At 69.7% G+C, this 56,850-nt stretch carries 52 protein-coding genes and 3 tRNA genes (2 of these 55 cut by a window edge); 32 read left to right on the forward strand and 23 right to left on the reverse strand.

Going from position 1 to position 56,850, the window contains the following annotated elements; translation table 11 throughout:
- Positions 1–786: the 3' end of an alpha-N-acetylglucosaminidase TIM-barrel domain-containing protein gene (locus BLT25_RS11490; RefSeq protein WP_176883803.1), read on the forward strand. 2,607 nt of this gene lie to the left of the window's left edge; the window shows 786 of its 3,393 coding nt (coding positions 2,608–3,393); the start codon falls outside the window, past its left edge; the stop codon is at positions 784–786.
- A gap of 63 nt (positions 787–849) precedes the next feature.
- On the opposite strand, the gene BLT25_RS11495 is transcribed toward BLT25_RS11490, so the two are convergent.
- Positions 850–2,289 (reverse strand): MFS transporter, encoded by a 1,440-nt coding sequence (locus tag BLT25_RS11495; protein WP_091045696.1) that lies wholly within the window; start codon positions 2,287–2,289, stop codon positions 850–852.
- A gap of 174 nt (positions 2,290–2,463) precedes the next feature.
- On the opposite strand from BLT25_RS11495, the gene BLT25_RS11500 reads away from it, so the two are divergent.
- Together BLT25_RS11500 and BLT25_RS11505 are read left to right on the forward strand one after the other, a co-directional pair.
- Positions 2,464–3,015 (forward strand): TetR/AcrR family transcriptional regulator, encoded by a 552-nt coding sequence (locus BLT25_RS11500; RefSeq protein WP_091045698.1) that lies wholly within the window; start codon positions 2,464–2,466, stop codon positions 3,013–3,015.
- Positions 3,016–3,039: 24 nt separating this feature from the next.
- A complete protein-coding gene (locus tag BLT25_RS11505; protein WP_091045701.1) occupies positions 3,040–3,546 on the forward strand; it encodes a YflT domain-containing protein in 507 nt (168 codons plus the stop codon).
- 114 nt (positions 3,547–3,660) lie between these two features.
- On the opposite strand, the gene BLT25_RS11510 is transcribed toward BLT25_RS11505, so the two are convergent.
- Entirely contained in the window at positions 3,661–5,013 is a 1,353-nt protein-coding gene (locus BLT25_RS11510) for a glycoside hydrolase domain-containing protein (RefSeq protein ID WP_091045703.1), read from the reverse strand.
- A 58-nt stretch (positions 5,014–5,071) separates the two neighbouring features.
- Positions 5,072–6,463: a sulfatase-like hydrolase/transferase gene (locus BLT25_RS11515; RefSeq protein WP_091045706.1), complete on the reverse strand. Its 1,392-nt coding sequence runs from the start codon at positions 6,461–6,463 to the stop codon at positions 5,072–5,074.
- A gap of 183 nt (positions 6,464–6,646) precedes the next feature.
- On the opposite strand from BLT25_RS11515, the gene BLT25_RS11520 reads away from it, so the two are divergent.
- Both BLT25_RS11520 and purL read left to right on the forward strand, forming a co-directional pair.
- Positions 6,647–7,291, forward strand: coding sequence for a hypothetical protein (locus BLT25_RS11520; RefSeq protein ID WP_091045708.1), 645 nt, complete (start codon positions 6,647–6,649; stop codon positions 7,289–7,291).
- A gap of 41 nt (positions 7,292–7,332) precedes the next feature.
- Positions 7,333–9,621 carry a phosphoribosylformylglycinamidine synthase subunit PurL gene (gene purL / locus BLT25_RS11525; RefSeq protein ID WP_176883805.1) on the forward strand — a complete coding sequence of 763 codons (2,289 nt, stop codon included), beginning with the start codon at positions 7,333–7,335 and terminating at the stop codon, positions 9,619–9,621.
- Here the strand turns inward: purL and BLT25_RS11530 are convergent.
- Positions 9,540–10,289, reverse strand: coding sequence for a DUF2306 domain-containing protein (locus tag BLT25_RS11530; protein WP_091045711.1), 750 nt, complete (start codon positions 10,287–10,289; stop codon positions 9,540–9,542). The two genes, purL and BLT25_RS11530, sit on opposite strands and share 82 nt — an antisense overlap.
- Positions 10,290–10,390: 101 nt before the next feature.
- Here BLT25_RS11530 and BLT25_RS11535 point away from each other — a divergent pair, with 101 nt between their 5' ends.
- Together BLT25_RS11535 and BLT25_RS11540 are read left to right on the forward strand one after the other, a co-directional pair.
- Positions 10,391–11,122: a TetR/AcrR family transcriptional regulator gene (locus BLT25_RS11535; RefSeq protein WP_256328553.1), complete on the forward strand. Its 732-nt coding sequence runs from the start codon at positions 10,391–10,393 to the stop codon at positions 11,120–11,122.
- A gap of 20 nt (positions 11,123–11,142) precedes the next feature.
- Positions 11,143–12,189 (forward strand): CAP domain-containing protein, encoded by a 1,047-nt coding sequence (locus tag BLT25_RS11540; RefSeq protein WP_091045715.1) that lies wholly within the window; start codon positions 11,143–11,145, stop codon positions 12,187–12,189.
- Between the two features lie 4 nt (positions 12,190–12,193).
- Here BLT25_RS11540 and BLT25_RS11545 read toward each other — a convergent pair whose 3' ends face one another.
- The 3 genes from BLT25_RS11545 to BLT25_RS11555 are packed head-to-tail and all read right to left on the reverse strand — an operon-like array spanning position 12,194 to position 15,573.
- On the reverse strand, positions 12,194–13,693 hold the full coding sequence (locus tag BLT25_RS11545; RefSeq protein ID WP_091045718.1) for a DHA2 family efflux MFS transporter permease subunit: 1,500 nt from the start codon (positions 13,691–13,693) through the stop codon (positions 12,194–12,196).
- 54 nt (positions 13,694–13,747) lie between these two features.
- On the reverse strand, positions 13,748–14,554 hold the full coding sequence (locus BLT25_RS11550) for an ABC transporter permease (protein WP_091045720.1): 807 nt from the start codon (positions 14,552–14,554) through the stop codon (positions 13,748–13,750).
- Entirely contained in the window at positions 14,551–15,573 is a 1,023-nt protein-coding gene (locus tag BLT25_RS11555; RefSeq protein ID WP_091045723.1) for an ATP-binding cassette domain-containing protein, read from the reverse strand. The genes BLT25_RS11550 and BLT25_RS11555 overlap by 4 nt, the downstream gene beginning before the upstream one ends.
- Positions 15,574–15,785: 212 nt before the next feature.
- On the opposite strand from BLT25_RS11555, the gene BLT25_RS11560 reads away from it, so the two are divergent.
- A complete protein-coding gene (locus tag BLT25_RS11560) occupies positions 15,786–16,733 on the forward strand; it encodes a helix-turn-helix transcriptional regulator (RefSeq protein ID WP_091046279.1) in 948 nt (315 codons plus the stop codon).
- Here the strand turns inward: BLT25_RS11560 and BLT25_RS11565 are convergent.
- From BLT25_RS11565 to BLT25_RS11575, 3 genes are read right to left on the reverse strand one after another with little or no spacing between them, the layout of a single operon-like run.
- A complete protein-coding gene (locus BLT25_RS11565) occupies positions 16,722–17,273 on the reverse strand; it encodes a GNAT family N-acetyltransferase (protein ID WP_091045725.1) in 552 nt (183 codons plus the stop codon). The two genes, BLT25_RS11560 and BLT25_RS11565, sit on opposite strands and share 12 nt — an antisense overlap.
- Before the next feature lie 8 nt (positions 17,274–17,281).
- Positions 17,282–18,058, reverse strand: a complete 777-nt coding sequence (locus tag BLT25_RS11570) for a serine hydrolase (RefSeq protein WP_091045728.1) — start codon at positions 18,056–18,058, stop codon at positions 17,282–17,284.
- 10 nt (positions 18,059–18,068) lie between these two features.
- Positions 18,069–18,797, reverse strand: a complete 729-nt coding sequence (locus BLT25_RS11575; RefSeq protein ID WP_091045731.1) for a hypothetical protein — start codon at positions 18,795–18,797, stop codon at positions 18,069–18,071.
- 73 nt (positions 18,798–18,870) lie between these two features.
- Between BLT25_RS11575 and BLT25_RS11580 the strand changes: the two genes are divergently transcribed.
- From BLT25_RS11580 to BLT25_RS11590, 3 genes are read left to right on the forward strand one after another with little or no spacing between them, the layout of a single operon-like run.
- A complete protein-coding gene (locus BLT25_RS11580) occupies positions 18,871–19,485 on the forward strand; it encodes a peptidoglycan-binding domain-containing protein (protein ID WP_091045732.1) in 615 nt (204 codons plus the stop codon).
- 23 nt (positions 19,486–19,508) lie between these two features.
- Complete coding sequence (locus BLT25_RS11585; RefSeq protein ID WP_176883807.1) at positions 19,509–19,871, forward strand: sterol carrier family protein; 363 nt, start codon at positions 19,509–19,511, stop codon at positions 19,869–19,871.
- A gap of 9 nt (positions 19,872–19,880) precedes the next feature.
- Entirely contained in the window at positions 19,881–21,245 is a 1,365-nt protein-coding gene (locus tag BLT25_RS11590) for a dipeptidase (protein WP_091045735.1), read from the forward strand.
- 104 nt (positions 21,246–21,349) lie between these two features.
- Here the strand turns inward: BLT25_RS11590 and BLT25_RS11595 are convergent, their stop codons facing one another.
- The 3 genes from BLT25_RS11595 to BLT25_RS11605 all read right to left on the reverse strand — a co-directional run bounded on the left by BLT25_RS11595 (position 21,350) and on the right by BLT25_RS11605 (position 27,074).
- The gene (locus BLT25_RS11595) at positions 21,350–23,119 is read right to left on the reverse strand and encodes a GAF domain-containing sensor histidine kinase (RefSeq protein WP_176883810.1); all 1,770 of its coding nucleotides are present in this window, start codon (positions 23,117–23,119) and stop codon (positions 21,350–21,352) included.
- Positions 23,120–23,292: 173 nt separating this feature from the next.
- The gene (locus BLT25_RS11600; protein ID WP_091045740.1) at positions 23,293–25,137 is read right to left on the reverse strand and encodes a sensor histidine kinase; all 1,845 of its coding nucleotides are present in this window, start codon (positions 25,135–25,137) and stop codon (positions 23,293–23,295) included.
- A gap of 47 nt (positions 25,138–25,184) precedes the next feature.
- A complete protein-coding gene (locus tag BLT25_RS11605) occupies positions 25,185–27,074 on the reverse strand; it encodes a sensor histidine kinase (protein WP_176883812.1) in 1,890 nt (629 codons plus the stop codon).
- Between the two features lie 179 nt (positions 27,075–27,253).
- On the opposite strand from BLT25_RS11605, the gene purF reads away from it, so the two are divergent.
- Together purF and purM are read left to right on the forward strand one after the other, a co-directional pair.
- Entirely contained in the window at positions 27,254–28,771 is a 1,518-nt protein-coding gene (gene purF / locus BLT25_RS11610; RefSeq protein ID WP_091045744.1) for an amidophosphoribosyltransferase, read from the forward strand.
- A 14-nt stretch (positions 28,772–28,785) separates the two neighbouring features.
- Positions 28,786–29,853: a phosphoribosylformylglycinamidine cyclo-ligase gene (gene purM, locus BLT25_RS11615; protein ID WP_091046284.1), complete on the forward strand. Its 1,068-nt coding sequence runs from the start codon at positions 28,786–28,788 to the stop codon at positions 29,851–29,853.
- A gap of 61 nt (positions 29,854–29,914) precedes the next feature.
- Here the strand turns inward: purM and BLT25_RS11620 are convergent, their stop codons facing one another.
- A complete protein-coding gene (locus BLT25_RS11620; RefSeq protein ID WP_218131311.1) occupies positions 29,915–32,062 on the reverse strand; it encodes a PhoX family protein in 2,148 nt (715 codons plus the stop codon).
- Positions 32,063–32,349: 287 nt separating this feature from the next.
- Between BLT25_RS11620 and BLT25_RS11625 the strand changes: the two genes are divergently transcribed.
- Positions 32,350–32,553: a DUF3073 family protein gene (locus BLT25_RS11625; protein WP_091045747.1), complete on the forward strand. Its 204-nt coding sequence runs from the start codon at positions 32,350–32,352 to the stop codon at positions 32,551–32,553.
- A 42-nt stretch (positions 32,554–32,595) separates the two neighbouring features.
- On the opposite strand, the gene BLT25_RS11630 is transcribed toward BLT25_RS11625, so the two are convergent.
- The 3 genes from BLT25_RS11630 to BLT25_RS11640 form a co-directional block, all read right to left on the reverse strand.
- Positions 32,596–33,936: a hypothetical protein gene (locus BLT25_RS11630; protein WP_091045750.1), complete on the reverse strand. Its 1,341-nt coding sequence runs from the start codon at positions 33,934–33,936 to the stop codon at positions 32,596–32,598.
- 33 nt (positions 33,937–33,969) lie between these two features.
- Entirely contained in the window at positions 33,970–37,410 is a 3,441-nt protein-coding gene (locus BLT25_RS11635) for an SCO7613 C-terminal domain-containing membrane protein (RefSeq protein WP_091045752.1), read from the reverse strand.
- 125 nt (positions 37,411–37,535) lie between these two features.
- Positions 37,536–37,609, reverse strand: a tRNA-Phe gene (locus BLT25_RS11640).
- 115 nt (positions 37,610–37,724) lie between these two features.
- On the opposite strand from BLT25_RS11640, the gene BLT25_RS11645 reads away from it, so the two are divergent.
- From BLT25_RS11645 to BLT25_RS11670, 6 genes are all read left to right on the forward strand, one after another.
- Positions 37,725–37,797: transfer RNA gene (locus BLT25_RS11645), tRNA-Glu, on the forward strand.
- A 108-nt stretch (positions 37,798–37,905) separates the two neighbouring features.
- A complete protein-coding gene (gene macS, locus BLT25_RS11650; RefSeq protein ID WP_256328554.1) occupies positions 37,906–39,039 on the forward strand; it encodes a MacS family sensor histidine kinase in 1,134 nt (377 codons plus the stop codon).
- A complete protein-coding gene (locus BLT25_RS11655; RefSeq protein ID WP_091045754.1) occupies positions 39,036–39,677 on the forward strand; it encodes a response regulator in 642 nt (213 codons plus the stop codon). Before macS ends, BLT25_RS11655 begins: the two co-directional genes overlap by 4 nt.
- Positions 39,678–39,727: 50 nt before the next feature.
- Positions 39,728–41,536, forward strand: a complete 1,809-nt coding sequence (locus BLT25_RS11660) for a hypothetical protein (RefSeq protein WP_091045757.1) — start codon at positions 39,728–39,730, stop codon at positions 41,534–41,536.
- Between the two features lie 76 nt (positions 41,537–41,612).
- Positions 41,613–41,686, forward strand: a tRNA-Asp gene (locus tag BLT25_RS11665).
- Positions 41,687–42,265: 579 nt separating this feature from the next.
- The gene (locus BLT25_RS11670; protein WP_143033723.1) at positions 42,266–43,000 is read left to right on the forward strand and encodes a hypothetical protein; all 735 of its coding nucleotides are present in this window, start codon (positions 42,266–42,268) and stop codon (positions 42,998–43,000) included.
- A gap of 80 nt (positions 43,001–43,080) precedes the next feature.
- On the opposite strand, the gene BLT25_RS11675 is transcribed toward BLT25_RS11670, so the two are convergent.
- Positions 43,081–44,130, reverse strand: coding sequence for a hypothetical protein (locus BLT25_RS11675; protein ID WP_091045762.1), 1,050 nt, complete (start codon positions 44,128–44,130; stop codon positions 43,081–43,083).
- A gap of 282 nt (positions 44,131–44,412) precedes the next feature.
- Between BLT25_RS11675 and BLT25_RS11680 the strand changes: the two genes are divergently transcribed.
- The gene (locus BLT25_RS11680) at positions 44,413–44,760 is read left to right on the forward strand and encodes a WhiB family transcriptional regulator (RefSeq protein WP_091046290.1); all 348 of its coding nucleotides are present in this window, start codon (positions 44,413–44,415) and stop codon (positions 44,758–44,760) included.
- Between the two features lie 21 nt (positions 44,761–44,781).
- Positions 44,782–45,147, forward strand: a complete 366-nt coding sequence (locus tag BLT25_RS11685) for a metallopeptidase family protein (protein ID WP_371113333.1) — start codon at positions 44,782–44,784, stop codon at positions 45,145–45,147.
- Here BLT25_RS11685 and crcB read toward each other — a convergent pair.
- Genes crcB through BLT25_RS11700 form a run of 3 tightly spaced genes read right to left on the reverse strand, consistent with a single transcriptional unit; the run spans position 45,144 to position 46,942 of the window.
- The gene (gene crcB, locus BLT25_RS11690; RefSeq protein WP_091045766.1) at positions 45,144–45,512 is read right to left on the reverse strand and encodes a fluoride efflux transporter CrcB; all 369 of its coding nucleotides are present in this window, start codon (positions 45,510–45,512) and stop codon (positions 45,144–45,146) included. The genes BLT25_RS11685 and crcB overlap by 4 nt on opposite strands.
- On the reverse strand, positions 45,509–45,997 hold the full coding sequence (locus BLT25_RS11695) for a fluoride efflux transporter FluC (protein ID WP_091045768.1): 489 nt from the start codon (positions 45,995–45,997) through the stop codon (positions 45,509–45,511). The genes crcB and BLT25_RS11695 overlap by 4 nt, the downstream gene beginning before the upstream one ends.
- 18 nt (positions 45,998–46,015) lie before the next feature.
- Positions 46,016–46,942 carry an ATP-binding protein gene (locus BLT25_RS11700; protein ID WP_091045770.1) on the reverse strand — a complete coding sequence of 309 codons (927 nt, stop codon included), beginning with the start codon at positions 46,940–46,942 and terminating at the stop codon, positions 46,016–46,018.
- A gap of 311 nt (positions 46,943–47,253) precedes the next feature.
- Between BLT25_RS11700 and BLT25_RS11705 the strand changes: the two genes are divergently transcribed.
- The 6 genes from BLT25_RS11705 to BLT25_RS11730 all read left to right on the forward strand — a co-directional run bounded on the left by BLT25_RS11705 (position 47,254) and on the right by BLT25_RS11730 (position 52,728).
- Entirely contained in the window at positions 47,254–48,696 is a 1,443-nt protein-coding gene (locus BLT25_RS11705; RefSeq protein WP_091045771.1) for an NAD(P)/FAD-dependent oxidoreductase, read from the forward strand.
- 145 nt (positions 48,697–48,841) lie between these two features.
- Positions 48,842–49,681: an alpha/beta fold hydrolase gene (locus BLT25_RS11710; protein WP_091045773.1), complete on the forward strand. Its 840-nt coding sequence runs from the start codon at positions 48,842–48,844 to the stop codon at positions 49,679–49,681.
- 79 nt (positions 49,682–49,760) lie between these two features.
- Complete coding sequence (locus BLT25_RS11715; RefSeq protein WP_091045775.1) at positions 49,761–50,711, forward strand: metal-dependent hydrolase; 951 nt, start codon at positions 49,761–49,763, stop codon at positions 50,709–50,711.
- 79 nt (positions 50,712–50,790) lie between these two features.
- Entirely contained in the window at positions 50,791–51,867 is a 1,077-nt protein-coding gene (locus tag BLT25_RS11720) for a PDR/VanB family oxidoreductase (protein ID WP_091045777.1), read from the forward strand.
- A gap of 52 nt (positions 51,868–51,919) precedes the next feature.
- Positions 51,920–52,453 carry a GNAT family N-acetyltransferase gene (locus tag BLT25_RS11725; protein ID WP_091045779.1) on the forward strand — a complete coding sequence of 178 codons (534 nt, stop codon included), beginning with the start codon at positions 51,920–51,922 and terminating at the stop codon, positions 52,451–52,453.
- Positions 52,450–52,728, forward strand: a complete 279-nt coding sequence (locus tag BLT25_RS11730; RefSeq protein WP_091045782.1) for a hypothetical protein — start codon at positions 52,450–52,452, stop codon at positions 52,726–52,728. Before BLT25_RS11725 ends, BLT25_RS11730 begins: the two co-directional genes overlap by 4 nt.
- 4 nt (positions 52,729–52,732) lie before the next feature.
- Here BLT25_RS11730 and BLT25_RS30415 read toward each other — a convergent pair whose 3' ends face one another.
- The gene (locus BLT25_RS30415; RefSeq protein WP_256328555.1) at positions 52,733–52,864 is read right to left on the reverse strand and encodes a hypothetical protein; all 132 of its coding nucleotides are present in this window, start codon (positions 52,862–52,864) and stop codon (positions 52,733–52,735) included.
- 250 nt (positions 52,865–53,114) lie between these two features.
- On the opposite strand from BLT25_RS30415, the gene BLT25_RS29855 reads away from it, so the two are divergent.
- Complete coding sequence (locus BLT25_RS29855) at positions 53,115–53,345, forward strand: hypothetical protein (protein WP_176883816.1); 231 nt, start codon at positions 53,115–53,117, stop codon at positions 53,343–53,345.
- Between the two features lie 34 nt (positions 53,346–53,379).
- Here the strand turns inward: BLT25_RS29855 and BLT25_RS11740 are convergent, their stop codons facing one another.
- The gene (locus BLT25_RS11740; RefSeq protein ID WP_091045783.1) at positions 53,380–54,147 is read right to left on the reverse strand and encodes an IclR family transcriptional regulator; all 768 of its coding nucleotides are present in this window, start codon (positions 54,145–54,147) and stop codon (positions 53,380–53,382) included.
- Positions 54,148–54,216: 69 nt separating this feature from the next.
- On the opposite strand from BLT25_RS11740, the gene BLT25_RS11745 reads away from it, so the two are divergent.
- The 3 genes in view from BLT25_RS11745 to dmpG are tightly spaced (at most 5 nt apart) and all read left to right on the forward strand, a layout consistent with a single transcriptional unit that may run on beyond the window.
- Positions 54,217–55,020: a 2-keto-4-pentenoate hydratase gene (locus BLT25_RS11745; protein WP_091045786.1), complete on the forward strand. Its 804-nt coding sequence runs from the start codon at positions 54,217–54,219 to the stop codon at positions 55,018–55,020.
- Positions 55,021–55,025: 5 nt separating this feature from the next.
- Entirely contained in the window at positions 55,026–55,985 is a 960-nt protein-coding gene (locus BLT25_RS11750; RefSeq protein WP_091046293.1) for an acetaldehyde dehydrogenase (acetylating), read from the forward strand.
- Positions 55,982–56,850: the 5' portion of a 4-hydroxy-2-oxovalerate aldolase gene (dmpG, locus tag BLT25_RS11755; protein WP_091045788.1), read on the forward strand. The gene runs 157 nt beyond the window's last position; 869 of the gene's 1,026 nt are visible here — the first part of the coding sequence; it begins with the start codon at positions 55,982–55,984; the stop codon falls past the right edge of the window. Before BLT25_RS11750 ends, dmpG begins: the two co-directional genes overlap by 4 nt.

A 56,850-nucleotide genomic window follows, 5' to 3' on the forward strand; every position in this document is an offset into this window, starting at 1 on the left:
GGAGCCGGTGCGCCGATCCTGCTCGACGGTGTCGCCTACTCCAAGGGTCTGGGCACCAACGCCGCCGGCGAGGTTCGGTTCGAGCTGGGCCAGGCGTGTCAACGGTTCGTCACCGTCGTCGGCATCGACGATGCGATGAACCATGCCGCCGACGGCGACGTGGTGGTGGAGGTGTGGGGCGATGGCCGGCGGATCCACGCCACGCCGGTGCTGCGCAGCGGGTTGGCGACCACCGGAACCGAGGCGATCCGCCTCGATGTGGACATCAGCGGCGTACGTCAGCTCCGGATCGTGATCGATCGCTCCGACGGCAACCGTTCGTTCGACGCGGCCTCGTTCGGGGTGCCGACCCTGTCCTGCACCGGTGAGCTTCCCACGCCGCTCAGCGAGGGCAAGCCGGCCACCGCGTCCAGCAGCGAGGGCACGGCGACCCCGGACCGCGCGGTCGACGCCAAGCTGCACACCAACTGGCTGTGCAACCCTGCGCAGTGCACCGGCAAGCCCGCGTGGCTGCAGGTCGACCTGGGTGCTGAACACCCGGTCTCCGGGGTCAGGGTGACGCCCTACTACGCGGATCGACGGTCCTATCGCTACACCGTGGAGGGCAGCGTCGACGGCATCACCTACACCCCGATCGCCGCCAGGACCGCGGACTCCCCGCAGACCGACGTGGGGGACTGGTATCCGGTGAACGGGAGCTTCCGATACGTCCGGGTGACCGGCACCGGCAACACCAGCAACGCCTACGCCCTGCACCTGCAGGAGCTGGCCGTCTACGGCGACTGACCCTGGCGTACGAATCGGCCCCGGCTCGCGATCGCGAGCCGGGGCCGAGCTTCGATGCACGACTCAGTCGACCTCGACCGCCGTCCGCCCGGGAGCGTACGCACGCATCCCGGAGGGGCGGCGGAGCACCACGCTCAGCGAGGCGATGATCCCGAGCGCGCCCAGGGCGGCCGCGGCGTAGAACGCCTCGCGCATCCCCGGGACGACTTCGCCGGGAGTGCCGTTGGCGACGTAGACCGAGGCGATCACGGCCAGCCCGATCGAGCCGCCGAGCTGCTGCATCGTCTGCACCAGACCCGAGGCCGAGCCGGCGTGGGCGGCGTCGACACCCTCCAGGCCGAGAGCCGTGGTGGAGGTGAAGACGAGCGAGGCGAAGGCGCCGTTGAGGAGGAACGGAGCCAGGACGGCGCCGGCGTACGTGCTCGTCTCCGTCAGCGTGCTCAGCCACACGAACGACAGGGTGAGACCGGTGGCGCCCAGGACGAGCACCCGCGACATCCCGATCCGGGCCGCGATCCGTGGCGCCACCCGGGACACCGCGAAGATCATCAGCGTCAGTGGCAGGAAGGCCAGCCCGGAGGCGAGCGGACCCATGCCGAGCACGCCCTGCAGGTAGATCACGGTCAGGTAGAAGGTCGCGAACTGGGCTCCGACCAGCCCGACCGCGGCGATGAACGCAGCGACGCGGCGGTGGCTGTCGAAGAGGTGGAGCTGCAGCAGCGGGTGGGCGACCCGGCGTTCGGTGAGCACGAGGGCGACCAGCAGGAGCAGGCCGATGGCGATCCCGCCGAGGGTGCGCGCGGAGGTCCAGCCGTGCTCCGGGGCGCCGATCAGTGACCAGACGATCGCGGCCGCACCACCGGTGGCGGTCACGGCGCCGACGATGTCGAAGCGTCCCGGTCGCGGCGCGGTCTCGGCGACGAGACGGCCCACGAGCGCGAGCACGACGAGCCCGATCGGTACGTTGATGAACAGCGTCCAGCGCCACGACGCGATGTCGGTCAGGATGCCGCCGAGGATCAGCCCGATCGAGGCACCGCTGGAGGAGACGGCGGAGAAGAGCGCGATCGCCCGGGCACGGCCGCCCTCGTCCTTCGCGGACGTGGTCAGCAGGGCGAGCACCTGAGGCGCGGCGATCGCGGCACCGAAGCCCTGCAGTGCGCGGGCGATGACGAGCAGGTCGTCGGTCGGCGCGAGCCCGCCGGCCAGGGAGAACAGGGTGAAGACGGAGAGGCCGGCGACGAACGTACGCCGCCTGCCGAAGACGTCGCCGAGGCGACCGCCGAGCAGCAGCAGGCCGCCGAAGGCGAGGGTGTAGCCGTTGAGCACCCAGGTGAGTGCCGCCGGGGTGAACTCGAGGTCGTCAGCGATCCGGGGAAGGGCGACGTTCACGACCGCCGCGTCGAGGACGATCATCAGCTGGGCGATCAGGACCAGGGCGATCCCGGCGCCGGCGGCCTTGGTGGCCGCGGGTGGCTTGGGTGGTGCCACGGTGGATGTCATTCAAGAGCTCCTGTTGGAGACGGAGAAGGAGTACAGTAAAGCGGAGGAAGTCTCCGCTTGACTGGAACACTACCGGAGGGTGTCTCCGTTTAGCAACGCATTTAGATGCGATGGCGGTGCTTGCTGTTAACTGAGGTCCCCGCAGAGCCGCGGGAGCCACTGAGGAGGTCTTGGATGAGAGCCGACGCGAAGCGCAACCGCGAGCGGCTCATCGAGGTCGCCCATGCGGTCTTCAAGGAGCGCGGTCTCGACGCACCTCTCGACGAAGTCGCCCGACGTGCGGGTGTCGGCCCCGGCACCCTCTACCGCCACTTCCCGACCCGCGAGGCGCTCCACGAGGCGATCATGGCCACCTGGATCGAGGAGGTCTCCGCCCACGTCGAGAAGGCGATGGCGACCGAGGGCGGGTGCCGGGAGAAGCTGCTGGCCTGGTTCGAGGAGTACGTCTCGCTGCTGACCCGCCACCAGGGCGCCGCCGCCAAGATCACCGCCTCCCTGGGTTGCCAGGACTCCCCGCTGCGCACCAAGTGCCAGACCTACGCCGACGCCAACGAGAGCGTCCTGACGGAGATGGCCGAGCACGGTGTGCTCCGCGAGGGTGTCGACAACCTCGACGTGTGCCGCCTCCTCGGCGGTGTCGCGACCATGGCCGACCACTCCTCGCTCGAGGCCAAGGACGTACGTCCCATGCTCGACGTCATCGCGAATGGCGTCCTCAAGAACTGACCCCGCCTGGGGCACACTGGGCGTATGTCCTTCACCTCGCCGGTCAGCGGCCCGCAGAGCCCGCTGAAGCTGGAGTTTCCCCAGTCACTCGCGACCTATGACGACTACGCGGCCGCGCAGAAGACGGTCGACTTCCTCTCCGACAAGGAGTTCCCGGTCGAGAACTGCATGATCGTCGGCACCGAGCTGAAGCAGATCGAGCGGATCACCGGCCGCCTCACCTGGAGCAAGGTCGCCCTCGCCGGCGTCCTCTCCGGCGCCTGGCTCGGCGTCTTCGTCGGCCTGATCATGTCGCTCTTCGGCAACGAGAACTTCCTCTTCATCCTGCTGTCGACGGTGCTCCTCGGCATCGTCTTCGGCCTCATCTGGTCGCTGATCGGCTACGCCGCCACCCGCGGCACCCGCGACTTCTCGAGCGTCAAGGTCATCGTGCCGACCAAGTACGAGGTCCTCGTCGAGCACAAGGTCGCCGCCCGCGCCCGCGAGCTCCTCGCCGATCTCCCCGGCGCCCTCCCCAACCCCTTCTCCTGACCGCCGACTCAGCGCAACAGTCCCGCGCAGAACCGCCGAGTCGGCGCGTCTGTCTCAGCTCCCTTGGGACAGACGCGCCGACTCGACGGTCGTGGTTGAGACAGTTGCGCCGGGTCAGCGGCCGTGGGCCAGGTCGTACCAGGTCACCTCGGTGGCCATGCCGTTCGCGGTGCGGCCGAGGCGCTTCTGGTAGGCGACGAGGGCGACCTGGGTGTTCCAGTCGAGGACGCCGGTGATCTTCGGGCGCTCGGGTGCGGAGGTGGCACTGAGGGCGCGCTGGAGGTCGCGGACGGTCTCGCCGGCGGAGCCGCGCTTGAGGAGTGGTCGGCTGTTGGCCGCCCACAGCGTCTTCCAGGCACCCATGGTCCAGGTCTTGCGCACAGTCAGCCCGTGCGAGCGCTGCCAGGCGTTGATCGAGCGGACCAGCCCTGCGTCGTACGTCCCGTCGATGGGGCCGCCGAAGCTCCCGCGCTCACGGAGCATGCACTCGAGCGCCTTCGTGTAGATCGGCGACGGGGTGTAGGAGCTGGTGCGCGGCCTCAGGGCGGGATACGCGGTGAAGCTGACCGGGACGCCGCCGCAGTGGGTCACCGGGCGGGCGTAGGAGCCGCGGCCGAGGTCGACGTAGTTGGAGTCGATCTCGATGGTGGTGCCGCCGTGGGTCTCCTTGTGCGGGCCGCGGTACTGCTTGACGCGGCGGTGGGGGCTCCAGGGCTTGGCGGGGATGTACTTGGTCGAGGTGCCGGCGCGACCGTCCCAGTCGGCGATCCACAGGTCGGCGGGGTAGACGAAGCCGCGCGGCTGGGCGTGCCAGACGTCGTACATCGCCTTGATCCCCGACGACGCGCTCGAGTACATCCCCGGGCGGTAGCCGAGCTTCTTGATCCGGTGGCTCCAGGCCGAGACGAACCACATCGCCGACTCGCGGCAACGCTGGTTGCCGATGTCGAACCCCTCGAGGTCGTAGAACATCGTGCTTCCGGCGGCGATGCCGTAGCGCTTGGCGGCGTCCACGGTCGCGTTGGCCTGGTTGACCCCCTGGCGCTTGGCGGTGGCGTACTGGTTGGTCGAGTTGGCGCTGATCCGCGGGTCGTCGCGGTAGCGCGGGAAGTGCGGGTTGCACGAAGCCTGCGGGCCGAGCGTGATCGGCAGCAGCCGCCAGCCACGGGCCTGCTGCTTGCGCACCCAGGTCGCGCTGAGGTTGGTCTGGGTGCGGCAGCCGCGCGAGTTACCGGCGATGTAGATGCCGACCGCGCCGAAGTTGGAGTGCTGCCACCAACGGTCCATCGCCGTCTGGGACGGCGCCTGGCACTGGTCGAAGCCGTAGCCGGTGAAGTTGCCCGGCGTAACCGGGTTCGCGGCGGCCGCGGGGCTGGGCATCGCCAGCCCCGCGACGCCGACGACGCCGGAGATCAAGCCCGCGCCGAGTGCCCGTCTGACGTACTTGAACCTGGTGAAGTCCCCCATATTTCGTCACGGTAGTCACAACCGTCACTCAGTTACCAGTGGACTCGCCAGGCACACGTCAGGAGTACGCCAGCAGGGTCTCGTCGATCTTCTCCCAGGCCGCACGGAGCTCCGCCAGGTCCTCGGGCCGCTTCCGGGCCAGGTCGGCCTGCTCGCGTACGTCCTCGCTCAGGTCATAGAGGTGGTCGGTGCCGTCGAGCTGCAGGTACTTCAGCGAGCCGCGGCGCAGCGCGCGCTGCCCGCGCATGCGCCAGAAGAGGTCCTGGGTCTCGCGTGGCCGGCCGCCGAAGAGGAGCGGCACCAGGCTGGTGCCGTCCAGCGGGTAGTCCCGCGCCGGCGTCGCGCCGGCGAGCTCCAGGAAGGTCGCGGTCCAGTCGGTCGTGACGGCGGGCTCGTCGCTGACCTGGCGGCCGGGCAGGGTGCCCGGCCAGCTCAGGATGGTGGGCACCCGGATGCCGCCCTCGTTGAGGCCCGACTTCGCTCCGGTGAACGGCCACACGTTGGAGAACCGCTCGCCGCCGTTGTCGCTGGCGAAGAAGACGACGGTGTCGCGGAGCTGTCCGGTGCGCTCGAGGGCCTTGATGACCTGGCCGATCGACTGGTCGAGGTCCTCGACCATGGTCTTGTACGTCGCCAGCGAGCCCCCGTCGTTGTGGAAGAGCACGCCCTTCTCCCCGTCCTCGATCCGGGCGGTGAGCTCGTCGCTCACCGCCTTGTCCTCGGGTCCCTCCCAGGGCCAGTGCGGGGTGGTGAAGTTGAGGTTGAGGAGCCAGGGGGTGTCGTGGTCGCGCTCGATGAAGCTGACGGCCTTCTCGGTGACGATCTCGGTGTAGTAGCGAAGGTCCTCGACCTCCACCTCGTCCTCGTAGAGGTCGTGGTCGCCGTTGTGGTTGATCTTGGAGAAGTAGTCGAGGCCGCCGGAGAAGTTGCCGAAGAACTCGTCCCAGCCGACCCGGGTCGGGCTGTACCAGGGCAGATAGCCGCAGTGCCACTTGCCGAAGAGAGCGGTGGCGTAGCCCTGCTCCTTGAGCAGCGAGGCGAGCGTCGGGTGGTCGAGCGGGATGCCGTGGAGCTCGTTCGGCGACGCGATGGGCTCGGGCAGGCCGCCCGCGAGGCGACCGGGGTAGCGCCCGGTGTAGAGGCCGAAGCGGGTGGGGGAGCAGACCGAGGAGGCGGAGTACGCATCGGTGAACCGCACGCCCGAGGCCGCGAGCCGGTCCAGGTGGGGCGTCTTGATGTCGGGGGAGCCGTAGGCGGACAGGTCGGCCCAGCCGAGGTCGTCGCCCAGGATCACCAGGAGGTTGGGCCTGCGCTGGGGCCGGTTGACCTTGCGGGCCCTGAACGGCGTCTCGGCGGCTGCGTTGGCGGGGGTGGCGAGGCCGGTGGCGGCGACCGCGCCGGCTCCGGTGGCGAGCAGGCTGCGTCGGCTGAACGTGCTGGGGGAGGACACCGTATGGCCTTTCTTTAGTGAATAACTACGAATAGAAGACTAGGGGACGGTCCAGCCGGTGGGCGGAGGTCTCGGGTCTCGGACGCGACGGGACGTTGGTCCCAAGGCATGTGGGGCCCTAACCAAAGCCGCGTGGCGGCGTTACCTTGGTAAAGGAACGGATCGCCAAGGGGGTGGGGACCGGTGCAGCAGCGACGCGATCGGGTGACGCCGGTCCTCTTCGCGATCACGGTCATGCTCGCGCTGACGGTCGCCGGGATCATCCATGTCGCCCACGGCGGCCAGGTGATCGGGCCGTTCGCGGTCGCCGACCAGGTCAGCTCGACCACCAGGCAGGCCAACACGCCCTACGTCTGCTGGGACGGCAACGGCGCCGGCTCCCTGACCCGGTGCCTCGACCCCCGTGGCGAGGACGGCATGAAGTGGGTCCTCCCCGGCTACTCCGAGGCCGCCCGGAGCGGCGAGTGCGCCCACGGAGAGGCCGGTCCCAGCGATCTCTTCGTGGAGTGCTCGATGTCCTGGCGCGGCACTCACCTCTATCTCCACTACGCCTACTGGAGCGAGTGGCACGCCGGCCAGAAGAAGTACGCCGCCATCGGCTCGACCCCGAGTGTCGAGCAGCGTCCCGACGGCGCGATGTCGCTCTCCTGGCGCCCGCGCCGGTTGCCCACCCCGCACGGCGAGGCCTCCTGGGTCACCGCCGAGATGGTGGAAGGTCACGGCTGGAGCGTCGCCGCCTACGCAGGGGACGGTGAGGTCGCCCGGCAGGCGCTCGAGGAGTTCGGTGAGATCCGCGACCTGCGGGAGTGGCGCGGGCTGCCCCGCTGAGGACTCGGGGGATTGGGCACTTCTGACGTAGATTTCTGCCCGTGACCGAGACTTCGTCCGCTGCCGTTGCGTCCGATCTTCCGCTCCTGGACACCGTGCACCACGCTGCCGGTGACCCCGACCGAGAGCAGCCCTGGGCCGAGCTCGGCCTGAAGGAGGACGAGTACGCCGAGATCCGCCGCATCCTCGGCCGCCGGCCGACCGGCGCGGAGCTGGCGATGTACTCGGTGATGTGGTCGGAGCACTGCTCCTACAAGTCCTCCAAGGTGCACCTCAAGCAGTTCGGCGAGATCCCGCAGGAGACCCCGGCCGGCAAGATGCTCGCCGGCATCGGTGAGAACGCGGGCGTGCTCGACGTCGGCCAGGGCTACGCGGTCACCTTCAAGGTCGAGTCGCACAACCACCCGAGCTACGTCGAGCCGCACCAGGGCGCCGCGACCGGCGTCGGCGGCATCGTCCGCGACATCCTCGCGATGGGTGCGCGCCCGGTCGCCGTCATGGACCCGCTCCGCTTCGGCCCGCTGAGCGAGCCCGACACCCACCGCGTCCTTCCCGGGATCGTCTCCGGCGTCGGCCACTACGGCAACTGCCTCGGCCTGCCCAACATCGGTGGCGAGGCCGTCTTCGACGCCTCCTACCTCGGCAACCCGCTGGTCAACGCGCTCTGCGTCGGCGTACTCCGCCACGAGGACCTCCACCTCGCCAAGGCGTCGGGCGCCGGCAACCTGGTGATCATGTACGGCGCGCGCACCGGTGGCGACGGCATCGGCGGCGCCTCGATCCTCGCGAGCGTCGAGTTCGACGAGGACGGTCCGGCCAAGCGTCCCAGCGTGCAGGTCGGCGACCCGTTCATGGAGAAGCTGCTGATCGAGTGCACCCTCGAGCTCTTCGCCGCCGGCATCGTCCGCGGCATCCAGGACTTCGGTGCGGCCGGCATCTCCTGCGCCACCTCCGAGCTCGCGGCTGCCGGTGACGGCGGCATGCACGTGCACCTCGAGCGGGTGCCGCTGCGCGACTCCACGCTCGCTCCGGAGGAGATCCTGATGAGCGAGTCGCAGGAGCGGATGATGGCCGTCATCGCCCCCGAGGACGAGGCGACCTTCATGGACATCTGCGCCAAGTGGGACGTCGAGGCGGCCGTGATCGGCACCGTGACCGGCGAGGGCCGGCTGCGCGTCGACTGGCACGGCGAGACCATCGTCGACGTCGACCCGACCACCGTGGCCCACGACGGCCCGGTCTACGAGCGCCCCTACGCCCGCCCGTCGTGGCAGGACGCGCTCCAGGCCGACGTCGCCGAGAAGCTCCCGCGTGCATCCTCGGCCGACGAGCTCCGCGCGACCGTCCTCCAGCTGGTCGCCTCGGAGAACCTGTGCGACAAGTCCTGGATCACCGAGCAGTACGACCGCTACGTCCGCGGCAACACCGTCCTCTCCCAGCCCGCCGACGGCGGCATGATCCGCGTCGACGAGTCGACCAACCTCGGTGTCGCGCTCGCCACCGACGCCAACGGTCGCTTCGCCAAGCTGGACCCCTACGCCGGTGCCCAGCTCGCCCTCTCCGAGTCCTACCGCAACGTCGCCTCCGTCGGCGCCCAGCCGCTGGCCATCTCCGACTGCCTCAACTTCGGCTCCCCGGAGGACCCCGACGTGATGTGGCAGTTCGCCGAGGCCACCCGCGGTCTGAAGGACGCCTGCCTCGAGCTCGGCATCCCGGTCACCGGCGGAAACGTCTCCCTCTACAACCAGACCGGTGAGGTCGCCATCCACCCCACGCCGGTGGTCGCGACGCTCGGTGTGATCGAGGACGTCACCACGCGTACGCCGTCGGACTTCCAGGCGGCCGACGAGGTCGTCGTGCTGCTCGGTGAGACCCACGAGGAGCTCTCCGGCTCGGAGTGGGCCCACGTCGTCCACGGTCACCTCGGCGGCCTGCCGCCGAAGGTGAACCTGGCGGCCGAGAAGGCGCTCGCCGAGCTGCTGCTGGAGGCACGGTTCGTCACCTCTGCCCACGACCTCTCCGACGGTGGCCTGATGCAGGCGCTGGCCGAGCCGGCGATGTCGTCGGGGATCGGCGTCTCGGTCACGCTCGCCGGAGACCCGTTCGTCGCGCTCTTCTCGGAGTCGGTCGCCCGCGCGCTCGTCACCGTCAAGGCCGACGACGTCGAGCGGCTCACCTCGCTGGCCGAGCGCCACGGGGTGGCGGCGACGAAGCTCGGTGTCACGGGCGGTGCGGCGTACTCGATCGCCTATGACGGCGGCAGCGTCGAGATCCCGCTCGAGGAGCTCACCGGCGTCTGGCGCTCGACCCTGCGCGACGCGCTCGCCTGATCGGCGCCGCGCCGGCGCGGCTTGCGGTGGATGATCCACTCGGCGATCAGCAGGTTCACGACCCAGCTGACCCAGGCTGAGGCCGCGGCGGCGCTGGCGAGGGTGGGGTCCTCGGTGCCGAGGTCGGCGTTAGTCATGGCCTCAGGCACGAAGACCATGATCATCACCATCCCCCAGAAGCGGTTCGCGATGATCGAGAACGCCATCGCATAGCTGCGGTACATCCACTCGCGGTGGTCCTTGAACCGCCGCTGCCGGGCGGCACGGTAGCCCTGCACGGTGAACAGCAGGAACAGCACGGCCAGGAACGTGTTGCCGACCTGCTGGGACGGTCCGGCGGCGGGGAACTGGCTGGTGACCAGCGCCGCCAGGCCCGTCGGGATCGCGGTGACGACATAGGTCCGCCCGGTCCACCGGTGCACCTTCGGATGGTTGGCGCGCAGCCACGGCCACAGCTGGAGGATGCCGCAGCAGAGCATCACCGAGCCGAAGAAGATGTGCGTCACCAGCGCGGGGTAGAAGACCGGCCCGCGGTCGGTGGGGACGAGCGACTGCGACGGGTCGAGGCCGACGTACCTCGGCAGGGCCGTCACCAGGAAGATCACCGTCGCCGCGGCCAGCGGGAAGACCCACCACTGCCTCGTCAGAGGTCTTGTCGATGTGCTCATGAGTCATCCGATCTAATAGCGTACGAGATTAACTGTTTATATCGTACGCAGATAGGGCGCCGTCAACCCGTTTCTGAAGGGAGCAGGGCATGATGGAGGAGATGAGTTCCGACCTGATCCCTCGTATGTGGGGCAAGCCTCCGGCCGGCCGGCGCGGCCCCAAGCCGGCGCTGAGCGTCGCCCAGATCGTCGAGGCCGCCTACGTCATCGCTGATGAGCAGGGCCTTGCCGCCGTGTCGATGGCTCGGGTCGCCGAAGCGGCGGGCTGCTCGCCGATGGCGCTGTACCGGCACGTGAAGAACAAGGACGAGCTGCTCATCCTGCTCGCCGACCGACTCTGCGCGGACCTGCCGGCGCCGTCGCGAGACCTCGGCTGGCGCGAGGGGCTGGCGGCCTGGATGCGTGCGCAGGTCGACCTGGCGGTGAGCAAGCCCTGGTTCCTGGACCTGCCGCTCGCCGCCACGCTCCCCGGGCCCAACCGTCTCGCCTGGATCGACCTGGGGTTCTACTACCTTCGCGAGGTGGCCCTGCCTGCGGACGAGAAGCTGGCGATCCTGGGGATCATCTCCCAGTACGGCGTGGGCGAGGCCCGGGTCGAGGTCGAGGCGGCTCGGCTGGCGGAGAACCCCTATGCGACGTTCGAGCAGATGCTCGTGACGTACGCCGATCCGGAGCGTTTTCCGCACCTGATGGCGTCGATGGACACCTGGCGGCCCGCCGAGTCCGGCGAGGGATCCGACTCCGATGACCCGTCGGCCTTCGGGCAGAGCCTGCTGATGGCTGGGATCGCGGCCCACATCGAGCGCCACGTCGGGCGCAGCACCTCAAAGTAAAGGTCGATACCCTGGCGGGGATGTTCCCCCACCTGCATCGCCCCGTGTCCTGTGTCCTCGCCCTGCTGCTGGCGGCTGCCGCGCTGCTCGTCAGCGCCGGTCCGGCGTCCGCGGGGGAGGGTGGGACGATCAAGTGGTTGGCGAACTCTGCCCGTGCCGAAGCCGGTCTGGATCCGCTCACGCGCGACTCCGCCCTCGACGGACTGGCCCGGAAATGGGCGTACAAGATCGCTGCCGACGGAGCCCTCTCGCACAACCCCGACCTCGCCGAGCAGGTGCCGGAGGGGTGGCAGGGGATCGGGGAGAACGTCGCGATGGGCTATCCGACCGGTGCCGAGATGCACAAGGGCTGGATGAACTCCGAGGGCCACCGCGCCAACATCCTGGGCGACTACACCCACATCGGGATCGCCTTCGTGGTGGTCGACGGCACCAGCTGGGGCGTCCAGGTCTTCGGGAAGTACCCGCCGGGCGTGCGGCCGACCGCGAAGCCGAAGGCCACCGCCGCACCGGCACCGACCGCTCCGGCGGAGACCAAGGCACCGACTCCTCGGCAGACCGCGAAGCCCAAGAAGTCTGAGACGGCGTCGCCGACCCCGTCGCGTACGCCCTCTGCCTCCGCCTCCGCATCTCCGTCGAAGTCGACCTCCCCCTCGGCGTCACCCTCCGAGTCCGAGTCGGCGTTGGCCGGCGACTCGGAGACTGCCGGTCCGGTGACCTTCAGCGACGCCTCGGACGGCCCGGCTCCCACCTCCAGCGGGCTGTTCGGGATCGGCTATGTCGAGATGGCTGTCGCGGTGCTCGGGCTCTCGGGGCTGGGGCTGCTCATCGCCTTCCTGCTGGCTCGTCGCCGGCGCCGCGAACGGCTCCGGCGCGACCTGGAGGCTCCTCCCGCACGGCCCGTCCGCCCGCACCCTGGCGGCCCGGTCTACCGGGGCCAGGTGCATCCGGCGGGCCCCGGCTACCCCAACCAGGGCCGCCCGATCCCGCGCCCGAACCCGCGCCCGAACCCGGGTCGCCCCGGCAACCCCGGTCCTCCGTACCCCGGCGACCACCGCCAATGGTGACGACCTAGTCCGCGACCGCGGCGACAGGCCGACGGCTGTCGGCAGGCACCTGCCGGGCCGAGGGCGTACGCCGGAAGACGACGAACGCGACCACCGCGGAGAGCGCCATCATCGTGACCGGGAGCCAGAACGCGACCTGCAGGGCCTCGGCGGCCAGCGGTGCGACGGCCGCTCGCTCGGTGGGCGAGAGTGCACCGAGCGCGCCGATGCCGTCGCCACCCAGTCCGGGCAGGCGCGCGGAGAGCGCGGCGGCCAGGAGCACCGAGACGCCGGCGGTGCACAGGGCGGTGGCGACCTGGTTCAGCACGTTGATCATCGTCGAGCCGGCCGGGATGGCGCTGTCCTCGAGGTAGCGGGTGGCGATGGTCATGGTCGGCAGCATCACGAACCCGGCGCCGGCGGTCGCGATGGCGTGGGTCGTGGCCAGGGCCGGCATCGACGCGTCCGCGCTCAGCTGGAGCGCCAGGGCGCCGAAGCCCAGCGTGGAGACCACGATCCCCGAGCCGATCACCGGCAGCGGCGGGAAGCGGTCGATGAGCCGACCGGAGATCTGGATCATGATCCCGGCCGCGATGCCGGCCGGAGCCATCAGCAGCCCTGCGGTGGTCGCGGACTCACCGCGTACGACCTGCCAGTAGAGCGGCACCAGGATCATCGAGCCGAAGTAGCCGCCGGCGAAGCAGAACAGCACCGCGGCGCTGCCGCCGGTCAGGCGCCGGCCGAGGAGCCGGATGTCCAGCAGAGGAGCCGCGGCGCGGAGCGCGTGCCGGACGAAGAGCGCCACGAGAATGATCCCGGCCCCGATCGGGAGCAGCACCTGAGCGTCGAGCAGCGTGCCCTCGGCGAACGAGGTGCCCAGCACGAGGAGTGCCATCGCGGGCGGAAGCAGGAGCAGGCCGCGTACGTCCAGGCGGGCGCTCGGGCCGCGCTCGAGGCGGGGAAGGTTGCGCATCCCGAGGACGAGGCCGAGCAGGCCCAGCGGCAGGTTGATCAGGAACATCCACCGCCACGACATCGTGTCGAGCAGCCAGCCTCCGAGCACCGGTCCGAAGACGGGACCGACCAGCACAGGCAGGCCCATCAGCGCCATCAGGCGGCCCCGTTCCTCGGGTGGGGCAGAGCGCAGCGTCAGGGTCATCGCGGCCGGCATCACGAAGCCGCCGCCGAGCCCCTGCAGCACCCTGAAAGCGATCAGCGACTCGACGTTCCACGAGGCCGCGACCAGCCCGGACCCGATCGTGAAGACGCCGATCGCGGTCAGGAAGACCTGGCGGGCGCCGAACCGGCTGATCGCCCAGGCCGCGGCCGGGATGACCGTTGCCAGGGCGAGCGTGTAGCCGGTGGCGACCCACTGGATCACCGGCAGCGAAGCGCCCGTCTCCTGGGAGAGACGGGCGATCGCTACCGCGACGATCGTGATGTCGATCGGGATCATCACCGTGCCGGCGATGACGGTGAGCACGATCGTTGTCGGGCTCGGGGCCGTGCGGGGTCGGGGTGTCATGCGTCCAGTGTGGAAGCTAAAGTGAACTTGAGGTCAAGGGGTTTCGGCCCGACCTCAGCTCGACCTCTCCATGGTCCGTACGCCGACGAGCACCCCGCCCACGGCGACGGCAGCGGCCGCGACGAAACCGCCGATGACGGCATCGGCCGGGAACTGGCCGGCGAAGAGCGCCCGCTCCGCCTCCACGACGTACGTCATCGGGTTGATGTCGCTGAGGAACCGCAGCCAGCCAGGGGCGCCGTCGAGGGGGAGGAGGACGCCGGAGAGGAGCAGCAGCGGGAAGATCAGCATCTGCTGGACCGTCCAGAAGACCCAGTCCTGCTCCTTGGCGGCGGTGGCCAGCGCGAAGCTGAGCGCACCCAGGCCGATCGCGAAGAGCGAGACGATGACGGCTCCGACCAGGACCCCGCCGAGGTGGAGGTCGAAGCTGAACGGGGTCACCACGGCAAGGATGACGGCCGTCTGGAACAGGACCGGCACGACCTCCTTCAGGGCCCGTCCGACCAGCAGGGACGGCCTCGACAGGGGCGAGACCAGCAGCCGTTCGTGGGACCCGGAGCGGATCTCGGCGGTCAGGTCGGCACCGGTCATCGAGGCGCCCATCAGCGCGGTCATGACGACGATGCCCGGCACGAACCACTGCAGTGCGCTGCCGCTCTCGACGGCTGGAAGGAGTGGCGCGAAGAGGCCCAGGAAGACCAGCGGCTGCATCATCGCGAAGAGCATCGAGGCGGGCTGGCGCAGCTTGGGTGTGAGCTCGCGGACCAGCACGGTCCAGGTGTCGGTGAGGAATCCGGTCGGGCTGCTCGGCACGCGCGTGGTGCGGCGGACCTGTGTGGTCGGGACGGCGATGGTGGTCATGCTGCAGCTCCTTCGGTCTGGGTGGTGGTGGACCCGGCGGACCCGGCCGACTCACGCAGGCTGCGGCCGGTCAGGTCGAGGAAGACGTCATCGAGGGTGGGGGCGTGGACCTCCATCCGGATCGCGGGGGTGCCGTGGGCGGCCAGGTCGATGGCCAACGCCGGCGCGCTGTCAGCACCGCGCGGTGCGCGGATCGAGACCTGCGTCCCGGCACGCTCGACGGTGGTCGGTCCGGACAGCGCGGAATCGGCGCGGGCTGCGGCGGCCGTGGCCTCCGCCTCGGTGCCGAAGCCGAGGAGCACCAGGTCGCCGAGGCGCTCCTTGAGGCGGGTGGCGGTGTCGTCGGCGATCACCACGCCGTGGTCGATGACGATCACGCGACCGGCGAGCGCGTCCGCCTCCTCGAGGTAGTGGGTGGTGAGGACGATCGTGGTGCCGTCCTCGTGGAGGCGGCGGATCTGCTCCTGGAGGTTGGCGCGGTTCTGCGGGTCGAGGCCGGTCGACGGCTCGTCGAGGAACAGCACCTCGGGATGGTTGAGCAGCCCGATCGCGATGTCGAGCCGCCGCCGCTGACCCCCGCTGAGCGTCTGCACGGAGCGGTCGGCGTACTCCTGCAGGTCGAAGGCCACGAGCAGCTCCTCGATGCGCGCCTTCGCGGCGGCTCGCGGGATGCCGTGGGCGCGGGCCTGGGACATCAGCTCGTCACGGCCACGCTGGATGAAGGCCGCGGCGTTGCCCTGACCGACGTAGCCGATCGAGCGCCGGACGGCCGCGCGGGAGCGGACGACGTCATGGCCGGCGACCTCGGCGGTGCCGGAGGTGGGCGGGATGAGGGTGGTCAGCATCCGCAAGGTCGTCGACTTGCCGGCTCCGTTGGGGCCGAGGAAGGCGACGAGCTCACCTTGGTGGATCTCCAGATCGAGCCCGCGTACGGCTTCGACGGTCTTCTTGCTTCGAGTGAAGTGCCTGGTCAGCGCCTGAGTGCGGATGACCGGCCGCTGGTCGGTGTGGTTCGTCATGCCTCCAGCCTCTGACCTCATGCGGTCAGCTTCTGTCCGCTTTCGAAACTTTCTTCCGAGATCTGGTTTAGAAGTCCCGCGAGTGGGTAGGAGAGAGGTAGCGCGGCGTCGGTCGGCTCGAGGAGGGGGCGAGCCGACCGACGCGCGGCTCGATCCAGGTTCTCGGGGAATCAGGCCACGAACTGACCGCAATGGCGCCTATCGTCGTCGGCATGAGTACGAGCGCCCGGATGCTGCAGCTCCTGTCTCTGCTGCAGACCCACCGTTTCTGGCCCGGCACGGAGCTGTCCGTACGCCTCGAGGTCAGCGACCGTACGCTGCGGCGGGACATCGAGCGGCTGCGCGATCTCGGCTATGACGTGGATGCCACCCGCGGGGTGGCCGGCGGCTACCAGCTCCGGGCCGGCAATGCGCTGCCGCCGTTGCTGCTCGACGACGAGGAGGCGGTCGCGATCGCCGTCGGGCTGCGCACCGCCGCTGCCGGCCTGGTCGCCGGGATGGGGGACACCTCGGCTCAGGCGCTGGGCAAGGTCGTCGCGCTGATGCCGCCGCGGCTGCGGCGCCGGATGGACGCGGTCTCCTCGCAGACCGACTCTCTCCCCTGGGGCGGCCGGGTGCCGCTGGACGCCGGCGTGCTCGGGATCCTGGCGCAGGCCTGCCGTGACGACGAGGCGCTGACCTTCACCTATCAGGCGCCCGGGGCCGAGCCGACCCGGCGCCGCGTCGAGCCCCACCGGCTGGTGACGCTGGGCAACCGCTGGTATCTCCTCGCCTACGACCGCGTCCGCCAGGACTGGCGATCCTTCCGTGTCGACCGGGTCAGCGACCCGACGACCACCGGGCAGGTCTTCCGCCCGCGGGAGATCCCGGGCGGGGACGCGGCGTCGTACGTGCAGGCGGGGATCCGCTCCCGCCCGGCAGCCCATGACGTCTGCGTCCACTTCGGTGTCGAGCCCGGCGTGGTCGCGCAGCGGGTGGGTCGCTGGGGCGAGGTCGAGCCCGCCGAGGGTGGCTGCCGGCTGAGGATGCAGGTCGACGACCTGAGCTGGCCGATGATGATCCTCGCCGGCGTCGACGCCGACTTCACGGTCGAGCAACCCACCGAGCTGGCCGAGCTGGTCAAGCAGGCGGGGGAGCGTTTCGTCCGCTCATCTGCCTGAGCGGGCCGCCCACTCCTCGCGCAGGATCCCGTAGACCACCAGGTCCCGGCGCTCGCCCGGATAGGCCTGCGCGCCGCGCATGGTGCCCTCGTGGGTGAAGCCGAGACGCTCGGCGACCGCACGGCTGCGCTTGTTGTGGACCGAGGTGTCGATGATCGCCCGGGCGATGTCGTACTCGTCGAAGAGGGTGTCCAGCAGCGCCGAGACGGCCCGGGTGATCAGACCGCGGCCCTCGTACGCCTCGCCCAGCCAGTAGCCGATCGTGGCCGACTTCTCGTAGAGGTTGATCCGCGCGGTCGTGGCGCCGGCGACCTTGCCGTCCTGGCGGATGACGCACGGGATCGCCTCGCCCTTGACCCACTGGGTCAGCAGGTAGGTTCCGAACGCCGACACGCTGATCATGCTCTGATCCGCGTGCGCCCACGGCTCCCACTCCCGGAGGTGGTCGAGGTTGGCGTTGATGAGCTGGTGGACGGCGAAGTCGGTCGAGCGGTCACGCAGGACCATCTCCGCGCCGTTCCCGAGGTCGATGCTGAACAACTGATCTCCTACCGTGCCGGACCGGGACCTGGAGCGTTGCTGTCCTGCAACGCATCCAGGATCAGCGTGCCGTACGCCCGCATCTGGGCCAGCACCGGGATGACCTCCCCCGGGAACCGGCAGATGACCGCGTACGCCGCCCGGCGGCCACCGACGTCGAGCAGCCCGACCTCGGCGCGGACACCCTCGTCGGTGCCGGTCTTGCTCCACACCCGCAGGTCATGATCAGGGTCGGTGTGGGCCAGCGGGTCCAGGCCGATGGCGGCGGAGACCATCGACAGGTCGGTGGACGGCGCCAGCCAGGACATCACAGTGGGGTGTGGCGTACGGAAGTAGGCGACCCAGTCGGCGGCACAGCCGATGGAGAGCATCGGTGCGTCCTCCGGCCCGCGTACGTCCCGGACCGAGTCGTTCAGCATCGACCCGCCCGCGGCCAGCCGCCGCGCGACGGCTTGGACCGGAGCGAGGCCGACGTGGCCGAGGAGCACGTTGGTGGCCAGGTTGTCCGAGACTGCGCCCACCAGCCGGGCGCAGTCGTTCAGGGTCAGCGCGGGGGCGTCGAGGTGCTGCCACAGGCCGCTGTCGGCCACCGGCTCGACGCAGTCCTTGCGCAGCATCAGCTGCCCCAGTGACGCGTCCTCGTCGAGCAGCTCGGCGAGGTGGTGCAGCAGGAAGATCTTGGCGACGCTGGCGGTCGGCAGCAGCAGGTCAGGGGCGCACTCGACGAGGGTCTCACCGGAGCCGGTGTCGACCGCGAGGATCGACCACTCCGTCCGTGAACTCATGCGATGGAGCCTAGACAGCGGAAGAGGACTGGTCCTCGCGCAGCTCGCCGACGACCTGGATCTTCTGCCAGATCTTGCGGGAGAGGTCGACGGTGAGGCCCTCGACGGTGCTGACCGTGTCCAGCACGACGTTGTCCTGGGAGTCCTCGGCGCACAGCGCGGCCGTCTTGCCGACGAGGCTGAGCAGCTCGGAGCAGTACTCCAGGTAGTGGATCAGCTCGTCGGCGTCGAGGGTGAGCCGGACGCTGGCCGAGGTGGGCGTGAACCCGGTGCGCAGCCGCTCGGGGTCCTTGGTGAGCTGGTGCATGTCGATGATGTGGGCCAGCGACCGCAGCCGGTGTAGCAGCTTCAGCGCCCGCGACCGCAGCAGCCGCTCCGGGATCGTGTAGAGGAAGAAGATCGCGACCGCGCCGAAGATGAGGTCGTTGACGGTGCTCTCCATCAGCGGCAGCCACTGGACGCCGGTGAGCGTCTCGTCGCTGAACGCCGTCGCGAGGCCCCAGATGATGGCGGCCAGTGTCAGCACGAGGACGGCCAGGATCAGCACGCGAGAGACCGCGCGCGTCCACAGCAACCGTCGCCGGAGCCGATCCCCGACGCCGGAGGACTCCCTGATCTGGCCGGCCAGCTCCTCGGCGACCTTCACCAGGCCCCGGTCGGGGAAGCGTGCCGCGATCCGTCCGTGCAGCGTCTCGACGGTCGTCAGCACCATTTCCGACTCGAGTCTCTCCAGCCCCACGATCGGACCCTATCGGCTGGTACGGGAAAGGTACGGGAGTTCGAGGACCTGCACCGCCTTTACCGTGCTCGCCATGAACATCATCCGCAGGCTCGCCGTCATCACGGCTGCCGCCGCAGTCGCCGCCTCCTCGGTCGTCGGGGTCTCCATCGCCACCGCCCCCGAGGCCCAGGCGGCGAGCTGCTCGACCAAGACCGTGAAGCTCGGCAGCAAGGGAACCTGCGTCAAGGAGCTCCAGCGGCGCCTGGGTGGGCTGAGCGTCGACGGCAACTTCGGCAAGGGCACCCGCAACCGGGTACGCGCCTTCCAGACCGACACCGGACTCGCCGCCGACGGGATCGCGGGCAAGAAGACCTGGGCCAAGCTGAACCGCTACGGCACCGCGGTCGGCTGGGTGGCCGGCGGCACCCTCTACGCCTGCCGGAAGGACTCCTCCCGGCTGATGTACTCGCTGTGGAACAACACCGGCAAGACCGCCGCCTGGGAGTACAAGTTCGCCGGCGGCACCTACTACACGCTCAACGGCACGGTGAAGAACACCGTCAAGCGGTTCACCTTCGCCAGCACCCGGGCCAGCTTCGACAGCCGCAAGCTCGGCATCTGGGTCGGGACGGTCAACCAGGACAGCTACAAGTCCACCACGAAGGTACGCGACTACAAGCGCTCCTCGCTGCGCACCTGCGCCTGACGTACGGCGGTAGGCTCGCCGCTGTGCCCGCACGACTCAAGCCCGCCCCGGCCGCAGAGGTCTCCGCAGCGCTGGAGCGCTTGGCTACAGGGTCGGGCACAGCGGCGAAAGCCGACCTACGACTCCTCACCAAGCATTTCCTCGCCCTGCTCGAGCAGCGCGCGCCGGGCAAGAGCGTCGAGGTGCGTGTCCCTCCCTACGCCGCGGCGCAGGTCATCGAAGGCGTACGCCACACCCGCGGCACCCCGCCGGCGGTGATCGAGACCGACGCGACCACCTGGATCGCCCTCGCCACGGGGGAGATGACCTGGTCCGAAGCCGTCGATCATGCCCGGGTCAGGGCCTCGGGAGAACGCACCGACCTGTCGGCGTACCTGCCCTTGTAATCTCACCCTATGAGCCACTCCACCGAAGACATCAAGGCCCGTGTAGACGACCTCTTCCCCGGGATCCGCAAGGACCTCGAGGACCTGGTGCGGATCGAGTCCGTGAGCGCCGACCCTGAGCGCCTGAGCGAGGTCGAGAAGAGCGCCGAGAAGACCCTCGACCTCTTCGCGGCCGAGGGCTTCGATGTGGAGATCGTGCGTGCCTTCGACGGCGCTCCGCCGGCCATCGTCGGTGAGAAGAAGGGCCCCGAGGGGGCCCCGACGGTGCTGCTCTACGCCCACCACGACGTCCAGCCCGAGAACGACCACGCCGACTGGGACACCCCGCCGTTCGAGCCCACCGAGGTCGGGGACCGGCTCTACGGGCGCGGTGCGGCCGACGACAAGGCCGGCATCGCGGCTCACATCGGCGCGGTCCGGACCCTCACCAGCCTCGACGAGAACGGTGAGCTCCCGGTCACCGTGCGCCTCTTCATCGAGGGTGAGGAGGAGGTCGCCTCGGCGACGCTGCCCCAGCTGCTGGAGAAGTTCCAGGACAAGCTGAAGGCCGACGTCATCGTGATCGCCGACTCCGGCAACTGGGACATCGGCGTACCGGCGCTGACCACGTCGCTGCGCGGTCTCATCCGCGTCGACGTCGAGCTCCGCACCCTCAGCCACGCGGTCCACTCCGGCATGTGGGGCGGTCTGGCCCCCGACGCGATCATGGCCCTCGTACGTCTCCTCAACACCCTCTGGGACGAGAACGGCGCTCCCGCGGTCGAGGGGCTCGTCTCCGGTCCGGCGGCCGACGTCGACTACCCCGAGGAGCGGCTGCGCGCCGAGTCCGGGGCCATCGCCGGCCTGCAGTGGGTCGGCAAGGGCAGCGCCGTCGAGCGGATGTGGACGCAGCCGGCGATCACGATCACCGGTCTGGACGCCCCCAAGGTCGACGGCGCCTCCAACACGCTCTCCCCGAGCGCCCGCGCCAAGGTCACCATCCGGATCGCCCCCGGCGACTCCGGCGAGAACGCCGTCGCCGCCCTCACCCAGCACCTGGAGAAGCACGTCCCGTGGGGCGCCGAGCTGACCACCAAGGTCGTCGACACCGGTGAGCCGATCGCCCTGGACGCGACCGGCCCGGCCTACGACGCCGCCCGCGCCGCCTTCACCGAGGCCTGGGACGGCACCGCCCCGATCGACATGGGCGTGGGCGGCTCGATCCCGTTCATCGCGGAGTTCCTCGAGGCGTTCCCGAAGGCCAGCGTGCTGGTCACGGGCGTCGAGGACCCCGACACCCGCGCCCACGGCGCCAACGAGGGACTCCACCTCGCCGAGTTCCGCAAGGTCGTCGTCGCCGAGGCGCTGCTGCTCCAGAAGCTCGGCAGCCGCTGACCGTTCACCGAGCTACCTCGGTCGAGCGGCACTGCCTTCGTGGAGTTCCGCGAGGGCAGTGCCCGTTCACCGAGGTAACTCGGCGAGCATCCGCGTCCGACGCCCTAGACCCCAGGCAGCGTCAGCGCCACCCGGGTGCCCTCACCAGGGCGTGAGTCGAGCTCGACCAACCCGTGGTGGCGCCTGGTGATCTGCTCGACCAAGGTCAGCCCGAGTCCGGCTCCGCGCGAACCACCGAGCGCGGAGTTGGAGCCTCGGTAGAACGGGTCGAAGACCTCAGGCTGCTCCTCGTAGGCGATGCCGACACCGGCGTCGGCGACGATGATCGTGACCTCGCTGCCGGCGCTGTAGAGCATCACCTGCACCCGCGAGCCCCGGTAGCTGTAGGTCAGCGCGTTCTTGACCAGGTGCAGGAAGGCCGCGCGCAGCTCGCGAGGATCACCGACGACGTACGCAGGCCCGGTCGGTGTCGTCAGGACGCACTCGATGTCCTTGTGGGCTGCGTCGGGATCGAGCTCGTCGAGCACGTCGTCGAGCATCTCGGAGACCTCGATCGTGGTCTCGCCGGGGGCGTTGGCTGGGTCGCGGATCCGGGACAGGAGCAGCAGGTCGCTGACGATGCCCTCGATCTGGGCGCTGCGTACGGTCAGCGTCTCCACCTGGACGATCCACGGCAGGGTGTTGGCGTGCTCGCCGGCCAACGCGTTCAGCGAGGTGCCGAGCGCGTTCACCGGGATCCGGAGCTCGCGGGCGACGGCCTCGATCAGCCGGTTCCGTTCGCGGTCGGCGTGGGCGAGCTGCTGGGCGAGGTCGCGCTCCTGCGTGTAGGCGTTGGCGGTGAGCACGATGCGTCCGAAGTCGCGGCCGAGCTCCATCGCCAGCCGGCCCTCCGCGTCGGTCCACGTGGGCCGCCCGGGGGAGCGGAGCAGGACGATGTGGCCGAGCCACTCGTGGTCGGCGCCGACCGGTACGACCAGGGCGCTCGCCGCTCCCAGGGTCTCGAAGAACTGGTTCACGACGGCGGCCTGCTCGTTCCACTCCGAGGAGTCCGAGATCCGCTCGCGGCACAGGATCGAGTAGGTGCCGTCCGCCCAGTATCGCGACGTGTTCCGCGAGGTGAGCGACGCCAGGCCCGGGTCGGGGTCCCAGTTGAGGCCCGGGGTCGCGTGCACGACCATCTCGTTGTGGGAGCCCTTGGTCGCCATCCAGATCCCGTCGGCTCCCAGGCCGCGGATCAGCGCGTCGTGGCTGGTGTCGAGCACGTCGGCGAGGCTGAGCTTGGAGCTGGCGTCGCGCAGGAACTCCTTGGCGGTCTCGAGGTTCGCGGCCCGCTCGTAGAGCCGCTCGCGCTCGAGGTAGCCGCGCACGACCCGCTGGGCACGCTTCGCGAACCGGTTGAGCACCCGGCGCTGGGTGAAGTCGGGCCGACGGCCGCTGACCGGCATGTCCACCGAGAGGCAGCCCTGGATGGAGCCGTCGTCACCGAGGATCGGCGCGATCAGCATGTCGTGGGGGTGCCACGCGTCGGCGGCGTCGATCATGTTGGTGGTCGAGACCCAGCTGCCCTCGTGAAGGTTCACCCGCTCCTGGGGGATGAACCGCCAGGCGCCCCAGTTCTCGCCGCGGGAGAGGTTGTCGCGCAGGTCGGAGAGGGCCCACCGGGTGCCGAGGATCTCCTCGGCCGTCTCCCGTCGTCCGTGCGCGTTCAGGCCACTGATGAAGCCGTGGACCGCGACCACCTCGAGCTCGTCGCCGCGGACGACGTTGATCGCCGAGATGCCGAAGCCGAGCAGCTCACAGATGCCTTCGGAGATCATCTGGAGCGCGGGATCTGCCACCGGCAGCGACGTCCTGCTCGGCGTGCTCGCAGGCACGTCGAGGGCTTCGACTGACTGTGGTGGGGGCATCCTTGCTCTCGGGTAGGTCGGTCAGGGCGGGTGTTGCAACTGCGTGGCAGTCCTGAGGACCTGGGCACCACGGAGTGTTGCACGAAACGCGCGCGCTGTGCAGCCGTAGACGTCCGTCTCGACCAGATTGTGACGTTTGGTTAACCAAGCGAGGTGGCGTCGTTGGCCAACGGAAGGACGAGGGATACGCGGGTGCCGGTGCCGGGCTCCGAACGCAGCGTGACGCGGCCGTCGTGGCGGCGCGCGACCCGGTCGACGATGCTGAGCCCGAGGCCGACGCCCTTGCGGCCACCGATCGCCTGGCTCGACCCGCGGTAGAACTCGGTGAAGACCTGGATCTGCTCCGCCGCGGGGATGCCGACCCCGTTGTCGGTCACCGAGATGGCCGCCTCGCTCGCGCTCTCCACGATGTAGAGCCGGATGTGGCCGCCGCGGTGGGTGTAGACCAGCGCGTTGTCGACCAGCCGGAGGATCGCCGCCGTGATCTCGCTGCGGTCGCCCAGCACGAAGACGCTGCGCGCGGGCACGTCGAGGCTCACCTCGATGCCACGCTTCTCGGACTCGTACGTCCTCTGCTCGAAGATCTCCTGCAGGAGGGACGTCAGATCGACGTGGGCGAGGGCCGGCCGCGAGGCGGGGTCGGAGAAGCGCGAGAACAGCAGCAGGTCGTCGACCATCGCGACCAGCTGGTCGGATCGGCTGATCAGGTTGCCGACCTGCTGGAACCAGGTCGGCGATCCGCGGCCCTCGTGACGCATCGCGTCGATGCCGGTGGTGAGGGCGGTCAGCGGGTTGTGCAGCTCCTGCGCGACGGCCTCGATGAGCCGGCTGTGCACCTTGTCGGCGGTCGCCAGCCGCTGGGCGAGGTCACGCTCCTGGGTGTAGGCGTTGGAGGTGAGCACGATGCGCCCGAAGTCGCGACCGAACTCCATCGCGAGGCGCCCCTCGGCATCCGTCCAGCGCGGCCGGCCCGAGCCACGCACCAGCACCAGATGACCCAGCGCCGTGGTCTCGACCCCGATCGGTACGACCAGGAGAGAGTCCGCCTCCACCGCGTCGAGGAAATCGAGGCCGAGCCTGGCGAACATCCTCCGCTCCGCGGCACCCTGTTGCAGCACGTGCCGGAGCATCTCGCGGTTGACGATGGCGTGCTGGCCCGCGTTCCACAATCGGGTGGCCTGGTAGGCCTGTCCTGCGGCGATGTTGTTGCTGTCGTTGGCGTTCCAGCCGAGGCCGGGGGAGGCGTAGGCGACGGACCCGCCCTCGCCGTCCTGAGCCTGCACGTAGAGACCATCGGCGTCGAGACCCCGGCTCATCGCCTCCTGGGTGGCCTCGAGCACCTCGGTGAGACCGAGCTGGGAGTTGGCCTCGCGCAGGAAGCTCTGGGCCTCGAGCAGGTTGTTGGCCCGCTCCTCGAGGTATTCGCGCTGCAGGGTCAGCAGCACCGTTCGCCTCGCCTGGCGGGCGAACCGGTTGAGGATCCGCTGCTGGCGCCGGCCGGGCCTGCGGCCGTTGGTCGGACGGTCGATCGACAGTACGCCGACGAGCTCCCCGTTCTCGTCGTAGAAGGGCGCCAGGAGCTCGTCGAGCCGGTGCCAGTCCTGCGGGTCCTTCAGGATGTCCTCGTCGGTGTCGGGGACCCAGTAGCCCTCCGCCTCGCCGATGGTGTTCTTCTCGTGGGGGACGAACTTGATGTCGCCCCAGTCCACGGACATGTCCAGCAGGTCGGTGACCACCGAGACCGGGAACCGGGTGCCGAGCATCTCGGCGACGGTCATCTCGCCCTCGACGGTGTGGCCGGTCTCGTCCCCGTACGCCGCGACGATCTCGAACTCGTCACCTCGGCGGATGTTGATCACGGCGGCACCGAAGCCGACGAGCTCGGTGACCCCCTCCGCGATCAGCTGCAGACCGGGATCCGGGCTCGGGTACGCCTCGGAGGCGCCGCTTGGCGCGTCCGGACCCTCTGAGGGCGTACTGGTCATGAGTTCTCCGCCGAGATGAAAATGCAACCCGTTCCCGTTGCGTAAGGTTAAACAATGGGCAGCGTCACACGGAATGTGCTTCCCACGCCAGGGGTCGAGTCGACGGATATCAGTCCGCCGCGTCGACTGACGATTCGAGACACGATCGTCAGTCCGAGACCGGTGCCTGGCTGTTTGAGTGCTGTGGGGTTGGTCGAACGGAAGAACTCGGTGAAGAGCCGGTCCTGGTCCTCCGGTGAGATCCCGAGGCCGTGGTCGGTCACCCGGAGCTCGAACCAGCCGGGGCTGGTGCGGGTGCTCACGATGACCTGACCGCCCTCGGGGCTGTACTTGATCGCGTTGGTGACCAGGTTGATCACCACCCGGTCCAGATCGCCCGGCGCGAGGGTCACGTAGACGTCGTCGGACGGCATGTCGAAGACGAGCTCGTGGGCGTCGCTGGTGGGCATCTCGGCGCTGAGCTGGCTGTGGACCTCCTCGAGCACGGGCGCGACCTGGATCGGCACCGTGGTCGGCAGGTGGTCGGGGTCGGAGACCTTCGACAGCATCGCCAGGTCGGCCACGATCTTCTCGGTGCGGTCACGGTTGCGGGTGAGCGCGGTCAGCACCTCGGCGTACTCGTCCTCGGACTCCGCGTAGGGCAGCGACTCGATGTTCCACCGGAACGCGGAGAGCGGGTTCTTCAGCTCGTGGGCGACCGTCGCGATCAGCCGGCTCTTGTGGGCCTCCAGCTCACGCAGCGAGTCGACCGCCGCCTTCTGACGCAGGTACGCCCTGGAGTTGTGGACCACGCGGCCGAAGTCGCGGCCGAGGTCGGCGGCGGTGATCAGCTCGAGCTCGCTCCAGTGGGGCTTGTCGGGACCGCGGCAGAGGAGCATCGCTCCGTACCACGTCTGGCCGGAGCCGATCGGGACCCCGACGATCGAGCCGACCTTGTAGTGGCGGACCCACTCGGTGATCCGCTGCTGCGCCTCCGGGTCGGGGTGGGGCAGCCGCGCGGCGCCGTCCGGGGTCTGGACGGTGATGCTGCGCTGGTCCCAGAGGTATTGCCCGTAGTCGACCATGAACGGGTTGGTCAGGTCCTCGATCGGGAGCTTGAAGTCCTCCCGGTAGATCTTGGTGCGGATGCCCCGGCCGCCCGGCTTGGACATGTGCAGCCAGAAGTCGGTCAGGTCGAGTACGTCGACCAGACCCGTGCTCAGCGAGTTGAGGATCTCGTCGGGGTCCAGCTCGCGCCCGGCGCGGCGGATCACGTCGCGGGCGGCCTCGGCGAGGCGTACCTGCTCGGAGAGCTCCTCACGCTCCAGGGCGAGCAGGATGGCGCGCTGCGCCTGCACCGCGTGGCGGCCGAGCACGGCGCGCTTCTCCGGATTGGGGCGGAGGCCGTCGGTCGGGACGTCGACGATCAGGGTGCCGCGAAGCTTGCCGGCGTCGTCGCGCAGCGGCGCGACCAGCAGGTCGAGCGGGTTCCAGGCGCCGGCGGCGTCGACCGTGGTCATCGTCGGGATCCAGCCGTACACGTCGGCGGTCGGGTCCAGCCGCTCCGCCGGCACGAACTTGAAGATGCCCCAGTCATCGGCCCGGGCGAGCTCGGCCTCGAGCCGCTCGATGGGGGTCACGGTGCCGAGCAGGTCGGCGCGGGCGGACTCCTGGCCCGAGACCACGACCATGTGAAGGTCGCCGTCGGCGCGCGCGACGCTGATCGTGGCCATCTCGAAGCCCGCCAGCGCGGTCAGGCTGTCGGCGATCAGCTGGAGGTCGGAGAGATCCTCGCCGGGGGTGAGCAGACCACCGATCTCGGCCAGATCGGTCGTGATCGTGGTCATCGTCGTGGTGAGGTCGCTTCTGGCGCGTTTCCCGCCCAACGGTGGTGGGGCGAATCCCGGCGGCACCGTCAGTCGGTGACCGCCGGCGGGCTTGGGCGCTGGAGAAGTCATCGGATCGATTATCCGGGATGTCGGTCCCGGGCGGTAGGGCAGACGTGGATCGTTCTTTACATTCATGATTCCGAGACGTTCATGTGACCACCCTTACAGGACTGTCAAGGGTTCGCTGATCGCCTGCGTACGGCCTTACACTCGGTGCCGTGGTCAACCTCACCAGCTCAGGTAGGCACGTGTCCCGACGCAAGGGTGGCGACGGCCGGCTCACCGCCGCCCTCGACCCCCACGACCAGGGTCCTCAGGATCACTGCGGCGTCTTCGGTGTGTGGGCGCCGGGCGAGGACGTCGCGAAGCTGACGTACTTCGGCCTGTACGCCCTGCAGCACCGTGGCCAGGAGTCGGCGGGCATCGCGGTCAGCAACGGGCGCCAGATCCTGGTCTACAAGGACATGGGCCTGGTCAGCCAGGTCTTCGACGAGCCGACCCTCGAGTCGCTCAAGGGTCACGTGGCCATCGGTCACGCCCGCTACTCCACCACCGGTGCCTCGGTGTGGGAGAACGCGCAGCCGATCTTCAAGCCGACGCCGGACGGCTCCGTCGCCCTCGGCCACAACGGCAACCTGATCAACGTCGCCGACATGCGCTCGGCCGTCGAGGCGCTGCCCGAGCACTCCGAGGGCCGCCACGCGCCGGTGTCGACCAACGACACCTCGCTGCTCACCGAGCTGCTCGCCTTCCACCCCGACTCCTCGCTGGAGGCGCGCGCGCTGGAGGTGCTGCCGACGATCAAGGGCGCCTTCTCGCTGGTGTGGATGAACGAGGACACCCTGTTCGCCGCGCGTGACCCGCAGGGCATCCGCCCGCTGGTGCTCGGCCGCCTCGACCGCGGCTGGGTGATCGCCTCGGAGGACGCCGCGCTGGCCACCGTCGGCGCGAGCGTGGTCCGCGAGGTCGAGCCCGGCGAGATGATCATCATCGACGAGTCCGGCCTGCGCTCGGTGCGGTTCGCCGAGGCCGACCGCAAGGGCTGCGTCTTCGAGTACGTCTACCTCGCCCGCCCCGACGCCAACATCGCCGGCCGCAACGTCCACGAGTCCCGCGTCGAGATGGGCCGCGAGCTGGCCCGGGAGTTCCCGGTCGACGCCGACCTGGTCATCCCGGTGCCCGAGTCCGGCATCCCCGCCGCGACCGGCTACGCGCTGGAGAGCGGCCTGCCCTTCGGCCAGGCGTTCGTGAAGAACGGCTACGTGGGGCGCACCTTCATCCAGCCCTCCCAGACCCTGCGCCAGCTCGGCATCCGGCTCAAGCTGAACGTGCTCGAGCACATGGTTCGCGGCAAGAAGGTCGTCGTCGTCGACGACTCGATCGTGCGCGGCAACACCCAGCGCGCGCAGGTGCGGATGCTGCGTGAGGCCGGCGCCCTGGAGGTCCACGTGCGGATCTCGTCGCCGCCCGTCAAGTGGCCGTGCTTCTACGGCATCGACTTCGCCACCCGTGCCGAGCTGATCGCCAACGGTCTCTCCGTCGACGAGATCGCCGCCTCGGTCGGTGCGGACTCGCTCGGGTACATCTCCCTCGACGGGATGATCTCGGCGACCCGCCAGGAGCGCGCCGCGCTCTGCACGGCCTGCTTCACCGGCGAATACCCCGTAGAGCTGCCCGACGAGAGCATGCTCGGCAAGCACCTCCTCGAGGTCTCGCTGCAGTCCCCGACCGAGGGCAAGGCCCTGCCGGTCCTGAACAACCCGTGATCGGAGATCTTGACGTGACTCAGAGCCAGAACGCGTACGCCGCAGCAGGTGTCGACATCCACGCCGGCGACCGCGCCGTGGATCTGATGAAGGTCTGGATCGAGAAGTCCCGGCGCCCCGAGGTGCTCGGCGGGGTCGGTGGCTTCGCCGGTCTCTTCGACGCGAGCGCCCTGAAGGCGTACGAGCGTCCGCTGCTGGCCACCTCGACCGACGGCGTCGGCACCAAGGTCGCGATCGCGCAGGCGCTGGACAAGCACGACACGATCGGGTTCGACCTGGTCGGCATGGTCGTCGACGACCTGGTCGTGTGTGGCGCCGAGCCGCTGTTCATGACCGACTACATCGCCACCGGGAAGGTCATCCCGGAGCGGGTTGCGGCGATCGTCAAGGGTATCGCCGAAGCGTGTGTCGAGGCCGGCTGCGCGCTGGTCGGTGGCGAGACCGCCGAGCACCCGGGTCTGCTTGCTGCCGACGAGTACGACGTTGCCGGTGCGGCCACCGGCGTCGTCGAGGCCGACAAGCTGCTCGGTGCGAACCTGGTCAAGGCGGGCGACGTCGTCCTCGCCATGGAGGCCTCCGGCCTGCACTCCAACGGCTTCTCCCTGGTCCGCCACGTGCTGCTCAACTCGGGCGCCTACACGCTCGACGCGCAGGTCGCCGAGCTCGGGAAGACCCTCGGCGAGGAGCTCCTCACCCCGACCCGCGTCTACGCCAAGGCCTGCCTGGAGCTGGCCCGTGGGACGAAGACCCACGCGATGTCCCACGTCACCGGTGGCGGCCTCGCCGCCAACCTGGAGCGGGTCATGCCCGCGGAGCTCTCCGCGCGCATCGACCGCACCACCTGGACCCCGGCGCCCGTCTTCGACCTCGTCCGCCGCACCGGCTCCGTGGCCCTGCCCGACCTGGAGATGACCCTCAACTGTGGCGTCGGCATGGTCGCGCTGGTCGACCCCGAGGACGTCGACGAGGCCGTACGCATCCTCGCCGGCTACGACATCCGCGCCTGGGCCGCCGGTGAGGTCACCGACACCCCGGGTGGCAAGGTCGAGCTGACCGGCTCCTACGCCGGCTGGACCGCCTGAGCCCAGCACAGCGAGAAGGGCGCCGGCGCGACTGCTCCGGCGCCCTTCTGCGTCTCTCACGTCACTTCTTGAAGACCTGCACCACCGACGGCCGCGGACCCGCGAACTCGCCCTTGGCGGCCTCACCCTTCACGTAGTCGGGGAAGAAGGAGTGCTGGTCGGCCCAGGAGCCGTCCTCGCCCGGGTGCTGGACGGCGACGAAGACCGAGCCGTCCTTGTCGTGGATGACCGGGCCGCAGGTCTCGCTCTCGCGCGGGACCGACAGGAACTGCTGTACGTGGCCGCGCTCGCGTCCCTCCAGTGGGACCTTGAACAGCCCGTCGCACTTCTGGATCGTGCTCGGTGCGCCGTCCGTGGAGATCCACAGGTTGCCCTCGGAGTCGAAGGCGACGTTGTCGGGGCAGGAGATCGGCGAGACCTTGTCGACCGGGTAGCCGGCGAAGTAGGTCGACTCGTTGGTCGCCGGGTCGCCGGCGACGAGGAGCAGCGACCACGTGAAGGTGCCCGCGGCCGCGTCGTTGCGGGCCTCGGTGATCTCGACGATGTGGCCGTCACGGTTGGTGTTGCGCGGGTTGGGCTCGGTGGCCGACTCCTTGCCCACCTTGCCGCGGTCGGTGTTGTTGGTGCACGCGACGTACACCTTGCCGGTCTTCGGTGACGGCTCCACGTCCTCGCAACGGTCCATCTTGGTCGCGTTGACCTGGTCGGCGGCCAGGCGGGTGTAGACGAGCACGTCGGCCACCGTCATGCCCGGCACCCGGCTCGCGCCGTTCAGGACCAGCGGCACCCACTGGCCGTAGCCGTCGAACTTGCCGTCGGCCGGCAGCGTGCCCGAGCCGTCGATCTCGGCCGGGGCCGAGTCGCCGAAGAGGCGCGCGACGTAGAGGTCGCCCTCGGTGAGCAGGTCGAGGTTCGCGGCGCGGTCGCGCGGGTTGTACGTACCCTTGGAGACGAACTTGTAGAGGTAGTCGAACCGCTCGTCGTCGCCCATGTAGGCCACCGCGTGGCCGGACTTGGAGATCGTGACGTTGGCGCCCTCGTGCTTGAAGCGACCGAGGTTGGTGTGCTTGCGCGGCGTCGAGGTCGGGTCGGTGGGGTCGATCTCCACGATGTAGCCGAACCGGTTGGGCTCGTTCTCGTAGCCCGGCTTGCGAGCGTCCCAGCGGGCCTCGACGGTCTCGAAGCCGTACGTCGTCTTCGTCCCGCTCGCGAGGCCGTAGCGCTTGTCGCTCGCGCTGGTCCCGGCGGTCAGGAAGTAGCCGTTGAAGTTCTCCTCGCCGGTGAGGATCGTGCCCCACGGGGTGGTGCCGCCGGAGCAGTTGCCGACCATGCCGGAGATCGTCGTGCCGGTCGGGTCGTCGACCGTCTTGAGCAGGTCGGAGCCGGCCGCCGGGCCGGTCGCCTTGAAGGTCGTGGTGGCGGTGATCCGGCGGTTCTTGGGGGCGCCCTGGACGTACGTCCACTTCTTGCCCTTGCGGGAGCGCTCCAGCTCCACGATGGAGAAGCCGTGAGCGGCCATGGCGATCTTCACGGCCTCGGTCGGGTCGAGGCTCGGCGGGAACATGATGCCGGCGTTGACGTACTCGTGGTTGTTGCAGAGCAGCGCCTTGGTGCCGGCGCTGTTGGTGACGATGATGTCGAGGTAGTCGGAGTTGTAGCCGAAGGCGAGCTCCTGCTTCGCGGCGGTCTGCGCGGAGGCGTCGAAGGGCTCACCACCGGCCAGGATCGGGTCGCCCCACCGCAGGATCGGCTCCCAGGTGTAGCCGCGCGGGACGACGAGCTCGTCGACCTCCGCGTTCACCGGCGAGATCGGGGCGAAGGGCAGGTTGCCGGGGCGGCCGCTGCCTCGGCCGGCCTGGAGGCCGCCCGAGGCGACCGGACCCGTCACCGCGGCCGCGGCGGTCGGGGAGGTGGCGCCCAGGGCGATCGCCCCCGCGCTGATACCGGCGAACCCGAGCATCTTGCGGCGGCTGAACACCGAACCCGCGATGTCGCGGAAGTACTCGTTCTCGGAGGTGTTGGGCGCGGGCTTGGCGCAAGCGCTGTCGCACTTGAGGGCGCAGGTCACCGCGCTGCGCTTGCCGCGGGTGTGTCCAGCCATAGGAAGCAGGGACAGCATGGAGCGCCGGCCATCGGTGACGGCGGGCGCAGCCTCGTCGCTGCACGAGGGACAGGCGGTGTCGGTCTGGATGTCGCTCAGTTCGGTCACTGCATTTCCGTTCAAGACGCGTTGTGTCAGGTCTCCCAAGAATCGGAAGGGAGGCTATGCGCGGCGAGACAACCGTCCGACCCCTCAATCTGTCGTCCGGGTGAACGGCGAATGACGACTCATCAGGCTCAGATTCGTGTGACGTCAGTAACATTCGCTGCTAGCGAACGGATTTTCGACACCCCGGCGTGCGGATTCTTGGCATGAACCGGTAGCGTTATCCCTACGAGAAACCTGTGAACAGCCCGGGACTATCCCGGCCAAGTGCGACGAGGGGGCTGGACCCTATGGGGCGCGGCCGAGCGAAAGCCAAGCAGACGAAGGTCGCACGCGACCTGAAGTACCGGACCTATGAGACGGACTTCGGGGCCCTTGCGCGCGAACTTCATGGTGATGAAGACACCGGTCAGACGACGGATCAGAAGTCCGATCAGAAGCCGGACGACTACGACGACTGGTCGGACTACGACGCGGGATCCTCGCGCGACTAGGGTTTGTCGACCAACGGTGGCAACGCCTTGGTCGACATCCCCTCAGACCGATCGGCCCCGGGTCGATCGGCTCAGGACAACCTCCCCGTGAGTGCCGTAGCCAGGTAGCCGGCCGCCGTAGGGCGTGCCGTCGAAGGCGACGTGCAACCACTCGTCTCCCACCGGGATCAGAGTGGGCCACGGAAGGTTCGAGACGTACGCCGAGCGGAGTTCTGCGACCTCGTTGAGGTCCAGGTCGAAGATCGGGTAGCGAGCACGGACGTGACGCGGGTTGTCGCGCCCGTCGCTGGCTCCGACGACGACTGTGCCGTCCAGCGGGACGAGCGTGGTTCCCTCGGTGGCCGTCCGGTCGGTTCGCGCTGCCCGCAGGCTGAGCGCGTCCAGGCTCGGCCCGCCGGCGATCACGGGATGGAAGTCGAAGTACTTCTTCGTGCTGACATAGCCGACCAGCCACTCGCCGTCGCGGTGTAGGAGGTGGGGGTCCCAGACCCCGACCGACCTGCTGTGCCGGCTCTCGGCGCGCTCGGCGCTCTCGGTCGGCAGGGCGAGCGGGGTCGAGTCGAGGACGTGCTCGCCTCGGGTCAGGTCCGCGCGCGAGCGTGCGATCGTGACCCCGACCGCGCTCCAGGGCTTGCTGGGGTCGGTCTTGTCCGGGGCCTTGAAACCTCCCCAGGTGCTCGTCGCGACCAGCCACTCGTCGCCGTCGCGCACGAGGTGGGTCGCGTGGTCGCCGTAGACCAGGTCGTCCCGGCGGAAGTAGAGCGCCCCGCGGTGGACGAGGTCGTACGTCACCGGGTCCAGTGCCCACACCGAGGTGTGCGCGGTGGGGAAGAAGCCCGGCCCGGCGCTGGTGGCGGTGAGCAGCAGGGTGCCGTCGTCCTCGCGGAACGGCGAGCCGTCGGCGTACGTCACCACCCGGATGTCGCGCAGGCCGAGCTGCCCGAAGGCGCCGCTGCGTACCTCCTCGGCCGAGCCCTCGTGGCCTGCGGTCAGGCCGGCGAGCCACGACTCCTCGCGCGGCTCGATCCCGACCTCGGTGAGGTCGACCCGTGCTCGGGCCGCCCAGACGCCGTCCTGGTAGGTCATCGCGGTCAGCATCGTCCCGGTCAGCGTCAGCGCGAACCGGGCGACCCCGCGACCGACCCGGCCGTGGCGCCGGCTCGCGTGAGACGTACGCCGCGACCCGGTCGTCACCGTCAGCGACACTCGCCGCCCGTCGTAGCTCCCGGTGAGCACGTCCCCGCCCGAGGTGAAGCTGAGCGAGACCGGGCCGTCACAGGCCGCCTCGATCGCGGCGTTGGCCGCGGGCCGGGAGAAGGTGCTGGACTCGATCGTGATCGTGACGGGGCGCTGGCGACGTACGACCTTGAATTCGGGGAACATCGGCTCCAGTCTTCCGGGCGCGTGGGCACCGACCTAACGCAGCCCCCGGACATAGGCGGTGGCCCGCCGCAGGTCGTGGAGCCGCGCCTCCCAGGTGATGCCGAGGAAGAGCAGCAGGAGCCCGGCCGCACCGAGCACCCACCACTGCTGCAGCGACTCCGCCGACGGCATCTGGGCCAGGGCCAGGACGGAGGCGACCAGGGCGCCACCGACCAGGGGTGCCGCCCAGCGCAGCAGGGCGCCGCCGATGATGAAGGCCAGGCAGGCGAGGCCGAGCACGGCGGTCCGCATCGAGACCGGGTCCTGGAGGGCCGCCGGGACGGACGGGATGAGCGCGAGGAAGACGCCCGGCCCGAGCACCGGCAGCGAGGCGACCTCCCGGTCGAGTCGGAGCTTGACCACGCCGAAGACGACCAGCGCGATCGCGGGTGGCAGCGTGTAGTACTCCCAGGTCGTGACCGAGGTGTCGGCCAGTCGGATCCACAGCGCGATGGTGGCCAGGCCGGCGCCGACCCACCCCAGCCAGCGACGCTCGTGATGGGCGATCGCGTGCGCGGAGACGGCGGCGGCGGCGAGGATCAGCAGGATGCTGAGCCAGGGGAGATCGACTCCGCGAGAACCGACCGCGGTCGGCCCGTCCGGGGTCAGGACGATCGTGGGACCGAGGCTGACCGTGCCGACGACGATCGAGACGACCGCGGCGACCGCGGCGGTGATCTCGGCCGAGGGCAGCAGCCGGAAGATGGTGACGGCGGTCAGGATGACGATGATCCCGGCAGCGGCGTACGGCTCGGGGATGTCGTTGACGCCGGCGAACATCCAGCAGAACGCGGTCAGCGTGACGATCCAGTAGGGAGCAGTGACGGCCTTGGTCTGCAGCTCCTGGCTGAGCCGGTCCACGGCGACCGCCGCGACGGTGAGCACTCCGGCCACCACCAGCGCCAGGAGCTCGTTGGTGAAGGCGGCGCCGAGCGATCCGAGGCCGAGCAGACCGGCGACCGTGAGCCGTGGCCCGGACTGCTGCGGATCGTGACGCAGGATCGTCGCGATGCACATGACCCCGGCGATCAGCAGCAGGATCGCCAGCCAGTCGGTGTCGAGCGCCCAGGCCTCGCCGAAGGAACCCAGCACGATCGACACCGCGGCGCCGGTGGCGGCCGCCGCCTCGATGGCGGGGCTGCGGCGTACGAGCACGATGACGCCCATCGCCATGACGACCACCACCGCGGTGTAGGGATGCTCGATGTCGGCCAACCGGGCCGCCTGCCACACGGCAGCGGTCAGGGCGAGGATCCAGTAGGCGGTCGCGACCTCCCGGGTCGTGCCGGACTGGACGCGGTCGACGATGAGGCCGAGGGCGGTGAGGATGAGGGTCACGGACAGTGCGAGCACGTCGCCGGAGAGGACCGCGGCCGTGGCCGCGCCGAGGCCGACGGTGCCGGCCACGGCCAGCGCGGGAGGCTGGCGGTGGTGCAGGCCGATGGCCGCGGCGAGGATGGTGGCGATGGTCAGCAGGACCGCCGCCCAGGTGACGTCGACCGCGCCGATCCCGATCGAGATCGCGGCGCAGGCCACGGCCGCCCACCAGCCCGACCCCCGGAAGCGGAAGAGCGTGATCAGGCCGAGGACCGTGACGATCACGCAGGCGGCCCACTGTCGCTCGACGTCGATCAGCGGGGCGAGCGACCACAGGCCGAGGGTGAGCGTCACCACCGAGTAGCTGGCGGTGACCTCACGATCGGCGCCGAGCAGACCCTGACCCGCGTACGCGGCCACCGCCGCCAGTGCGAGTGCGACGACCACGGTGAGCAGGTCGCTGGGCAGGGCCGCGGCGAGCGCGACCAGCCCGAAGATGCCGGCGGCCAGGAGCCGCGGCCACCGCTCCGCCCACCAGGCCAGCGCGACGGCGACACCGAGCAGCAGCAGCGCCGGGAACAGCAGCGGGGCGCCGTAGCAGGCGGCCGTGATCGCGAGCCCGGCGAGGCCGCCGGAGAAGAGGATCCAGCCGATGGTCGGCCGGTAGGTGCGGAACGCGGGCGGGTTGATCCGGAAGAACCAGGCGGTGCCGAGAGCGAAGATCGCGGCCTCCGCGGGCAGGGTCAGCCAGCCGGGCAGCAACGGCTCCGGACCGGTGACCGGGGAGAACGCCGACTCGGTCCAGGGCACGGCCGCGAGCCGGACGGCGGCCGAGACCGCCAGGATGAGGACGGTGATGCCCAGGCCCACGGCGTACGGCGTCAACGCGGCGGCGGCCCAGCGCCAGGGCCGGGGGAGCGCGACGAGCGCGCCGGCGGCGACCAGGGTGACCACCACGGCCACGACCGTCAGGGTGACCGCGCCGTCGTCGAGAGCGGGCTGGGTGAAGGTGTAGGCGGCGATCAGGAGAGACACCCCGACCATCGCGACCTTGGCGTCCTTGGGCAGCGGGAACAGCAGCGCCACGACCGTCAGCAGCGCGGCGGCGCCGAGCAGCAGCGGCAGGGTGCCACCGCGCAGCAGCTCGGAACCGGTCAGCGCGGGATCTGCCAGGCCGCGGACGAGCAGCATCAACCAGAAGCCGGCCATCACGACCATCGCGCCGATTGTCAGCGCCTGCAGGTCGGTCTTGCTCGCCACGATCACCACGACGAGGGCGATGACCGCTGCGACCAGCGGGAACCAGATGAGGTCGGAGATGAGCTCGAGACCGATCAGGGCGGTGAGTACGCCGGCGGCGGCCGCCACCTGTGGCCCGATCACCGCGGTGAGCTTCTCGCTGCGCGCGCCGATCAGGGACATCGCGGTGCCGGCCAGGAAGACGACCACACCGACGATGACCAGGAAGCCACGGTCCCAGGCGACTCCGTCGAGCCAACCGGCGTACTTCATCCCGGCCACGTCCAGGGCGAGCAGACCCAGCGCGAGTGTCCAGACTCCTTCGGTGCCGGCCCGTAGCTCGAGATGCATCAGCAACGCGCCGCCGATCGTGAAGAGCGCGGTGAAGACGACCAGCATCGTGGTACGGCCGCCGACGCCCATCGTGGCCCAGGCGACCGCGAGGAAGATGACGCCGGCGACCAGCAGGAAGAGCACGCCGACGCCGACCAGGATCAGCGGCACCGTGATCGGCGCCCGCCGGGCGACCGGAGCACCCGGGAACGGCGCCGGTCCGGCCATGGCGGTCGCTGCTGGGGCGGGGGCCGGGGGCGGGGGCGGGAGGGGTGCGGCCTCGGGCTCGGGCAGGATCAGCGGCGGCGCCGCGGGAGGCGCGGAGACCGGCAAAGGAGCGGGCGGCGGGGTCCGTCGCGCGGCTCGGCTCGCCTCCTCCCGGATCGAGCGCAACCGGGTCATGAGTACGTCGGCCCGCAGCAGGGTGCCGTAGAGCTCCTGCGCGACAGCGTTCTCCAGTGGCAGCCCACAGTGCGGGCAGGGGCTGGTACCGGGCTCGAAGGCCTCCCGGCAGTCGGGGCAGCGACCAGGATCGGCGTACTTCACAGCCAACCATCCTTGCGTAGTTCCGCCGATGCGCGTGCGGGAAACGCAGGGTGTGCGCTGAGACTTGATCCAGAATGACAACCGGCTTCGACCCATAACTGCAGGTCGAAGCCGGTTGTTGCTTGTGGGCAGGGGCGGGGTCGAACCGCCGACCTATCACTTTTCAGGCGATCGCTCGTACCAACTGAGCTACCTGCCCAAGCGAGATGAAACATTACCGGAAGCGCCCGCGACGTTCCGAATCGGGACCCGATACCGGACGTACGGCCTCGCTTTGGCGGCCTCGGACGCAGACCTCTAGGATGTCCCGGCAGGCCCCCTTCGTCTAGCGGCCCAGGACCCCGCCCTTTCACGGCGGTAGCGCCGGTTCGAATCCGGTAGGGGGTACACAGTCTTTCCATGACCCGAGTCTCGCCGCGCGAGCACCCGGCCGGCATCCGCACGGATACTCATATCCAGGACGTACGGGGTCGCGCGGATGCGACACTTCCGACTGTGAGTGCGTGGACGTCGCCAGCGGCGATCGAGGTCGAGAGCCGGCTCTTCCGAGCGCTGGCGGTGTTGCGTGTGGTCGTGCTGATCAACGCGCTCGGGCTGACGATCTACCGCGCCGCGAACTTCGACCCGCCCGCGGCCGCGCTGGTCTGCGCGCTCGTCATGGTGGGGTGGACCGTCTTCGCGCTCTGGGCGTACGCAGCACCTGCCCGCCGCACGGCGGTGCTCGTCGGTGCCGACCTGGCGGTCGCGCTCGGGCTCCTGCTCGTGACCCCGCTGGTGAAGGGGCCGGGGTTCCAGGCGAGCGTGCCGGGGTTCTGGGTGAGCGGCGCGCTGCTCGCGTGCGCGATCCACTACCGCTGGATCGGCGGGCTGCTGGCCGGGGTGGCCCTGGCGGCCGTCGATCTGGCGCAGCGTCAGGAGATCGACCAGGCGATCTACGGAAACGCGTTCCTGCTGCTCATCGGGGGCCCGGTGGTCGGCTACATGTGCGAGTCGGTGCAGCGGATGGCGCTGGAGCGGGACGAGGCCCAGCGTGCGGCCGCGCGGGCCGAGGAGCGGGCCCGGCTCGCCCGGGCGGTCCACGACGGGGTGCTCCAGGTCCTCGCCCTGGTCCAGCGCCGCGGCGGTGAGCTGGGTGGTGACGCCGCCGAGCTCGGCAGGCTGGCGGGGGAGCAGGAGCGAGAGCTGCGAGCGCTGATCCGTGGCGAGCAGCCCGGCCAGGGCCCGGCCGCCGGGATGAGAGATCTCGCCGTGGCTCTCGCCGAGCTCGAGACCGGCACCGTGACCGTGTCCGGACCCGCGACCGCCGTCGAGATGCCCGCCCGCCAGGCCGAGGAGATCGTCGCCGCGACTCGTGCGGCCCTGGACAACGTACGCCGTCACGTCGGTGAGGACGCCCGTGCCTGGGTGCTCCTGCAGGCCTTTCCCGACCATGTCGAGGTCTCGGTGCGTGACGACGGGCCAGGCATCGCGGAGGGCCGGGTCATCGAGGCCGGGGAGCAGGGCAGGCTCGGCATCAGCGAGTCGATCCGTGGCCGGATCGAGGACCTCGGCGGCAAGGCAGAACTGATCACCGGAGCAACCGGGACCGAGTGGGAGCTCACGGTCCCCCGAACAGGAGTGCACGCATGAGCAGAGTGATGGTTGTCGATGACCACCCGATGTGGCGCGACGCGGTCGAGCGCGACCTGACCGGTGCGGGCTTCGAGGTCGTGGCCACAGCCAGCACCGGCCGCGAGGCGATCACCCGGTTCGCCGCAACCCGGCCGGAGGTGGTGGTGCTCGACCTGCAGATCCCCGAGCCCGACGGCGTCCAGGTCACCACCGAGATCATCTCGCTGCACCCGGCGGCGAAGGTCCTCATCCTCTCCGCCTCCGGCGAGCAGAACGACGTGCTCGCGGCGGTCAAGGCCGGCGCGACCGGCTACCTGGTCAAGTCCGCCTCGCGCGACGAGCTCCTGGAGGCCGTACGCCGCGTCGCCGCCGGGGACCCGGTCTTCACCCCCGGCCTCGCCGGCCTCGTCCTGGGCGAGTTCCAGCACAGCGCCGCCACCGAGGTGCGGGGCGACAAGCCCACGCTCACCGACCGCGAGACCGAGATCCTCAAGCTCGTCGCCAAGGGTCTGAGCTACCGCCAGATCGCCGACCGCCTCGTGCTCTCCCACCGCACGGTCCAGAACCACGTACAGAACACCCTGCGCAAGCTCCAGATGCACAACCGCGTCGAGCTCACCCGCTACGCCATCGAGCAGGGCCTGGACGCCGACTGACCCCGTCCCAAATAGGCGGAGCAGCGCTCGGCATAGGAGAGAATCGAAGGGTGGTCTCGCTTCTCTACCTTCACGGCGTCGGCAACGGCGACCCCCGCGACGCCTGGCGCCGCGCGCTGGACAGCTCGCTGCAGGACGCCGGCTACCCGGGGCTCGACGAGGTCGAGGTGATCGCCCCGAAGTACCCCGACGTGCTGCGCACCGACGACGGCGACAAGACCATCAAGATCCCGCCGGTCACCGCGCCGAGGCTGAGCGCCGCCGACCAGCGGTACGTACGCCGCCGGGTCGAGCGCGCGACCGCGGAGCTCGAGACGATCCTCGGCGAACCCGTGCCCGCCTCGCCCGTCGGTGTCACCGACTCGCTGGCACCGATCGTGCTGCGCGTGCTCCGCCAGGCCCACAACTACGTGACCAAGCCCGGCATCCGGGCACGGACGCTGCGCATCGTGCTCGACGAGCTGCCCGAGGAGGGCGAGATCGTCATCGTCGGCCACAGCCTCGGTTCGATCATCGCGATCGACCTGCTCCGCCGGCTCCCGCCGAAGCTGACGGTCACCGGACTGGTGACGATAGGCAGCCCGGCCGCCCACCCGAACCTCCACGAGGACTCCGACCGGCTGGAGATGAAGGCGCCCGTCGACCACGTCGGCTGGTGGGTCAACGTCTGGAGCAACGGGGACGCGGTGACCGGCCTGCGCGGCATCTGGCGCCACTTCCCCTGGGCCCTCGACCTCCAGGTCGGGCTCGGCCTCGACCACCGCACCACGACCTACCTCCGCTCCAAGCCGGTCGCCAATGCGATCGGCCGCGGCCTGTTCGGCTCGCTCACCAAGGAGGTCGCGGTCGTCGAGGGCACCCCCGACGTCGCCCTGAACTCCCTCGAGGTGCGCCTGGCGCTGTGGCTCGCCTACGCCCAGTTCCTCCGCGACCACCTCAAGGGCGCCACCCAGGAACGCTTCGGCGCCGCCCTGCGCGTCGTCCAGCACGAGGTCCTGGAACGGCTGATCGAGAACTACCAGGCCGATGACGTTCGCATCCCCCAACAGCTCCTCGACCTGCGCGTCTCACCGACGGTGCACTTCTCCGAGGGCCTCGGCGACCGGGACCTACCGCGGCCCAAGCCGCTGACCCAGCTCTCCAAGGAGGAAGCCGTCCTCGCCCTGGTGGCGCTGGCGACCGCCAACCCGGTGCGGCCCTACGAGATCGACGTCCCCGATGACGTACGCCGCCAGGCCTTCCACGACCTGACGGTCTGGATGGGGCTCGGGGGAGGGCTCGGCGAGAACCTCCACATCGCGATGCAGTCCGCCTCGAAGGCCGTCTACCCGGTCGACCAGTGGAAGCTGTGGGTCGGCATCGGGATCGGCGCCGCCGTGCTGGTCGCCGGACCGATCGGGCTCGCCCTCGCCACCCCCGCCGGGCTCGCCGGGGGAGCGGCGATCATCGGTGCGCTCTCCGCCTTCGGCCCCGGCGGGATGGTCGGCGGACTCGTCACCGCCGGCGCGATCACCACCACCGGCGCCGGCACGATCGCCGCCACCCTCGTCTCCAGCTCGTCCACCGCCGAGGACGTCGAGGTCACCGTCATCCAGCTCCTCACCGCCGCGATCCTGCGCTCCCGCGAAGGTCTCGAGCAGGACCTCGGGGTCTGGCTCGCGATGTCCGAGATCCAGCGTCAGACCGGGCGCGAGGTCGCCCGGCTCGCGGCCTACAGCGACGACAAGGCCCCCGGTGTCGAGGCCCTCCGGCGCAAGGCTCGTGCCGCCGAACGCGCCATGGCCTACATGGTCAAGAACCGGCTCGTGGAGGGCCTCACCGACGAGGAACCCAAGGGCGAGGAGCCCTTCGAGGAGTAGGACGCCTCCCCGATTGTGAATCCCCCGCACCCATGGGCTATGTTTTTCCCGTTGCCGCAGACAGCGGAAACAACAAGGCCCTGTAGCGCAGTTGGTTAGCGCGCCGCCCTGTCACGGCGGAGGTCGCGAGTTCAAGTCTCGTCAGGGTCGCTCGAAACGAAGACGACGTGTGGCTGCAAAGCAGCCCACGTCGTTTCTCGATTTATATGGCGCGCTCCGCGCGCGGCGGGGGATATCCCCTGCACCCCCTTAGTTGCTCGGGGTGAATGTTTCTCGTTGGGGGTCGTGATCGGCGAGCTCGTTCGGCCGCTGGTCGAGCCGCCGGAGCCGCTAGGCGGAGGCGTGTCGAGACCAACACGGTTCTTGGCGCGCTCGATCGGCTCGCCGTTTGCCCCTGTTTGCTGTGGCTGGAGGGTCTTGTTTCCGTTGGTGTGACTCGTGGGTCGGGTGTGGTTCTGGGAGGGCGGGACACGCCGGGCTGTGGCGAGCGCGGGGGGCTTCGAGCGTGGGAGGGTGGTCGTCCTGCTTCGGCAGGAGTCTCGGGCCGGAGATCCCTCGATCTCACCCCCGGTTCGGGCCGTTCGACCGTGTGGGATATAAGCCGATTTGGCGGTAACGTGCGGGCTGCTGTTCTCTCGTGAGAGGATTCTGCCGCTTGTGTCGACGTCGCAGTTCGGCAGGGCACGGGGGAACGACTCAGACGTTCGGTACTCAGGAGGCAACACCACCATGTCGTCGTACTACCCGCATCGGCCGCCCCATGCGGCGAGTGCGGACGAGCTTGCGTCACGGATGCAGACGAACGGTGCCTACCGCACCCCAGCCGCGCCCGCGCAGCAGCAGCCCCCCGCCCTTGGTTGGGACCAGCGTCCGCAGCAGTCCCAGGCCCAGCCTCAGTACCAGGAGCCGGCGATCCAGCAGCCGGCCGTGATGGCGCAGACGACCGGAACGCACTGGCCGCAGTTCGTCAACAACAACCGCCTCATCGGTGCGCTCGTCGCCGGTTTCGGTGCGACCCAGCTCGCCACGATGTTCGGCTACTGGATCTACGGCCTGGGCATCATGGACGGCCCGCTGGACTTCGCGTTCTTCAACGGCGTCATCCTGACCCCGAACGCCACCGCCAACGAGGCCGGCTTCGCCGTCTCGCAGTGGTTCGCCGGTATGGGCTTCCACTACTTCAACGGCATGGTCTTCGCGCTCGCCTACGCTCTGGTGATCTTCCCGTGGCTCGGCAAGACCCACACCACCTCGAGCAACCTCGCGCGCTCGCTCGGCATGGGTATGTTCCTCGCCACCGCTTCCTGCGGTTGGTGGATCCCGGCCCTGCACCCGGAGGACGTCATCGGCATCGACCCGGGCTTCTTCTCGATCAACCTCGGGTGGGGCACCGTCCTGGGTGTCTACCTGTGGCACCTCGTCTGGGCGGTCGCCCTCGGCCTGTTCTTCAACCCGCAGGACTGAGCCACAGCAAACACGAGAGCCCCAGCCGATCGGCTGGGGCTCTCGTCGTATGTAGAAGCAGATCCGTACGCAGCGTCCGACTACTCGGGCCAGGCGTCGAAGACCTGGCCACCGTTGGTGGTCAGGTGGTTGTGCAGCTGCTCGCCGGCAGCGGCGTCGCGCAGCGTACGAAGCACGAGGCGGCGTCCGTCGGACGGGTTGGCCGTCGGCGGTCCCGGGGTCAGGGCCATGGTCTCGGTGACCCGCTCGGCCAGCAGTCGCAGGTGGCTGCGCTCGCCACCGGCGTAGATGACGTGGGTCTGCTCCAGCGGGGAGGCCCACAGGATGTTGCCCTCGACGACGATCAGGCGTGACTCGGTGGCCATCACCTTCATCTCGACGTCGGTCATGTTCTGGATCATGTCGGCGCCGGCGAGGATCGACTCGCCCTCGCGCAGGAAGGCGGGGAGCGCGCGGGCGAGGTTGGCCTCGACCATCGCGGCCTCCTCACGGGCACGCTGCTGGGCCGCCTGCTGACCGGCGTACGGGCCACTGCCGACGGCACGCTGAGTGCCCGTGTTCGGGGCCTGGCCGTAGGAGCCGGTGTTGGTGCCGTACGCGCCCTGGTTGGGGTAGTAGGAGCCCGTGTTCGGGCCCGGGTAGGAGCCCGGGTTCGGGTAGGACCCCGGGGCCGGAGCGACACCGTAGTTCGGCGGAGCGGTCTGGCCGTAGGGAGTGCCGCCGTACTCGCCACCCCAGCTGGTGTCGACGTTCACCTGCGCGCCGGCGGCGCGCGCGGCGTAGTCGAGAGTCGGGAAGAAGTCGTGGAAGGCGTCCTTGTCCCGGATCTTCATCGTCGTGGAGTAGGACGATCCCGGGACCAGCGCCTCGATGATGAAGTCGCCCAGGCTGGGCGGCGGAGGAACGCCGATGAAGGTGAGTACGGCCAGGTTGACGGAGAAGACGCGCTCGTGGAACTCGAACATCACCCGGCGGTCGGTCAAAAAGGCGTGACCCGAGGCATTCCCCTCGTGGGGAAACTTGACCGCGACCCGGGCCCACTGGACCTCACCGGGCTGCAACAGGGACTTCACCAGGAGCCAGTCGCGGGTCTCCGAGGCGATGGCTCGACTGTTGGGATCATGCGCCATCCGTCGGTGGAAATCCTCCACGGGTCGGTGGCCTACGGTGATGGACGCCGAGGCCCTTCTCATTGAGCGCATGTTCGCAAACCCTAGCCCTTACTCCCTCTAGTGTGGACAGTTTGTACCAGCAGGGTCGCGATGTTGTGGAATCCCCTGATGTAGATGACACCTCAACTCTGCGTGACCGATTCAAGCACCTGCCTATTGACAGAAAACTGACAGGCCATCCGACCACCCTCTTCGGTGGGTATCCCTGACGACGGGGATCAGCGAGGGGATGGGGCTGTGATGACTGGTTCGCCTGTGGCGACGGCAAGAGAGACGACCGGCGTGCACTGGAGCGAGCTGCCGTGCGCCATCGAGGACGGAGATCTGTGGTTCGCCGCGACCAGCGCCGACGCGGACCGCGCCAAGGAGCTGTGTCGTACGTGTCCGCTGCAGCGTTCCTGCCTGCAGGGCGCGATCGCCCGGCAGGAGCCGCACGGCGTGTGGGGTGGTGAGGTCTTCTACGAGGGAATCGTCGTCGCGCGCAAGCGCACCCGCGGCCGCCCGCGCAACGGAGAGCTCCGCCAGCGGGACCTGGAGCGCCAGGCTCGCGCAAACCTTCGGAAAAATACTTCCGAAGCAGTTGCATAGCGGTAACTGTCACCCGGCAGAATGTCCTCTGTGGGGACTGAGACAAGCCCAGAGCGCTTCAACGAACTCGTGGACCAGGCACTCGACGCCATCCCGGACGAGCTGGCCGCCCAGGTGCACAACCTCGTCGTGCTCGTCGAGGAGTGGCCGCCCGAGGGCGAGCCCCAAGACACCCTCGGTCTCTACGACGGCGTCGCGCTGACCGACCGCAACGACCTCTACGGCCTCACGCTGCCGGACCGGATCTTCATCTTCCGCCAGCCTCTTCAGCGGATGTGCGAGGACGAGGTCGACCTGGCCGCCGAGATCCGCATCACCGTCGTCCACGAGATCGCCCACCACTTCGGCATCGACGACGAGAAGCTCCACCAGCTCGGCTGGGCCTAGAGGGTCGATCCGATCAGCCAGCCGAGGCTGACCGCGGCGGTCCCGACGGCGAGGGAGCCGAGGACGTTCAGCGCGGCCGATCGCCACTGCCCGTTCTCGGCCAGGCGGACGGTCTCGTAGGAGAACGTCGAGAACGTCGTCAGGGCCCCGCAGAAGCCGGTGCCGACCAGGGTGAGCACCCACCCGGGGAGTACGCCGCTCGCGGCCGCCCCGGCGAGCAGGCCGAGCACCAGCGAGCCGACGGCGTTGACCACCATCGTCCCCCACGGGAAGTCCGCGCCGGTCCGCTCCCGGACGTAGAGGTCGGTCAGGTAGCGCGCCGGAGCGCCGATCGCGCCGCCGAGCAGGACCAGGAGCGCGGTCACCGGTCCTCCTCTCGTGTTTGACTGGGGGAGGGGTCGGGATCGAGGTCGGGGTCGATGCCGTCGACCACGACCTCGCGGCCGCTGTCGAGCACGACCACCCGGCCGAGCGTCAGCCCGAGCCAGGCGGCGCCGATCCCGGCGATCACCGAGGCGAGCAGGTAGAACATCGCGAGTGCGGGCGCGTGCCCGCCCAGGACGTACGTCTCGAGCTCGTAGGTCGAGAACGTGGTGTAGCCGCCGAGCACGCCGACCCCGAGGAACGGGCGCAGGTAGCGGCCCCAGAACGGGACGGTGGACCACGGGCCCAGGACGAAGGCCATCAGCGCGCCCAGCAGGAGGCAGCCGGAGACGTTGGTCAGGAAGGTCGCCCACGGCCAGGAGTGGCCACCGTGTGGGAGGACGGTGGTGAGGCCCCAGCGAGCCAGCGAGCCGAGCGCTCCGCCGGCGGCGATGGGGGCGAGCAGGTCGCCATGCTCACGCAGCACGCGGACAGCGTACGGGTTCTAGTGCGCGTGGCCGGTCATGTGGGCCGCGCTCCACCTGGTGGGGCGGCCGCCGGCGGCCTGGGTGAGGTATTCGCCGAGGAACCAGCGCTGGAAGGTGACCTGCTCGGGCGAGCGGGCCAGGACCAGCAGTCGCTCCTGGCGGCAGAACTCGTCGATGAGGTCGAGCATGTCGAGGAAGCGGCGCATCGTCTCGGCCGCGGACCGCGGCATGCGTACGTGCAGGTCCGCCGTCTCCCGGTCACGGACCCCGGAGAGCTGGCCGTGGCCGAGGCCGTCGAGGAGCTGGCGCTCCAGCGAGCCGAACAGCGCCGAGAGGCTGGCGGCGAGCGGGTAGTCGTTGGCATGGGCGAGCGAGAGGAGGCGTACTTCGCGCCGCAGCTCCCGGAAGTGATACTGGAAGCCCTTGTAGAGCGCGAGGGGTACGCCGAGGATGCTGACCTCGACCGCCTCGGAGCCGAGGCGCTCGGGCTTCGGTGGCGCGCCGGGAGGCCCGGTGATCACGCCCTCGACGCCGTCGCCCTCGTCGATCTCGGCCGCGGGGGTGAACCAGACGGTCTTGCCGGACGCGTCGATGTCGGCGCCCCAGGCCTCCGAGACGCTGGCCACGATCGAGAGGCCGCGACCGACGGTCAGCAGGACCTCGTCCTCGTCGTCGAGGGCGAGCGGGACCGGCAGCAGGGGCGGCTCGGTCGAGGCGTCCCGGATCTCGACACGGGGGTGGTCGACGGTGCCGCGCATCCGGATCGTGACCGGGGCGGTGCCGTGGAACAGCGCGTTGGAGACCAGCTCGGAGACGCCGAACTCAGCGCAGTCCACGAGGTCGGTGCGCTCGATCTCCTCGCAGGCCGACCGGACCCAGACACGGGCGTCCTGGACGGCGCGGGAACCGGTGCGGAGCAGGAGAGCTGGCCGGCTCAACGGCATGTTCTCCTCCTCCGATCTCGCGGGTCGGGATACACACGTTTTGCTGTGTGCTGTTCGTTGCAAGAATTTTCCGCACTTGAAGGTGTCTGATCCGGGCCATGGACGACTAGGGCACAAGGTCCCGGTCGCCCTCACAGATTAAAGTCAAGGGGTTTCGACTCGGTAACGACACGCGGTGGGACGCATGCACGAGGTCTGTCCGGCGAGTGTGACGAAGTAGTCGCGCCCTGGAATGAACAGATCCGCCGGAATGGTTCAGAATAGTGAGTGGAACGTTCAAAACGTCTCGTGTCGAGGTAGGGGATTAGGCAATGTCAGCGGACCAGGCAAAGCACCGGGTCGTCATCATCGGGTCCGGCTTCGGGGGACTCTTCTCCGCGAAGGCGTTCAAGGGCCGCGACGACGTCGAGGTGACCGTGATCGCGAAGACTTCGCATCACCTGTTCCAGCCGCTGCTCTACCAGGTGGCGACCGGGATCCTCTCGCAGGGCGAGATCGCCCCGCCGACCCGCGACATCCTGCACCGGCAGAAGAACGCCACCGTCCTGCTCGGCGAGGTCAACGAGATCGACGCCGAGGCCAAGACGGTCAAGGCGAGCATGCTCAACCAGCAGATCGAGGTTCCGTACGACTCGCTGATCGTCGCCGCCGGCGCCGGCCAGTCCTACTTCGGCAACGACCAGTTCGCCGAGTTCGCGCCGGGCATGAAGTCGATCGACGACGCGCTCGAGCTGCGTGGCCGCATCTTCGGTGCCTTCGAGATCGCCGAGCTGACCGCCTCGCGCGGCGAGCCGATCGGTGACCTGCTCACCTTCGTCGTCGTCGGTGCCGGCCCGACCGGTGTGGAGATGGCCGGCCAGATCGCCGAGCTGTCCCGCCGGGTGCTGAAGAAGGACTTCACCCACATCCAGTCCGAGAAGGCCCGAGTGGTCCTGGTCGACGCAGCGCCGCAGGTGCTGCCGCCGTTCGGCGAGAAGCTCGGTGCCAAGGCGGAGAAGGCGCTGGAGGCGGCCGGTGTCGAGGTCGTCCTCGGCGCGATGGTCACCCATGTCGACGAGTTCGGCATCGAGATGAAGTTCAAGGACGGCAAGACCCAGCGGATCGGCTCGATCGCGAAGATCTGGGCTGCCGGTGTGCAGGCCTCCTCCCTGGGCAAGACGCTCTCGGAGCAGACCGGTGCCGAGCTCGACCGTGCCGGCCGGATCTCGGTCAACCCCGACCTGACCCTGCCGGGCCACCCTGAGATCTTCGTGGTCGGCGACATGATCAACCTGGACCACCTGCCCGGTGTCGCCCAGGTCGCGATCCAGGGTGGCAAGCACTCTGCCAAGACCATCAAGGCCCGCCTGAAGAACAAGCCGGAGCCCGGCAACTTCAAGTACTTCGACAAGGGCTCGATGGCCACCATCTCGCGCTTCAACGCGGTGCTGATGATGGGCAACTTCAGGCTCACCGGCATCCTCGCCTGGTTCGGCTGGCTGGTGGTGCACCTGGCCTACATGACCGGATTCCGCAACCGGCTCACCGCGACCCTGCACTGGATGATGTCCTTCATCGGCAAGGACCGCTCCGAGCGGACCACCACCATGCAGCAGATCTTCGCCCGTGAGGCGCTCGAACGCGTCCCGGGAGGTATGGCTGCCCTGATCGACGACCCGACCGAGGTCGCTCTGCAGGTCGAGCGCCGCCGCAAGGAGCTCGAGGACCAGGCTGCCGAGGAGTCGCGCCTGGCCGACTCCCACAGCGCCTCCTAGTCGCTGCTTCCCGACCGACCCGCCGCAGATCTTGTCTGCGGCGGGTCGCTCCATTTCCGGGATCCGGGATCGGTGCTTGCTATTGTTCGCGGACACGGTGTCTCATGTAAGTGCTGGTGAGATGCCCGCGATCGGAGGAGGAAGCGTGAACCAGGTGACCACACGGCTTGTCGAGACCACCGACGGGCTGGAGCTCGCGGTCCACGAGCAGGGTCCTGCCGGTGCGGAGACCGTGGTGCTCGTCCATGGCTACCCCGACAACCACTCCGTCTGGGACGGGGTCGCCAAGGTGCTCGCCGAGCGCTTCCACGTCGTCGCCTATGACGTACGCGGCACGGGTGGGTCGGGGGTTCCCGACTCGACCGCCGGCTACCGGCTGGCGCAGCTCTCCGCGGACTTCAAGGCGGTCATCGATGCCGTCTCGCCCGACGCGCCGGTGCACGTCGCGGCGCACGACTGGGGCTCGATCCAGACCTGGGAGTCGGTGACCGACCCGGCGCTGCGCAGCCGGATCGCGACGTACGTCTCGATCTCGGGGCCCGATCTGGGGATGGCGACCACCTGGCTGCGCGAGCGGACCCACCTGGGCAGCTCGCTGCGGCAGCTGGCCCACTCCTGGTACGTCTTCGCCTTCCAGCTGCCGCTGCTGCCCGAGGCGATGGTGCGCTCGGGACTGCTCGCCCGGTTCGTCGGCGGCGAGCCACGGCCGACGAAGGACCAGGTCAACGGGGTCGAGCTCTACCGGGCGAACTTCCTCGGCAAGCTGCTCCGTCCGGAGCCGCGGTCGACGCAGGTGCCGGTCCTGGTGCTCGCCCCGCGCGGCGACGACTACGTGACGGTGCCGCTGCAGACCGAGGCGCCCCGGGCGTACGCGACGTCCCTGGTCACCCAGGTCATCGACGGCGGTCACTGGGTGGTGGCCGCGGATCCGGAGCTGGTCGCGGGCGAGATCCGGGCCTTCATCGAGAAGGAAGGTGGGCGATGAGCGAGCGTCAGCGAGCGATCATCGGAACTTTCATCGGGCCGCGTCCGTATTCTGGCGCTGGCGCTACGGAGGTGGCCCGATGAGCAAGCAGGTGAAGGAGACCAAGCGCGGGCATGAGCCGGCCAAGGTGGCGCTCCACCCGCGGAACGTGAAGTTCGACTGGAGCAAGCTGCCGCTGGTGTGGATCCCGGGGGAGGTCTTCGCCTCGCACTACGTCAACGTGCTGCATCTGCTGCTGCCCGAGGGCGAGCGGTGGTTCGTCAAGGTGTTCTCCGAGATCCTGCCGCTGATCGAGGACGACCAGCTGCGCGAGGACGTGATCGGCTTCATCGGCCAGGAGGGCGTGCACGCCGCCGCCCACCAGGAGGTGCAGGACTACTTCACCGACAACGGCCTCGACGTACGTCCGTTCGCGGCCGAGATCGAGGCGCTGTTCCGCAAGATCCTGGGTGACCGTGACCTGACCGGTCGGGCCAAGGAGGAGTGGCTGATCGAGCGGGCCGCGATCATCGCGGGGCTCGAGCACCTCACCGCCGTGCTCGGCAACTGGGTGCTCAACTCGCCCGCGCTCGACGCGGCCGGCGCCGACGAGACGATGCTCGACCTGCTGCGCTGGCACGGCGCCGAGGAGGTCGAGCACCGCAACGTGGCCTACGACGTCTTCCAGCACGTCGACGGGCGCTACAGCCGCCGGGTCCGCTCCTACCTGCTCGGCGGCACCGCGCTGCTCGTGCTGTGGTGGCGAGGCGCCGGCTACCTGATGAAGAACGACCCGACCGAGTCGGACCCGGCGAAGCGACCCAAGGCGGGCCTGATCAAGCTGATCGACGCCGAGCGTCGCGGGCTGGTGCCGGGGGTCGTACGCATCGGATGGGCGACCTGGAAGTTCTTCCTGCCCAACTACGACCCGTCGGCGGAGGGCTCGACCGCGCAGGCGGTGAGCTACCTGGCCAAGTCGCCGGCGGCGCTGCGGGCCGACGCCATCGCGGAGAGGCAGATCGCGGAGTCGCAGATCGCGGAGGGCCAGTGAGCGAGCGTCAGCGAGCGAACCGACAGGGCATCACGCGACCGCGTCCGTATCCTGGCGCTTGCGCTACGGAGGTGGGTGCGTGACCAAGCCCGCGCACTACGCGGTCCCGGACATCCCCGACTCGCGGCTCTACCGGGGCTTCGAGGCGGTCGTCGGAGGCTACTGGACCAAGGCGGCCTACCGCTCCTGGCGGCGTCGCAAGCCGCTCGGCCGGATCGACCGGGATCTGCACGTACGCGTCAGCCGGATCGACGCGGAGGGTCTCGACGTCCGGGCGATCTGGTTCGAGCGTGAGGACGGAGCCGAGCTGCCGGCCTGGGACCCGGGCGCGCACGTCGACGTGGTTCTGCCGAGCGGCAGGCTGCGGCAGTACTCGCTCAACTCCGACCCCGACGACCTCTCCGCCTACCGGATCAGCGTGCGCCGGATCGAGCCGACCGCGGGCGGAGGCGGCGGGTCCGTCGAGGCGCACTACCTCTCCGTCGGTGACCGGCTGGTCCTGAAGGGACCGCGCAACGCCTTTCCGTTCGTCGACTCGCCCGCCGGCTACCTCTTCGTCGCCGGTGGCATCGGGATCACCCCGATCCTGCCGATGCTGCGCGACGTGGTCCGCCGGGGCGTGCCGTACGAGTTCGTCTACACCGGTCGCTCGCGCGAGACGATGCCGTTCCTGGCGGAGATCCGGGAGATCGTCGGCCACCATGAGATCCAGCTCTGGCCCGACGACGAGATGGGTGTGCCCGACGCGGCCAAGATCATCTCGTTCGCGCCCGAAGGGGCCGCGCTCTACTGCTGCGGTCCGATGCCGATGATCGACGCGATCCGCGCGCAGATCCCCGACCCGCTGATCGACACGCTGCACTACGAGCGGTTCTCGCCGCCGCCGGTGCTCGGCGGAAGCCCGTTCCGGGTGAGGCTCGAGGACTCCGACGTCGAGGTCGAGGTGGGTGCCGAGGAGTCGGCGCTGACCGCTGTCCGCCGGGTGCGGCCGGCCCAGGCGTACTCGTGTCAGCAGGGGTTCTGTGGCACCTGCCGAGTGCGGGTGCTGGAGGGGGAGGTGGAGCACCGCGACCACGCCCTGGCCGACTACGAGCGCGATGGCCACATGATCCTCTGTGTCTCGCGCGCGAAGGGGACCGTGGTGATCGACGGCTGAGGCCGGCGATAACGTTTTGCTCGGCGGGCGGCGGGCTGATGTCCTGTGCGACATGACAGCCCTCGCCGTTCCCACGATCGATCTCTATGACTCCTGGGCGGCCTGTGTCGCCGAGTTCGGCGGGGCCCATCTCGACGGTGCCTCCATCCCCGACGAGGAGGCCGCTGACGTGAGCCGGGAGGCATGCGAGCGGCTGGTCGCGAAGACCGCTCGGGACCGGGACGTGTCGGTGCCGCCTTCCGCAGGGCGCGTTCACGCCTCGGCCTTCTGGATCATCGAGGGCTCCGAGGTGGTCGGGTTCATCCAGCTCCGACACACGCTCAACGAGTTCCTGGAGCAGCTCGGCGGCCACATCGGCTACTCGGTGCGTGCCTCGGCCCGTCGCCGGGGCCACGCCGCCCGGGCCCTCGGGCTGGTGCTCGAGGAGGCCCGCGGGCTCGGCCTGGAACGAGTGATGATCACCTGCGACGACGACAACGAGGGCTCCGCGCGGACCATCGAGTCCCAGGGTGGCGAACTCCAGGACGTCATCGACGGCTCTGCGTACGGCTACGGGCCGACCCGCCGCTACTGGATCAAGCTGTGAGCGAGTCCGGGGTCGCCACCGCGGGCGAGGTCGAGTGGGCGCTGGCCGGCGAGTCCGCCGCGCCGGCCGGGCTGGTCGACGAGGTGTTGACGGAGCTGCGCACCACCGGACGTACGCCCGAGGTGGCTGTCGACGTGCTGCGCGCCGCCGCCTTCCGGCTCGTCTCGGAGGACCGGCTCGACGAGGTCGGTCGAGCCTGGCTGGAGCTCCTCGACGCGGTCCGTGCGCACCCGGACGCCCGGTTGGCCGACCTGCCGCCGGCGCGCACCGACTGAGGAGTCAGCTCGCGGTCCGGGCCGCCATCACCCCGAAGCCCGCGATGTATTCCTTGATCGGTCGGTAGTGCTCGTAGTCGACCTGGTAGGCGCTGCCGACGGAGAGAGCGGCGAAGGCGGCTACCCAGGTGCGCACCCTCGTGGGCCGAGTTGCCGGCTTCCTTCGCCATCCGGGTCGGGTCCATCGCATCGATCGGGGAGAGGTCGCCGGAGGCGAACACCTTCATCAGCGAGCGGTCCCACTCCGGAGCGAGGTCCTGGATGGTGGACGTCCCGGCGGCGAAGCCTCGTCCGGTCTGGATGACCCGACGGTCGGGGTCGCGCCGTACTACGCGAACAGCCCTTCGATCTACCCGACCGCGATCCGGGCCGCTGCGGTCGGCCTGATGAGGGGCGTGGGCCGCATCGTCGCCTTCTTCGCGCCCAACCTGGCCACCTTCCTCCAGGAGCGCGGCATGAGCCCGGCGGAGCTCTACCGGCTCTACGGCGTCGTGCTGCTGCTCTCCGGCATCGCGGTGATCGCGCTCCACGCCACCTATCGACGTCTCAACCGCGCCGACGCCATGGAGGCGGAGGAGGAGGCCGAGCGTGCCGAGAGGGTTGCGGCTGATGCCTGAGCCACGGCGGGCGAGGCGCTGCGCGGGGCCCGTGTCAGCGGTTCAGCGACCGGCGCCTGGCCACCAGGCTGGAGATGCCCTGAGCCGCGGCCCGCACGGCATCGGTGTGGGTCTCGGGCCGGAAGCGGCCCACCGGTCCGGTGATCGAGATGGCGGCGAGCACTCGGTCGGCGTCGGTCAGCACGGGGGCAGCGATGCACTGCAGGCCCGCCGCGGACTCTTCGTGCTCGAAGGCCACTCCGTTCTCGAGCACGGCGTCGAGCTGCCGCTCGAGCAGCCCTGGCGCGACGATCGTGTGCGGAGTTCGTCGCTCGAGGGGGCCGTTGAGGATCTCCTGCCGCACGTCCGCGTCGGAGTAGGCGAGCAGGACCTTGCCGATGGCGGTGCAGTGCACCGGCATTCGGCCACCGGTGCGAGAGGGGGTCGGCGCCTGGCGATGGCCGCCGATCTTGGCGACGTAGACGACATCGCGCCCCTCGCGTACGCCCAGGTGGACGGTCTCGTGAGTGCGTTCGTAGAGGTCTTGGAGGAACGGCATCGCCAGCTCCAGGAGGGAGCGTTCCACCGAGGCGCGCATGCCGAGCTCGAAGAGCCCGCCGGAGAGGCGGTAGCCGAGACTGGTGCGTTCCAGGAGCCGGTTGGTGACCAGGTCACCGGCAACGCGGTGGGCGGTCGCCTTGGGGAGCCCGGTGCGGCGGACGAGCTCGGCCAGGGAGAGCACCTGGTCGTCGACAGTGAAGGCCCGCAGGATGGTCACCGCCTTGCCGAGCACGGTGTCGAGATCGGCAGGCTGATGCGGCATGGGATCACCGTACCGGTCAGCGGGACGACAGCCCACCTGATCTGGCCCGACTGCTGAGACCGTGGGCATATGAACGAAGTGACCTCCCCGTCCGATGCTGCCGTCGATGCCGCGGCAGATCGGCTGCTGACCGCCTCGGCCACGGGCATCCCCGTGCCGCCGATGCGGGACCTGCTTGACGCGACCGACCTGAAGACGGCGTACGCGATCCAGGAGCGCCTCACCGCCACCCGGCTCGCAGGCGGGGCGAAGATCGTGGGCCGCAAGATCGGGCTCACCTCCAAGGCGGTGCAGGAGCAGATCGGCGTGGACACCCCCGACTTCGGCGTGCTCTTCGACGACATGGCGTACGCGGACGGCGACTCGCTCCCGGCCGACGCGATCCTGCAGCCGCGGGCCGAGGCCGAGATCGCCTTCGTCCTCGCCTCGGACCTGGCCGAGGGCGACCTGAGCTACGACCAGGTCAGGGAGGCCATCGACTACGCCGTCGCCGCAATCGAGATCTGCGGGTCGCGCATCGCCGACTGGAAGATCGCCTTCGGCGACACCGTCGCGGACAACGCCTCCGCGGGTGCGTACGTCCTCGGGACCGAGCGCCGGCGGCTGGACGAGTTCGAGCCCAAGGACGTCTCGATGTCGATGTCGATCGACGACGAGGAGGTCTCGACCGGCACCGGGGCCGCCTGCCTGGGCGACCCGGTCAACGCCGTCCAGTGGCTGGCTCGCTACGCCAGAGACTTCGGTGAGCCGCTGCGCGCCGGCCAGCTCATCCTCTCGGGCGCGCTCGGGCCGATGCGGCCGATCGTCCCGGGCAACACCGTTCGTTCCACCGTGTCGGGCCTCGGCTCGGTGGCTTTCACCGTAGGGAAGTGACCTCCATGAGCAAGTCGAAAGTGGCGATCATCGGGTCGGGCAACATCGGCACCGATCTGATGATCAAGGTGATGCGTACGTCGCAGCACCTGGAGATGGGCGCGATGGTCGGGATCGACTCGGCCTCCGACGGCCTCGCGCGGGCGGCGAAGTTCGGCTTCGCGACGACCGCCGAGGGCGTCGAGGGGCTGATCGGGCTGCCGGACTTCGACGACATCGAGATCGTCTTCGACGCCACCTCGGCCAAGGCACACGTCGCCAACGCGGCCGCGCTGGAGCCCTACGGCAAGCGGCTGATCGACCTCACCCCCGCGGCGATCGGGCCGTACGTCATCCCGGCCGTCAACATCGACGAGCACATCGACGCCCCGAACGTGAACATGGTGACCTGCGGCGGGCAGGCGACCATCCCGATCGTGGCCGCGGTCGCGCGGGTCGTTCCCGTCGCCTACGGCGAGATCGTCGCCTCGATCTCCTCGAAGTCGGCCGGCCCCGGCACCCGGGCCAACATCGACGAGTTCACCGAGACCACCTCGGGCGCGATCGTGCAGGTCGGCGGCGCCAAGCGCGGCAAGGCGATCATCATCCTCAACCCGGCCGAGCCCCCGCTGATCATGCGGGACACGGTGTATGCACTGGTCGAGGGCGGGTCCCGCTCGCTGGAGGAGCTCACCGCCGAGATCACCGAGTCGGTCGAGAAGATGGTCGGTGACGTCGCCGCGTACGTTCCCGGCTACCGCCTCAAGCAGAAGGTCCAGGTGCAGGAGATCCCCGCGGATCAGCCGGTGGAGACCCTGCTGGCCTCGGCCGAGGACGCCCGGCCGACCCATCAGGTGTCGGTGTTCCTCGAGGTCGAGGGCGCCGCGCACTACCTCCCGGCGTACGCGGGGAACCTCGACATCATGACCTCGGCCGCGCTGCAGATGGCCGAACGCATCGCCGCTTCCAAGGAGGACGCCAAGTGAGCACCCCGATCTACGTCCAGGAAGTCTCGCTGCGCGACGGCATGCATGCCGTACGTCACCGGATCACCCCCGAGGACGTCAAGCGGATCGTCATCGCCGCCGACGAGGCCGGTGTCGACGCCATCGAGGTCGCCCACGGCGACGGTCTGACCGGAGGGTCGGTCAACTACGGGCCCGGCTCCAACTCCGACTGGGAGTGGATCGAGGCCGCGGCCTCGGTCATCAAGAACGCCCGCCTGACCACCCTGCTGCTCCCCGGCGTCGGCACCATCCACGACCTGAAGCGGGCCTACGACCTCGGCGTGCGTTCGGTCCGGGTCGCGACCCATTGCACCGAGGCCGACGTCTCGGCCCAGCACATCGGGGCGGCTCGGGAGATGGGGATGGACGTCTCCGGGTTCCTGATGCTCAACCACATGGCGCCGGTGGAGGTCGTGGCGCAGCAGGCCAAGCTGATGGAGTCCTACGGCGCCCACTGCGTCTACATCACCGACTCCGGCGGCCGCCTGACGATGAACGATGTCCGCGACCGCGCGCGTGCCTACCGCGACGTACTGAAGGACGAGACCGAGATCGGCATCCACGCCCACGAGAACCTCTCGCTCTCGGTCGCCAACTCGGTCGTCGCGGTCGAGAACGGCGTCTACCGTGTCGACGCTTCCCTCGCCGGCCACGGCGCCGGCGCCGGCAACTGCCCGATCGAGGCGTTCATCGCGGTCGCCAACCTGTCCGACTTCAAGCACAACTGCGACCTGTTCAAGCTCCAGGACGCCGCCGACGACATCGTCCGCCCGCTGCAGGACCGCCCCGTCCGGGTCGACCGCGAGACGTTGACGATGGGCTACGCCGGCGTCTACTCGTCGTT

This window comes from Nocardioides sp. YR527 (assembly GCF_900101045.1).
Classification (GTDB): Bacteria; Actinomycetota; Actinomycetes; order Propionibacteriales; family Nocardioidaceae; genus Nocardioides.

Coding starts and splice junctions, on each gene's coding strand:
- BLT25_RS11680 (WP_091046290.1), top strand. CDS start 44,413: ATGACTGGTTCGCCTGTGGCGACGGCAAGAGAGACGACCGGCGTGCAC.
- BLT25_RS11555 (WP_091045723.1), bottom strand. CDS start 15,573: ATGACGAACCACACCGACCAGCGGCCGGTCATCCGCACTCAGGCGCTG.
- BLT25_RS11495 (WP_091045696.1), bottom strand. CDS start 2,289: ATGACATCCACCGTGGCACCACCCAAGCCACCCGCGGCCACCAAGGCC.
- BLT25_RS11700 (WP_091045770.1), bottom strand. CDS start 46,942: ATGCCGTTGAGCCGGCCAGCTCTCCTGCTCCGCACCGGTTCCCGCGCC.
- BLT25_RS11535 (WP_256328553.1), top strand. CDS start 10,391: ATGAGTTCCGACCTGATCCCTCGTATGTGGGGCAAGCCTCCGGCCGGC.
- BLT25_RS11530 (WP_091045711.1), bottom strand. CDS start 10,289: ATGAGCACATCGACAAGACCTCTGACGAGGCAGTGGTGGGTCTTCCCG.
- BLT25_RS11510 (WP_091045703.1), bottom strand. CDS start 5,013: ATGGGGGACTTCACCAGGTTCAAGTACGTCAGACGGGCACTCGGCGCG.
- BLT25_RS11750 (WP_091046293.1), top strand. CDS start 55,026: ATGAGCAAGTCGAAAGTGGCGATCATCGGGTCGGGCAACATCGGCACC.
- BLT25_RS11675 (WP_091045762.1), bottom strand. CDS start 44,130: ATGGCGCATGATCCCAACAGTCGAGCCATCGCCTCGGAGACCCGCGAC.
- BLT25_RS11655 (WP_091045754.1), top strand. CDS start 39,036: ATGAGCAGAGTGATGGTTGTCGATGACCACCCGATGTGGCGCGACGCG.
- BLT25_RS11540 (WP_091045715.1), top strand. CDS start 11,143: ATGTTCCCCCACCTGCATCGCCCCGTGTCCTGTGTCCTCGCCCTGCTG.
- BLT25_RS11725 (WP_091045779.1), top strand. CDS start 51,920: ATGACAGCCCTCGCCGTTCCCACGATCGATCTCTATGACTCCTGGGCG.
- BLT25_RS29855 (WP_176883816.1), top strand. CDS start 53,115: ATGAGGGGCGTGGGCCGCATCGTCGCCTTCTTCGCGCCCAACCTGGCC.
- BLT25_RS11630 (WP_091045750.1), bottom strand. CDS start 33,936: ATGTTCCCCGAATTCAAGGTCGTACGTCGCCAGCGCCCCGTCACGATC.
- BLT25_RS11590 (WP_091045735.1), top strand. CDS start 19,881: ATGAGCCACTCCACCGAAGACATCAAGGCCCGTGTAGACGACCTCTTC.
- BLT25_RS11570 (WP_091045728.1), bottom strand. CDS start 18,058: ATGAGTTCACGGACGGAGTGGTCGATCCTCGCGGTCGACACCGGCTCC.
- BLT25_RS11625 (WP_091045747.1), top strand. CDS start 32,350: ATGGGGCGCGGCCGAGCGAAAGCCAAGCAGACGAAGGTCGCACGCGAC.
- BLT25_RS11560 (WP_091046279.1), top strand. CDS start 15,786: ATGAGTACGAGCGCCCGGATGCTGCAGCTCCTGTCTCTGCTGCAGACC.
- BLT25_RS11715 (WP_091045775.1), top strand. CDS start 49,761: ATGAGCAAGCAGGTGAAGGAGACCAAGCGCGGGCATGAGCCGGCCAAG.
- BLT25_RS11685 (WP_371113333.1), top strand. CDS start 44,782: ATGTCCTCTGTGGGGACTGAGACAAGCCCAGAGCGCTTCAACGAACTC.
- BLT25_RS11550 (WP_091045720.1), bottom strand. CDS start 14,554: ATGACCACCATCGCCGTCCCGACCACACAGGTCCGCCGCACCACGCGC.
- BLT25_RS11505 (WP_091045701.1), top strand. CDS start 3,040: ATGTCCTTCACCTCGCCGGTCAGCGGCCCGCAGAGCCCGCTGAAGCTG.
- BLT25_RS11605 (WP_176883812.1), bottom strand. CDS start 27,074: ATGACTTCTCCAGCGCCCAAGCCCGCCGGCGGTCACCGACTGACGGTG.
- BLT25_RS11580 (WP_091045732.1), top strand. CDS start 18,871: ATGAACATCATCCGCAGGCTCGCCGTCATCACGGCTGCCGCCGCAGTC.
- BLT25_RS11500 (WP_091045698.1), top strand. CDS start 2,464: ATGAGAGCCGACGCGAAGCGCAACCGCGAGCGGCTCATCGAGGTCGCC.
- BLT25_RS11545 (WP_091045718.1), bottom strand. CDS start 13,693: ATGACACCCCGACCCCGCACGGCCCCGAGCCCGACAACGATCGTGCTC.
- BLT25_RS11600 (WP_091045740.1), bottom strand. CDS start 25,137: ATGACCAGTACGCCCTCAGAGGGTCCGGACGCGCCAAGCGGCGCCTCC.
- BLT25_RS11705 (WP_091045771.1), top strand. CDS start 47,254: ATGTCAGCGGACCAGGCAAAGCACCGGGTCGTCATCATCGGGTCCGGC.
- BLT25_RS11670 (WP_143033723.1), top strand. CDS start 42,266: ATGTCGTCGTACTACCCGCATCGGCCGCCCCATGCGGCGAGTGCGGAC.
- BLT25_RS11740 (WP_091045783.1), bottom strand. CDS start 54,147: ATGCCGCATCAGCCTGCCGATCTCGACACCGTGCTCGGCAAGGCGGTG.
- BLT25_RS11745 (WP_091045786.1), top strand. CDS start 54,217: ATGAACGAAGTGACCTCCCCGTCCGATGCTGCCGTCGATGCCGCGGCA.